We start from the raw sequence: 51,382 nt of genomic DNA, 5'->3' as shown, positions 1-51,382 counted from the left end.
CCGCCGCTCAGGCCCAGTTCATGGGCGCGGGCGAGGTCGGCGACCGGGGCGACGGCGACCACCGGGCACCGCGCCGGACCGCGGGAGGCCGCCCACAGTGCCAGGTGGCCGCCCGCCGAGTGCCCGGCCAGCACCCGTACCTCCCCCGCCGCGCGCAGGTGTTCCAGGGCGGCGCCGACGTCCTCGAAGGTGCCCGGCCAGCCGCCGCCCCCGCCGACGCGCCGGTACTCCACCAGCGCCACCCGCAGCCCGTACCCGCCGGCCAGCTCGGCGGCGAGCGGGGACAGGTGGACCCGGTCGTACGCCTCCCGCCAGAAGCCGCCGTGCAGGACGGCCACCAGGGCCCCGCCGGGCGGGCCGTACAGGTCGATCACCTGCGAGGGGTGGGGGCCGTAGCGCTCGGTGGCGGACGGCGCCACCGGGGCCAGGCCCAGCAGCGCCGCCTCCTCCGCCTCGCCCGCGGACGCCGCCTCAGGCATCACGCTCCGCCAGCACCTCTCCGAGGACACGGGCGGCCAGCTCGGCGTCGGCGAAGGACGTGTACAGCGGGGTGAAGCCGAAGCGCAGCACGTCCGGGCGGCGGAAGTCGCCCACCACGCCGCGCGCGACCAGCTCCGCCATCACCTCCCCGGCGTCCGCGCAGCGCAGCGCGATCTGGCTGCCGCGCCGGCCGTGCTCGGCCGGGGTCACGGACTCCACGCGCCCCGCGGGCACGTAACTCCCCACGCAGCGCAGGAAGAAGTCCGTCAGGGCCAGGCTCTTGGCGCGTACGGCCGCCATGTCCACCCCGTCCCAGACCTTCAGCGCCTCCTCCAGCGCCAGCATGGACAGGATGTCCGGCGTACCGACCCGGCCGCGCGCCGCACCGCCGGCGGGCTCGTACTCGTGGCTCATGCCGAACGGGTCGGCGTGCGAGTGCCAGCCGGGCAGCGGTGAGTCGAAGCGCGGCTGGAGGCCGCGGCGGACGTAGAGGTACGCCGGGGCGCCGGGGCCGCCGTTGAGGTACTTGTACGTGCAGCCGACGGCCAGGTCCACGCCGTGCTCGTCCAGCCCCACCGGGAGGGCGCCCGCGCTGTGGCACAGGTCCCACACCGTGTACGCGCCCGCGTCGTGGGCGGCGGCGGTGATGCCGGGCAGGTCGTGGAGCTCGCCGGTGCGGTAGTCGACGTGGTTGACCAGTACGGCGGCGGTGCGCGGGCCCACCGAGCCGGGGATGCCCCCGGCCGGGATCGCGCGGACGGCGGCGCCGGTCAGCCGGGCCGCGGAGGCGGCGATGTAGCCGTCGGTGGGGAAGGTGGTGGCGTCCACCAGCAGATCGGTACGGGCCGGGTTGTCCTCGCGGGCCATCCGGATCGCGGCGACCACCGCCTTGAGGACGTTGACGCTGGTGGAGTCGCCCGCCACGATCTGGCCGGGCGCGGCGCCGACGACCGGGGCGATCAGATCGCCGATCCGCTCGGGCGCGGTCCACCAGCCGGACTCGGTCCAGGAGCGGATCCGCAGCCGCCCCCACTCGCGCTCCACCACGTCCGCGACGCGGGCGGGCACCGAGCGGGGCAGCGCGCCCAGGGAGTTGCCGTCGAGGTAGACGACGCGCTCGCCCTTCTCGTCCTCCAGGACGAAGGCCTCGCGCCGGCCGGCCAGGCCGTCGGCGGCGTCGAGCTTCGCCGCCTCCTCGCGCAGGGCCGTGCTCGCGGAGGCGTCCGCGGGGGCGCTGGCGGAGTCGTTCCCTGAGGCGTCCCCGGGGGTGTTCTCGGTTGCGTCAGACATAACTGCGGGCCGTCCAGAGCTCGGGGAAGACGTTCTTGCGGGCGCGCTTCTCCAGCCAGGCCACGCCCGCGGAGCCGCCGGTGCCCTGCTTGGAGCCCATCGCGCGGCGGGTGGCCACCAGATGGTCGTTGCGCCAGCGCCAGACCTGCTCGGCCACCTCGGTCAGCGCCTCGCCCAGGCGCAGCAGCTCGCTGCCGGGATCGCCGGAGTAGATCCGCGCCCAGACCTGCTCGACCCGCGGGTGGGGCTCGTACCGCTGCGAGACGTCCCGGCCGGTGACCTCCTCGGGGATGTCCTCACCGCGGCGGGCGAGGTAGCGCAGCACCTCGTCGTACAGGCTCGGCTCGTGCAGCGCCTTCTCCAGCTCGTCGTGGACGCGCGGCGCGCCGCGGTGCGGGACGAGCATGGACGCGGACTTGTCCCCGAGCATGAACTCCATGCGCCGGTACATCGCGGACTGGAAGCCGGATCCCTCGCCGAGGGCCCCGCGGTAGGCGTTGAACTGCGCCGGGGTGAGGTGGGCCAGGGGCTCCCAGGAGGCGTTGAGCGAGAGCATCTCGTACACCGAGCGCTTGAGCGCCTCCAGCGCGGTGCGCGGGTCGTCCGCGCGCAGCGCCCGGGAGGCGACCGTCCACTCGTGGACGATGACGGTGAACCACAGCTCCATCACCTGTGTGGTCACCAGGAAGGACATCTCTCCGGGATCGTCGGAGAGGGGGTGCTGGAGGTGGGTGAGGACGTCCGCCTTGACGTAGTCCTCGTAGGGTGTGGTGCCCGCGAAGTCGAGGTTCGGGTTCTCCGAACCGCTGTCGGCTCCGGTACCGGCACCTGCACCGGGCTGCGCTCCGGTCGGCTGTGACGCCCCCGACGGCTGTGACGGCTCTGACGGCTGTGACGGCATGGCTGTTCTCTGTTCTCCTCGCGCGCTCGCCCGGGGTCGCCGGGCCTTCTCCGCAGATCATCGGTTCAGGGCCCGGCGACGGCAAGGGCCGATCGGGAGGGATCTCCCGCCGGAGGGCGCCGGGGGAGCCGCCGGCAGGGGCGTCAGGAGAGCGTGGCCGCCGCGGTGGGCGAGCTCTCCTTCAGGAAGGTGGTGCAGCGCTCGTACTCCTCCTGCTCGCCGATGGCCTGGGCGGCGCGGGCGAGGGCGTGCAGGGCGCGCAGGAAGCCCCGGTTCGGCTCGTGCTCGAACGGGATCGGGCCGTGCCCCTTCCAGCCGCTGCGGCGCAGGGCGTCCAGGCCGCGGTGGTAGCCGGTGCGGGCGTACGCGTACGACTCGACCGTGCGCCCGGCCGCGAAGGCGTCGTCCGCGAGCTGTGCCCAGGCCAGGGAGGAGGTCGGGTGCTTCGCGGCGACCTCGGCGGGCGAGGTGCCCGAGGCGAGCAGCTCACGCGGTTCGGGGTCGTCGGGAAGGTGGGTGGGGGGCGGTCCCCCGAGCAGGTTCTCGTGAATGGCCATGGCCCCAGTCTGCACGGTCGCCGCCGGTGCGCGGAGGGCGGTACGCGGCGAGCCCGGTATCCGGCGGCGGGTGCCGGGTACCGGGCTCGCGTCCGTCCGCGTCTCCCGCCCGGGCCGGGGCGGGGAGACGCGGACGGGACAGGCGGGTGCCGCCTACTTCATACGGGTGCCGGTGGAGCGCAGGTCGGCGCACGCCTTGGCGACGCGCTCGGCCATGCTCTTCTCGGCCAGCTTGCCCCAGCTGCGCGGGTCGTAGGTCTTCTTGTCGCCGACCTCGCCGTCCACCTTCAGCACACCGTCGTAGTTGCGGAACATGTGGTCCGCGATGGGGCGGGTGAACGCGTACTGGGTGTCGGTGTCGAGGTTCATCTTCACCACGCCGTTGTCCAGCGCGGTGGCGATCTCCTGCTCGGTGGAGCCGGAGCCGCCGTGGAAGACGAAGTCGAACGGGTTCTGCCTGCCGAACTTGGCGGCCACGCCCTCCTGGAGGTCCTTCAGCAGCTCGGGGCGGAGCACGACGTTGCCCGGCTTGTAGACGCCGTGGACGTTGCCGAAGGAGGCGGCCAGCAGGTAGCGGCCCTTCTCGCCCAGGCCCAGGGCCTCGGCGGTGCGGATGGCGTCGTCGACGGTGGTGTACAGCTCGTCGTTGATCTCGTGGCTGACGCCGTCCTCCTCGCCGCCGGTCGGGGTGATCTCGACCTCGAGGATGATCTTCGCGGCAGCGGCCGCGGCCAGCAGCTCCTGGGCGATCTCCAGGTTGTCGGCCAGGGTCTCGGCCGAGCCGTCCCACATGTGGGACTGGAACAGCGGGTTCATGCCCGCCTCGACGCGCTTGCGGGAGAGCTCCAGCAGCGGGCGTACGTAGCCGTCCAGCTTGTCCTTGGGGCAGTGGTCGGTGTGCAGCGCGACGTTGACCGGGTACTTCTCGGCGACGATGTGCGCGAACTCGGCCAGGGCGACCGCACCGGTCACCATGTCCTTGCTGTACTGGCCGCCCAGGAACTCGGCGCCGCCGGTGGAGATCTGGATGATGCCGTCGCTCTCCGCCTCGGCGAAACCGCGCAGCGCGGCGTGCAGCGTCTGCGTCGAGGTCACGTTGATGGCGGGGTAGGCGAACCTGCCTGCCTTCGCCCTGTCGAGCATCTCGTTGTAGACCTCGGGGGTTGCGATGGGCATCTGTCCGCTCCTTGATGGTGTGCGAAGCTCTACGGCTCTGGTGTGGGTCAACGGAACGACGTCATCGTCGTCCCCATCCTCCCAGACGTGTGTGATTGCTCCACCCCCGCGTCCGGGGACGGGGGCGGCGAGAGGGCGGCGGGAGAACCGCGAGGGTGCGGGGACCGGGCACGGGAGGGCGACCGGTCCGCGTACCGCGTCGCGGCGAGGCCGGACGAGGTCGCATCCGCACCGCCGGCCGGGCCACAGAGCGTCACCGTTTCACGTGAAACAGTGACTCTCACGGACCTCTCCGGTTGCCCCGCGAGGTTTGCGCGGGGCCGGAACCGGAGCCGGGCAGCGGGGTCAGGACAGGTCCAGGTCCTCCAGCCCGTACGCCTGGTAGTACGGCAGTCCCGCCTTCTCGATCGCCGGAGCCGCACCGCGCTCGACGATGACCGCCACACCCACGACCTCCGCGCCGGCCTCCCGCAGCGCCTCGACCGCCGTGAGGACCGAACCTCCCGTGGTGGAGGTGTCCTCGACAGCCAGCACCCGGCGGCCCGCCACGTCCGGTCCCTCGATCCGGCGCTGGAGGCCATGGGCCTTGCCCGCCTTGCGGACGACGAAGGCGTCCAGCTTCCGGCCGCGCGCGGCGGCGGCGTGCAGCATCGCGGCGGCCACCGGGTCGGCGCCGAGGGTCAGACCGCCCACCGCGTCGTACTCGATGCCGGCGGTCAGATCGAGCAGCACCTGCCCGACCAGCGGAGCCGCCTCGGCGTCCAGGGTGATCCGGCGGAGGTCGACGTAGTAGTCGGCCTCCTTGCCGGAGGAGAGGGTCACCCTGCCGTGGACCACGGCCTTGTCCTTGATCTGCTGCAGAAGCTTGTCGCGCGCGTCGCTCATGCCGATGAGCCTAAGCCAGCCCCGCGCCGCCTCCGCGCGGACCTACACCGGCCTGCGCCACGACCAGACCGTGGAGACCTCCAGCGGATCGATGGGCGTGACCAGGCGGGGGTGGGAGTTGAGCCCGTCGGGCGGGCCGGTCTGCGGCTCCACGCAGACGGCCTCGGACTGCTCGTCGTAGACCACCACCCACTCGGCGCGGCTGGCGACCTTCAGCTCCAGCTCGCCCGGCCAGGTCAGCGTCACGTCCACCCCGTCCGGCATGCCGAAGCAGTCGTCCCAGGGGCCCGGGCGCGGATCGACGCGGCGGCCGGTGGGGACGTGGTCCTCGCCGCGCTCCTCCTGCCAGGCGGGGTCGAAGTCCAGCACCACGTCCTGCCCGCCCTGTCCGAGGTTGCGCAGGAACCACGGATGCCAGCCGGCCTGCGCCGGGAAGGAGTCCCCGGCCGTCTCCACCCCCAGGGTGAGGGTGAGTCCGGCGCCGTCCTCGGCCAGTTCCACCACCTGGGTCACCCGGCCCGGCCAGGGCCAGGGGTCGGTGAGGTCGCGGTAGAAGGACGCGGTCCGCCCGTCGCTGCGGACGGTGTGCCAGGGAACGCCGCGCACGGTGCCGTGGATTGCGTGCTGCCCGGCGGTCACGGGAAGCTGGTACCGCTCGCCGCCGTTGAGGAACCGCCCCTGCCGGGTCCGCCCGCACCAGGGCACCATCACGAACGCGCCGTACCGCTCGCCCTGTCTGAGCACTTCCGTACCGTCGATGCGCAGGGAGGAGATCCGGCAGCCGTGTGCCGGATCGACGGTCACCTCGGTGCCGCCGGCTCGCAGACGGACTCCGCTGTCTGTGTCTTGGACGTCATGGGCAGTCACATCCATGACCTTAACCGCGGCGGCCGGCGGTAACCGTGGCCTTCGGCATCCGGCGTCCGGCACCCGGCGTTCAGCGCCTGCGCCGCAGCACGCGCCCCACCACGACCGCCGAGGCGACCGCCAGCGCCGCCGCGGGGGCGGCCCAGCGCAGCACCGCCGCGGCCGGGGAGACCTCCTCGGGCGGAGGGACAGGGGCGTAGCGACCGCGCGGCGGGGCGTGGTCCACCTCCTCGGCGCTGCGTCCGATCATCGTCCGGCGGGCGTGGGCCGCTTCGGCGGCGGACCGCGACTCCTCGTCCAGTTCGTCGACGAGGTCGTCGCCCAGGCCACCGTCGAGGCCGTCACCGGGGCCGTCACCGAGGCCGCCGGTGAGCCCTCTGCCGTCGAGTGCCTCCGCACCGGGCGCCTCGTCGGCGAAGCCGTCCTCACCCGACGGGTCGAGCGAGGACGGCGGTACCTCGACGTCGAAGACCCCCCGGGGCCGGGCCCCTTCGTCCGAGGCGCCCGAGGCGTCCGGGGCGCCCGGCTCCTCCGGCTCGCCCGGCTCACCCGGCTCCTCGGCACCCCCGGCGCTCTCGCTGTTCCTGGCGCTTCCGCTGTTCCGGGCGTCCGCGGCGCCGGGCGTGTCGGGTGCGGGGATGCCCGGGATCACGGGCTCGTTGTCGTCCGGTTCGCCGATCCCGCCGGGCGCGGCGACCGTACCGGCTGCGTCCACCGGTGAGACCGGGTCGGCCGCCATGCCGGCGGCCAGTTCACCGCCGAAGCGGTCCAGCAGCCGGCGGCCGGCCGCGGACCGCTGCTTCTCCTCGAACTCCGTGATCCGGCCCTCGCCGCGCAGCTCCCCCGTGCAGACGAGCACGGTGCCCTCGCCGTCATCCGCCGGGCGCGGAACGATCGTCAGGGCCAGTTCCACCGAGCCGTCGCCCCGGGCCTCGGCGCCCTCGCCGCGGACCGTGCAGACGCCGTACCCGCCCCCGGCGCCGCCCGGACCGCCGTCCCCGCCGTGCGTCATACGCAGGCTGCCGCGGTACGTGATGCTGGAGCCGCCGATCCGCACCCGCAGCCGCCCCCGGACGACCGCGCCGTCCCCGGCGCCGCCGGGGACCGCGTCCGAGGACTCGGGCTCCGAGACCTCGGGCTCCGAGGATTCGGGCTGGAGCCCCGGCACACAGCGCGCGACGCGCTCCGGCTCGGCGAGCGCAGCCCGTACGGCTCCGGCAGTGAACGGAACGTACACCTCATGCTCCATGGGGCGGAGCCTACCCACTGCCTCCCCCACCAGTGCCCGCTCCGTACGGACATCGGCACGTCGTACTCCCCGTACTCCCCGTACTCCGCGTACTCCCCGTACTCCGCGCCTCAGTCCCGGTAGCGGGGGCGCACCAGGGTGGAGGGCGGCAGCCCGGCGACACGGCCCCGCTCCGCGCGGACCGAGGCGCGGCGCAGATCGACGGGGCGGAAGGCGCGCGGAACCGCACCGGCCGGTGCGAGGGCGAGCGGCGGCGGGGTGCCGTGGGCGGCCAGTACGAAGCCCCAGTCGCCGGGCCGGTCCCCGGCCGCGCCCTCGCGCCGCTGCGAGCGGTCGGGGCCGGCGGTGAAGCCGGACAGCCGCCCGTCCACCACGTAGGGCGCGGTGCGCAGTCCCACGGTCCGCAGCGTGGTCTCCACCGTCCAGTACGCGCGGGGGCGCTCTCCGGCCGGTCCCGCGTGCACCGCGAGCCGCCCCCGCTCGGACAGCGCACGCGCGGCCAGCCCGTAGAACTCCTGCGAGTACAGCCGGGAGCTGTCCGAGATGCCGGGGTCGGGCAGGTCGGAGACGATCACGTCGTACGGCGGCCGGCCGGAGTCCGGCCAGGAGCGCAGCCAGTCGAAGGCGTCCCCCGTCTCCACCCGCACCCGCGGATCGTCCAGCGAACGGTGGTTGAGGCGACCGAGCTCCGGATCGGTGCGGGCCAGTTCCACGACGCCGGGATCGAGCTCCACCACCGTCGCCGACTCCACCCCCGGATGGCGCAGCACCTCGCGCAGGGCCAGTCCGTCGCCGCCGCCCAGGACGAGCACCCTGCCGTGCGGGCCCGCCGCCATCGCGGGGCGGACCAGCGCCTCGTGGTAGCGCCGTTCGTCCCCGCCGCACACCCGCAGCCGGCCGTCGAGGAACATCGCGAAACCTGTCGGCTCGCTCACGCCGGGGTGCCGGACGCCCTCGGTGAGCACGATCTCCTGGACGGCGGTGTTCCGCACCGTCCGCACCTCGCCGCCGTACACCGCCCGGCGTGCGGCCTTCTCGAAGGAGTCGACGACGGCGACACCGGTGATCAGCAGTGCCACCACCAGCCCGTTGACGAGGAGGAGGGTGCGGCGCGAGCGGGGTGACAGGTCGCCGCGGAACAGCCACAGCACCAGCGCGCCGCCCGCGACGGCGTTCACCGTTCCGACCGCCAGGGCCCCCGGGAGCTGGCCCATCAGCGGGAGGAGCAGGAAGGGGAAGGCGAGCCCGCCGACGAGGGCGCCCACGTAGTCCGCGGCGAACAGGTCGGCGACCGCGCCACCGGCGTCCTGTTCCCGGATCCGCTGGATGAGGGTCATCAGCAGCGGCATCTCGGCGCCGATGAGCACCCCGAGGACCAGCGAGAAGCCGATCAGCACCGCCATCGAGCCGCCGACCCAGGCGAAGTAGGCGTACAGCGCCATCGCCGAGCCTCCGCCGACCAGTGCCAGCAGTGCCTCGACGACACCGAACCCGGCCGCCGCACGGGTGCGCAGCCGCTTGGCGAGCAGCGATCCCAGCCCCATGGCGAAGACCATGACCGACAGGACGACGGAGGTGTGGGTGACGGAGTCGCCGGCCAGATAGGAGCCGAGGGCGACGAGTTCGAGTTCGTAGACGAGACCGCAGGCGGCGCAGACGAAGACAGCGGCGAGGACGAGGAACCGTCCGACACCGGCCGGCACGGGCAGCCGCGCCGGCGCCTGCGAAGGCTCCTCCGACGGGGCCGGTGGCGGCTCCTCCCGCGGCGGCGCGGGCCCCGACGCCCCCGCCGGTGCGGAAGCGGGCGTTTCGATCATGCCGGGAACGCTACGGGACGCCTACCGCGAGTCCTGTCACCCACACAGGTGCAATGGACCGCACAGACGCGCGAACCGGCACCCTCCGGCCCGGCGGGCGGCGCGTACGTCCCGGCGGGAGCGCGCGGCAGGGCGGAGGCGCGCGGCAGGGGCGCGCGGCGGAGCGGAGGCACGCGGCGGAGGAGGGGCGCGCGGCACACACCCGCGTACGTCCCGTACGGGCGCGCCGGGGTCACACGCCCACCCGCTCCGGTTCCCTCACGCGCACCCCCACTCTGGTGTGGGTCACCACGAGCCGCCGCTCCTGCGGGTAGGCGTGCCAGGTCCGCCAGTGCACCTGGTCGCCGCGCCGCTGGACCAGCAGGGCGGTGAAGGCGTTCGGGCTGCCGGGGAAGGTGCCGGCCAGCCCGTGCGGGTGGTCCGCGACGAGCGCGAGCAACTCCTGCGCGCGGCCCGCGAAGGAGCCGCCGGAGAGCGTCTCGACACGCGCCGCGAACGCGTACTCCCAGTCGTCCATCCGTTTCGACACCCCCAGCGGCAGCGGTGTCCTGCTGCCGGGGATGCACGCCACGGTCTCCGAGCAGAAGATGCCGCCCTCGTCCGCGAGCAGCACCTGGTGTGAAGCGCCGAGCAATCTCAACTGGGCTGCTGTTCCCTGGAGTTCGAGATCCAGCTTCGCCAGTGCGGGCATGGGGTCGCACCCGAGTGCCCAGGCGAGGTCACCGGCGCGGGTGTCGGTGTACGGGGTCTTGAGATCGGTGAGCATGGGTCGGCTCCGCAACGCAGTGAGGGCGGGCCGACTCAGCCCCCTGGAACAGGGCCCCGAAGGGGGCAGGGATGCTGCCTGCCGCCGGCTCGCGCCCACGTGAAGTCCGGGTACATCAGTCACCGAATCACGGAATGTGCGGCTCCTACAGGCTTTTTACTCACCTTCGTCTGTTTTCCATACCAGGGGGGGCCTAGCAGGTCAGATGTTCTCACCGCTGAACTGCAACCGCCGTACGGGTGAATAGCGTCAGGCGCCTCCGCATCCTCCGCCGCCTCCGCCGCACCCACCGCCACCGCCACCGCCACCGCCTCCGCCGCACGACGAACCGCCGTCGTGCGAACCGCCGTGCGAACCGCCGTGCGAACCGCCGTGCGAACCGCCGTCGTGGAAGCCGCCGTCGTGGAAGCCGCCGCCGGCCCCGATCCACACCCCCGACGCTCCCCCGCCGGTGCTCCGCCGCGTACGGCGGCGCCCTCCCGTGACCGCGCCGACCGCCACCACGGCCAGCACCAGGACCAGAACCATGCAGATGATGACAACCGCCGTCATGGCGTCCCCCTCGTGTCCCCTGGTTTCCCCTCGCGCCCGCACATCCCCCGTGCGGGCCTGATGTCACGATCCCCTCCCGCAGCCCGCGCCAAAGCCGAGTTGAGGAAGTCCAGAGCTTCGGGCGGCGCCGCTCAGTCCCCTCCGCCGCCTCCGCCGCACCCGCCGCCCGAGCCGCCGTCGGAACCACCGTCGGAGGCGCCGTCCCCCCACCAGCCGGTGTCACCCCCGCCGGACGAACCGCCCCGGCGGCCGCCGGCCGCACGGCGCCCGGCCCGCCGGGCCGGAACGACCACCGCCACGACCAGCAGCACCACGAACACGGCGAGACCGCCGACCAACCACCCCACCACGACACTCCTCTCCCGCACCCCGACCGGGGCCGCCGCCAGGACATCCGCAGGAAAGCACGGACGGAAGGAGTTGAGGAAGCCGGGTGCCGGGCGGAGGATGGCCGCCATGACCTCCACCGGACGACCGCTGCTCAACCGCCGCCTGGCCGGGTTCGGCACGACGGTCTTCGCCGAGATGTCGGCGCTGGCCGTCAGGACCGGATCGATCAACCTGGGCCAGGGCTTCCCCGACACCGACGGCCCCGAACAGGTCCGGGAGGCGGCCGTGCGCGCACTGCGCGAGGGCCGCGGCAACCAGTACCCGCCCGGCCCCGGCGTCCCCGAACTGCGCACCGCGATCGCCGGCCACCAGCGGCGCTTCCGCGGCCTGGAGTACGACCCCGACACCGAGGTCCTGGTCACCGCCGGGGCCACCGAGGCGATCGCCGCCGCCCTGCTGGCCCTGGTGGAACCGGGCGACGAGGTGATCGCGCTGGAGCCGTACTACGACTCGTACGCGGCCTGCGTCGCCATGGCCGGCGGCACCCGCGTCCCCGTCACCCTGCGGCCCTCCCCCGGGCCCGGGCCGGCGTACCGCCTGGACCTGGACGAGCTGCGCGACGCAGTCACCGGCCGCACCCGGCTCATCCTGCTGAACACCCCGCACAACCCCACCGGCACCGTCCTCACCCGCGAGGAGCTGACGGCGATCGCCGAGCTGGCGGTGGAGCGGGACCTGCTGGTGGTCACCGACGAGGTCTACGAGCACCTGGTCTTCGACGGCGAGCACATCCCCGTCGCCTCCCTGCCGGGGATGCGCGAGCGCACCGTCTCCATCTCCTCCGCCGGCAAGACCTTCTCCTTCACCGGCTGGAAGGTCGGCTGGGTGACGGGCACCCCGGAGCTGGTGTCGGCGGTGCGCTCGGCCAAGCAGTACCTCACCTACGTCTCGGCCGGTCCCTTCCAGTACGCGGTCGCCGAGGCGCTCGCCCTGCCCGACTCGTACTACACGGCGCTGCGCGAGGACCTGCGCGCCAAGCGGGATCTGCTCGCGGACGGCCTGGCCCGGGCGGGCTTCGAGGTCTTCCGCCCCGCCGGCACGTACTTCGTCACCACCGACATCCGCCCCCTGGGCGAGAGCGACGGTGTGGCCTTCTGCCGCGCCCTGCCCGAACGCTGCGGCGTCGTCGCCGTGCCCAACGCGGTCTTCTACGACCACGCGGCGGAGGGCGCGCACTTCGTCCGCTTCGCGTTCTGCAAGCGCGAGGAGGTGCTGCGGGAGGCGGTGGAGCGTCTGGGAACGCTGGGCGCGGCCCAGGACCGCGCCCGGACCGCCTCCTGACGGCCTCCCGGCGGCGCGGCCGCCACCCCGGGGCCGCGAAGCGTCGGGCCCGACGCGCGGCGGCCCCGGGCGCGGACGCGAAGCGTTCCGTGCACCGGGGCCGCGCGGGGCCTCGTGTGGGGGGCGGAGAGGTCAGCCCTCGCCCTCACCGTCGGACTCCTCGACGTCCTTGGCCAGACCGAGCTGCTCCACGAGCCAGCGGTCGAACTCGACCGAGGCGCGGATCCAGCTCACCGTGCTGGAGACGAAGTGCTCCAGCGAGACGCCGACGCCGACCAGCATCTGGGCCTCGCCGATCAGGCGGACCGTGCCGTCGTCGTGCGTGTGGCTGTAGACCTTCGGCCACAGGGTGCGGCGGTTCCAGTCGTCGACCAGCTCCAGCAGGCGGGTCTTGTCCTCGATGGAGTGGGGACGGTCGTAGAACGTCCGGACGGAGAAGACCTGCTGCTCCTTCTCGCCGCGGAACATGAAGTAGGTGCGGAACTCCTCCCACGGCGCCGCGAGGTCACCCTCGTCGTCGACGACGTACTTCAGCTCCATCTGGTCGAGGAGCTGCTTGACCAGGTCCTGGTCCGGGATGACGGGCCCGGCAGGCCCCGTCGGCTGCTGTTCGGGCTGCTGGCCCCCGAAGTTCGGGATCGAGGACGGGTCGATAGTCACCGTGGTTTTCCCTTCATACGATTCCTGCCATCCTCCCCCACCCCGGCCCCGTCCTGGCAAGCCCGGGCTTCCCCGCTCGTCCGTCGGGCTGACGCGTCCGCCCGGCGGGCGGACGCCGGGTCGCTTCGCGGCCCCCGGAACGGCCCCGGAACAGCCCCGGCGGGCCCCGCGGCGCGGGGCCCGCCGTACGGCCGCCGCCGCGCGGTCACCGCACCGGGGTGACGACCAGACCCTCCTCCTCCAGGCCGACGTCCACCCGGACGGTGTCGCCGTCGCGGACCTCGCCCGCCAGGATCGCGCGGGCCAGCCGGTCGCCGATGGCCGTCTGGACCAGGCGGCGCAGCGGCCGGGCGCCGTAGGCCGGGTCGTTGCCCTCGACCGCCAGCCAGTCCAGCGCGGCGTCGGAGACGTCGAGGGTGAGGCGGCGGTCGGACAGTCGCCGGGAGAGGGCACCGATCTGGAGCCGGGCGATGCTGCGCAGCTCCTCGCCGCTGAGCGCGGAGAAGATCACCAGGTCGTCCAGCCGGTTGAGGAACTCCGGGCGGAAGGCGGAGCGGACGCTCGCCATGACCTTCTCCCGCTTCTCCTCCTCCTTGGCCAGCGGGTCCATCAGGAACTGGCTGCCGAGGTTGGAGGTGAGGACGAGGATGGTGTTGCGGAAGTCCACCGTCCGGCCCTGCCCGTCGGTCAGCCGCCCGTCGTCGAGCACCTGGAGCAGGATGTCGAAGACCTCGTGGTGGGCCTTCTCCACCTCGTCCAGCAGCACCACGCTGTACGGACGCCGCCGCACGGCCTCGGTGAGCTGGCCGCCCTCCTCGTAGCCGACGTAGCCGGGGGGCGCGCCGACCAGCCGGGCGACCGAGTGCTTCTCGCCGTACTCGCTCATGTCGATGCGGACCATGGCCCGCTCGTCGTCGAAGAGGAAGTCGGCGAGCGCCTTGGCCAGCTCGGTCTTGCCGACGCCGGTGGGGCCGAGGAACATGAACGAGCCCGTGGGCCGGTCGGGGTCGGCGACCCCGGCGCGGGAGCGGCGCACGGCGTCGGAGACGGCGCGTACGGCCTCGCTCTGGCCGATCAGCCGCCGGCCCAGCTCCTCCTCCATGCGCAGCAGCTTCTGCGTCTCGCCCTCCAGCAGCCGCCCGGCGGGGATACCGGTCCAGGAGGCGACGACGTCGGCGATGTCGTCCGAGCCGACCTCCTCCTTGACCATGGTGTCCTTGCTCGTCTCCTGCTCCTGCTCGGCGGCCGAGGCCTCCTCCAGCTCGCGCTCCAGGGTGGGGATCTCGCCGTACAGCAGCTTGGAGGCGGTCTCGAAGTCGCCGTCGCGCTGGGCGCGCTCGGCCTGGCCGCGCACCTCGTCGAGCCTCTCCTTCAGCTCGCCGACGCGGTTGAGGCCCTGCTTCTCCTTCTCCCAGCGGGCGGTCAGCCCCCGCAGCTCCTCCTCGCGGTCGGCCAGCTCGCGCCGCAGCCGCTCCAGCCGCTCCCGGGAGCTCTCGTCGCTCTCGCCCGCCAGCGCCAGCTCCTCCATCTTCAGCCGGTCCACCGCGCGCTGGAGCTCGTCGATCTCCACGGGCGAGGAGTCGATCTCCATGCGCAGCCGGGAGGCGGCCTCGTCGACCAGGTCGATGGCCTTGTCCGGCAGGAAGCGGGAGGTGATGTAGCGGTCGGACAGGGCGGCGGCGGCCACCAGCGCGCCGTCGGCGATCTGCACCTTGTGGTGCGCCTCGTAGCGGCCCTTGAGGCCGCGCAGGATCGCGATGGTGTCCTCGACGGTGGGCTCGGCGACCAGCACCTGCTGGAAGCGGCGCTCCAGGGCCGGATCCTTCTCGATCCGCTCGCGGTACTCGTCCAGCGTGGTGGCGCCGACCATGCGCAGCTCGCCGCGGGCCAGCATGGGCTTGAGCATGTTGCCCGCGTCCATCGCCGAGTCGCCGCCGGCGCCCGCGCCGACGACGGTGTGCAGCTCGTCGATGAAGGTGACGATCCGCCCGTCGCTGGACTTGATCTCCGCCAGGACGGCCTTGAGCCGCTCCTCGAACTCGCCGCGGTACTTCGCCCCGGCCACCATCGCGCCCAGGTCGAGGGCGACCAGGCGCTTGTTCTTCAGCGACTCGGGGACGTCGCCCTTGACGATCCGCTGTGCCAGGCCCTCCACGACCGCCGTCTTGCCGACGCCGGGCTCGCCGATGAGCACCGGGTTGTTCTTGGTGCGCCGCGAGAGCACCTGCACCACGCGGCGGATCTCCTGGTCGCGGCCGATGACCGGGTCGAGCCGGCCCTCGCGCGCCGCGGCGGTCAGGTCGGTGCCGAACTTCTCCAGCGCCTTGTAGGTGCCCTCGGGGTCGGCGGTGGTGACGCGCTGGCCGCCGCGCGCGGTCTCGAAGGCGGTGAGCAGCTTCTCGGCGGTGGCGCCCTGCTCGGTGAGCAGCCCGCCGGTCCGGCCTCCCCTGGCCGCCAGGCCGATGAGCAGGTGCTCGGTGGAGATGTAGGCGTCGCCCAGCTCCTTGGCGCGGCGGGAGGCGTCGGCGAGGACGGCCATCAGGTCGCGGTCGGGCTGCGGCTTGGCGACGGTGGAGCCCTGCACGCTGGGCAGCGAGCCCAGCAGCCGCTCGGCCGCCGAGCGCAGGGCGGCCTGGTCGGCGTCGACCGCCGCGAGCAGGTCCTGGATGTTCTCGTTGTCCTGGCCCTCCAGCAGGGCCAGGAGCAGATGTGCCGGGGTGATGTCGGGGTGGCCCCCGGTGAGGGCGCGGTTGTTGGCCGCGCTGATCGCGTCCCGGCTCCTGTTGGTCAGCTCGGCGTCCACGGGTGCGTACTCCTCCTCCTGTCGCCAACTCTGCACACATCAGCATGCAGTAAGTTGAGTCTATTCCACTCAACGCGCGAACGGGAGCGCCGCCGGGATAGTTTCCGGAGCATGGCCAGCGAATCCCGGCGGGACCCCCGGCATCCGGACGACGCGTACCTCGCCTTCTGGCGGGAGCGGCACCTGTGCACCCTGACCACGCTCCGCCCCGACGGCACCCCCCACGTGGTGCCAGTCGGGGTCACCTACGACCCCGGGGCCGGCCTGGCACGGGTCATCACCCGCCGTACCAGCGCCAAGGTCGCCAACGTCCTGGCCGCCGCGGACCGGCCCGGCGGCGCCCGGGCCGCCGTCTGCCAGGTGGACCGGGGGCGCTGGGCGACCCTGGAGGGGGTCGCGTCGGTGCGCACCGACGCCGAGGCGATCGCGGACGCGGTCGCCCGCTACGCCGAGCGCTACGGGCGCACCCCCGCGCCCAACCCGGAGCGGGTGCTGATCGAGATCGCCCTGGACCGGGCGATGGGCACCGTCCCCTCCCCTGAGCGCCCCTGACCCCTGACCCCTGGGCCCGCACCCGCACCCGCACCCGCACCCGGGTACGCGTACGGCGCGACGCCGCCCCGCCCGGTCGCACATCGGGCGGGACGGCGTCGGCTCGTGGGGCGGCCGGTCCGGCGGATCCGGCGCGCGCGGTGCGGCTCGGTGCGGCTCGGTGCGGCTCGGCTCAGCCGCGGGGACGGCCGCCCGCCGCCTGGAGCAGCCGGCGCGCCTCGGCCGGGAAGGGGCGGCCCAGCACCCGGCCCTGGTCGTCGCCGACCGACATCACGGCCACCACCGTGCCGGACTGGCTCGCGGCGTCGTAGTCCCGCAGCCACGGCCCGCCGCTGGAGCCCTGGGTCAGGTCGCAGGACTCCAGCAGCAGCCCGCCCACGTTCGGCTGCTGGGTGTCCCGCTCGGTCAGCAGGGCGGGCGTGCCCGCGCAGTGGGCGAGCGTCTCGCCGTCGTACGGCTTCGTGGCCGGGTAGCCCAGGGCCACGGTCCGCTCGGCCGGATCGACGGGTTCGAAGTCCAGGCGGTTGGCGCCGACCGTCTCCTGGAGCGTCCGCCCGCCCTTCTTCTCCACCTTCAGGAAGGCGTAGTCGTACGGCAGGACCTGCGGCAGCCTCCCCCGCTTCCAGGCGGACTCCAGGTGCACCGACTTCACCCGCCAGCCGACCCGGGCGGCGTTCGCGGTGCCGTGGCGGTCGTAGGCGGGGACGAACCAGGCCTGCTTCCAGCGGGGCTCGCCGGGGTTGTGGACGCAGTGCGCGGCGGTGACGACGACGCTTCCGTTGGGGGCGTCCACGACGGCGCCGGAGCAGGCGAGCAGCTGCCCGTCCGGATAGGTACCGATGAGCTTCCCGACGGTCCGCACGGTACCGCCGGGCCAGGGCGCCCGGGGGGCGCCGGCCCCGTCGGCCGTCGTGCGAACGGCCGCGGCGCCGGACACCGGATCGACCGCGGGGACGCCCAGGGGAGCGGCCCCCAGCAGCGCGGCGGAGGTCGCGACGGTGACGAATGCGGCTATGACGGCACGTATCCTGTCCATGCCCTCACGCTGCGCCCCTCCCACGTGCGCATGCCATCCGCACACCGCCGACCGGGTGGGGCGGTGCCTCCGTTCGGGCGGACCCGGACGGACGCATGTGTACGCCGTACGGCCCCACGCCGGGGACGTACGGGACGCGAGCCCGAGCCGGGACCCGGGCCCTGCCGGAGCCGGGCTCCACCGGAGCCGGACCGGAGCCGGACCGGAACGGCAGCGGCCCGGCCGGGAAGGCCGGGCCGGAGCGGACCGTGGAAGCGGCAGGGGGCCGCGCCCCGGGTCGTGCCGGGTGCGGGTCAGTCGGCGGAGCGCTGAGGCCGCCAGACCACCAGCGCGCTGGACTGCTGCACGTCCTGGTAGGGCACCAGGTCGCGGCGGTAGGAGGCGTGCACCTGCGCCTCGCGCTGGCGCATGGCCAGCGCCGCGCCCTCCACCGCCTGCTGGAGTTCGGCCACCTTGGCCTGGAGGGCGGCGACCTGGTTCTCCAGTTCGATGATGCGCTTGATGCCCGCGAGGTTGATGCCCTCGTCCTGCGACAGCCGCTGCACCTGGCGCAGGAGCTGGATGTCCCGCGCCGAGTAGCGGCGGCCCCGCCCGGCCGTACGGTCGGGGGAGACGAGACCGAGCCGGTCGTACTGCCGCAGCGTCTGCGGGTGGAGCCCGGAGAGCTGGGCCGCGACGGAGATGACGTAGACCGGTGACTCGTCCGTCAGTTCGTACGGGTTGCCGCGCCCCCGTCCCTGGCTCTGTCGTCCGCGGCCGTAGCCGTCCATATCGGTCAGTCTCCCTTCGCGGCCTTGAACAGCGCCGCCCGCGGATCCTCGCCCGCGGTCGCGTCACGGTAGGACTCCAGCAGGTCCCTCGCCTTGTCGCTCAGTTCCCTCGGGACCGTCACCTCCATGGTGACCAGCAGATCGCCCCTGGTGCCATCCTTGCGCACCGCCCCTTTCCCCCGGGCGCGCATCGTCCGGCCGCTCGGGGTGCCGGCCGGCAGCCTCAGGGTGACCGGCGGGCCGCCCAGGGTGGGCACCTTGATCTCGCCGCCGAGCGCCGCCTCCGTGAAGGTGACGGGCACGGTGACGGTCAGGTTGTCGCCCTTGCGGCCGAACACCGGGTGCGGCTCGACGTGCACCACGACGTACAGGTCTCCGTTCGGGCCGCCGCGCTCGCCCGGTGCGCCCTTGCCGCGCAGCCGGATGCGCTGACCGTCCGAGACGCCGGCGGGGATGCGGACCTGCATGGTGCGCGAGCTGGTGGCCCGGCCGCTGCCCTTGCAGACCTCGCACGGGTCCTGGGCGATCAGCCCCCGGCCCCGGCAGTCCACGCACGGGTCGGTGAGCGAGAATCCGCCCCCGCCGCCCCGGCTGACCTGGCCGGTGCCGACGCAGGTCGGGCAGACCCTGGGTGTGCCGTTCCTGTCGCCGGTGCCCGCGCAGGCCTTGCACGCCGCCGAGCTGGACATCCGCAGCGGGACCGTGGCCCCGTCCACCGCCTCGGTGAAGCTGAGCGTCACCTCGGACTCGACGTCCTGGCCGCGGCGCGGCTGGGTGCGCGTGCCCGCTCCGCCGCCCCGGCCGAACAGCCCGCCGAAGACGTCCCCGAGGCCGCCGCCGAAGCCGCCCGCCCCGGGGCTGCCGCCCTGGGCGCCTCCGAAGATGTCGCCCAGGTCGAAGTTGAAGCCGCCGGGGCCGCCCGCCCCCGGGCCGGTGCGGAAACCACCGGCGCCGAAGAGCGCGCGGGCCTCGTCGTACTCCTTGCGGCGCTTGGGATCGCCCAGGACGTCATGGGCCTCGGAGACCTCCTTGAAGCGCTCCTCGGCCCGGGCGTCGCCCTTGTTGGCGTCCGGGTGGAACTCGCGGGCGAGCTTCCGGTACGCCTTCTTGATCTCCGCCTCGGTGGCGTCCTTGGGGACGCCGAGGACCTTGTAGTAGTCCTTCTCCACGAAGTCCTTGGTGCTCATCCCCGGCGTCCCTCCTTCCGGTCTTCCTCCGCGTCAGCCCTGCTCGGGGCCACCGCTCTCCTCATCGGCTGCCGTCTCCGCCTGCTGGTCCTCGCCCTTGGCGGGCTGCGCGCCCGGCTGGGGCTCGGCGACACCGACCCGCGCGGGGCGGATCGTGCGCTCGCCGATGCGATACCCGGGCTGCAGGATCTGCACGCACGTCGTCTCGGTGACGTCGGGCGAGTACGAGTGCATCAGCGCCTCGTGCACCGTCGGGTCGAAGGCCTCGCCCTCCTTGCCGAACTGCTGCAGACCCATCTTCGCCACGACCGTCTCCAGCGACTCGGCCACCGACTTGAAGCCGCCGAGCAGCTCGCCGTGGTCCCGGGCGCGGCCGATGTCGTCGAGCACCGGCAGCAGCTCGGTGAGCACGTTGGCGATCGCGATCTCCTTGACCGCCACCCGGTCCCGCTCGACCCGGCGGCGGTAGTTGGAGAACTCCGCCTGGAGCCGCTGCAGGTCCTGGGTGCGCTCGTTCAGCGCGGTACGGGTCTGGTCGAGCTGGGCGGTCAGCGCCGCCACCCGCTCGGCGTCCCCGGACGCCCCGGACGTCCCGGGGGCCGCCTCCGGGCCCGCCTCCTCGGCGGGTCCGGAGGCCTGCGCCGCGTCACCGGGCTGCTCGCCCGGCTCGACCGGCTCGGCGGGGACGTCGGGCTCCTGCTCGAAACCCGGGGTCTCCTCCGTCACGCTGCATCACCCTTGGGCTTGTCGTCGTCGACGATCTCGGCGTCCACCACGTCGTCGTCCGCGCCGCCGGCCTTGGCACCGGCTCCGGCTCCGGCGCCGCCCGCGGCCTGCTGTCCCTGGGCGTCGGCGTACAGGGCCTGGCCCAGCTTCTGGCTGGTGGCCGCGACCTTCTCGGAGGCCTCGCGGATGGCCGCGGTGTCCTCGCCCTTGAGCTTCTCCTTCAGCTCCGCCACCGACGCCTCGACCTCGGACCTGACGTCCCCGGGCACCTTGTCCTCGTTGTCCTTGAGGAACTTCTCGGTGGTGTACACCAGCTGCTCGGCCTGGTTGCGGGTCTCGGCCGCCTCCCGGCGCCGGTGGTCCTCCTCCGCGTACTGCTCGGCCTCCCGCATCATCCGCTCGATGTCGTCCTTGGGCAGCGCCGAACCGCCGGTGACGGTCATCCGCTGCTCCTTGCCCGTGCCCAGGTCCTTGGCGGACACGTGCATGATGCCGTTGGCGTCGATGTCGAAGGTGACCTCGATCTGCGGCACCCCGCGCGGCGCCGGCGGCAGCCCGGTCAGCTCGAACATGCCCAGCTTCTTGTTGTACGCCGCGATCTCCCGCTCGCCCTGGTACACCTGGATCTGCACGCTGGGCTGGTTGTCCTCGGCGGTGGTGAAGATCTCCGAGCGCTTGGTCGGGATCGTGGTGTTGCGCTCGATCAGCTTGGTCATGATGCCGCCCTTGGTCTCGATCCCCAGGGACAGCGGGGTGACGTCCAGCAGCAGGACGTCCTTGACCTCGCCCTTGAGCACACCGGCCTGCAGCGAGGCGCCGATGGCCACCACCTCGTCCGGGTTGACGCCCTTGTTCGCCTCCTTGCCGCCGGTCAGCTCCTTGACGAGCTCGGCGACGGCCGGCATGCGGGTCGAGCCGCCGACGAGGACGACGTGGTCGATCTCGGAGAGCTGGATGCCCGCGTCCTTGATCACGTTGTGGAACGGGATCTTGCAGCGCTCCAGCAGGTCGGCGGTGAGCTGCTGGAACTGGGCCCGGGTGAGCTTCTCGTCCAGGTGCAGCGGGCCCTCGGCCGACGCGGTGATGTAGGGCAGGTTGATGGTGGTCTCGGTCGAGCTGGAGAGCTCGATCTTGGCCTTCTCCGCCGCCTCGCGCAGCCGCTGGAGCGCCATCTTGTCCTTGGCCAGGTCCACGCCGTGGCCGGACTGGAACTGCTTGACCAGGTAGTCGACGATCCGCTGGTCCCAGTCGTCGCCGCCGAGCTGGTTGTCGCCGTTGGTGGCCTTCACCTCCACGACGCCGTCGCCGATCTCCAGCAGCGAGACGTCGAAGGTGCCGCCGCCGAGGTCGAAGACCAGGATCGTCTGGTCGTCCTTCTCCAGGCCGTAGGCCAGGGCGGCCGCGGTCGGCTCGTTGACGATGCGCAGGACGTTCAGACCCGCGATCTCGCCGGCCTCCTTGGTGGCCTGGCGCTCGTGGTCGTTGAAGTAGGCGGGGACGGTGATCACCGCGTCGGTGACCTTCTCGCCCAGGTACGCCTCGGCGTCCCGCTTCAGCTTCTGCAGCACGAAGGCGCTGATCTGCTGGGGGTTGAAGTCCTTGCCGTCCAGGTTGATCTTCCAGTCGGTGCCCATGTGGCGCTTGACCGACCGGATCGTCCTGTCGACGTTGGTGACGGCCTGGCGCTTGGCGACCTCGCCTACGAGAACCTCGCCGTTCTTGGCGAAGGCGACGACGGACGGCGTGGTCCTGGCGCCCTCGGCATTGGTGATGACGGTGGGCTCACCGCCCTCGAGAACACTGACGACGGAGTTCGTCGTACCCAGGTCGATGCCGACCGCTCGTGCCATTTCGGGTTCCTCCAGCTCATACCTTGAGTAGATCTGGCTCAAGAGTGCAGCAGGAGGGAGGGCGGCGTCAAGAGACCTGAGCCGCACCGACTCAACTCTCCTCCGGCGGGCCAACTCATGCCCCAGCCGTTCCGTCTCAACTACCCGCGGAACGCCGGTCGTCGGGAATCGCCCGGAGAACAGGGTGCCCGCCGGGGCCGTCACGGCTCCCGGACGGGGCAGCCTTCCCCGCGCCGGCCGATCCATCCGGCCCGCCGCGCTCTTTCTCCCCCGGTTCCCGTACGCCCGCCGCCTCCCCACCCGCCGTCTCCCCGGCCCCGGAGAACTCGACGGCGACGACCGCCGCGTCGTCCCGCAGCCTCCCGCCGGTGTGCCGGGCGACCGCCTCCAGCAGTTCGTCCGGCAGCCGCTCGGTGGGCACCCCGCGCAGTCCCTCCAGCGTCTCGGCGAGCGGGAAGAAGCGCCCCCTGCCGTCGCGCGCCTCGTCGATGCCGTCGGTGTGGAGCAGCAACCGGTCCCCGGGGCTCCACCGGGTGTGGACGGTCAGACCGCAGTCGTCGTCCCATCCGACCGTGAAACCGTGCACCAGCCCGAGCGGCGGCAGCGGCTCGACCGGCAGCGGCGCGCAGCCCTCGGCGGTGAGCAGCAGCGGCGGCGGATGCCCCAGGTCGACGACGCGCAGCCGCCCGCCCTGGATCTCCACCAGCGCGGCGGTGACGAACAGTTCGTCCGCCTCCGCCTCCGCGTCCGGGCCGTCACCGGCGGCCGCCTCCCGCGCGCACCGCGCCACCGCGCGCGAGCAGCGGCCGGCCACGGTCGTCAGCGCGGACTCGTACTGGGCCGCCTCCCGGAAGGCGCCCAGCACCGCGGCCGCCGTACGGATCGCGGGCAGGCCCTTGCCGCGCACGTCGCCGATGATCAGCCGGGTGCGGTCGGGGAGGACCACGACCTCGTACAGATCGCCGCCGATCAGCGTGTCGGACTCGGCGGCGCTGTACCTGGCCGCCAGGCGCAGCCCGCCCGCGCGGCGCGGCACCGGGGAGAGGAGGGCGAGCTGGGCGGCCTCGGCGACCTGCCGGATCCGGACGAGCTGCCCCTCGCGCCGCCGCCGGGCCACGGCCGCCACCAGGCCGGCCGCACTCACCACCGCCAGCGAGACCAGCGAGGTGGCGGAGGTGTCCGTCTCGGCCGCGGTCGGTTCGAAGGATGTGGCCAGCCCGAGGGCCAGGGCGGCGGCGGAGACGGCGAGCACGTCGCGGGGGCGGCCCCGGACCGCGGCGAGCGCGGGCGCCGGGGTGAGCAGGGAGCCGGCGTGCGCGACGCGGCCCTGGAGCCCGTCGGTGGCCTCGACGACGGCGACCACGAGGACGAGCAGCCAGGGGAGGAGCAGCCAGACCCACAGCCGGCCCCACAGGCCTTCCCACAGACGCTCCCACAAGCGCTCCCGGAGCCTCGCGGTGAACCGCGCGAGCCCCGCGCGCGGAGTGCGGCGGCGCATATGGGGACTTCCTCCCGGCCGCGGGAAACGAACGCATCCCTTTTTACCGCATTCGACACCGATTCGGCGGGTGAGGTCCGGGAGATCTATAGGATGGACCCACTCTTCCGTTCCCGGGCCCCGCACGAGGCCCCGCGGCCACCCCTCGGGCAAGGACCGCCTCAGCGACGCAGATCACCGCACGAGTGGCTACAGACGGCCTCCGTTAGTGGGTAGTCTCGAACAGATCGGATAAGTTACCGCTTAGTAAGTCTGCAGCCGCAGGCACCGCCCCCGCAGGTTCGAGGAGCCGCCATGCAACTCGCCGCGATCGTCGTCTCGCTGGTACTCACCGCGGTCGGCGTAGCGCTCTTGGCACGCGCCGTCGCGCAGATCTACCGCTTCGTCAAGCTCGGCCAACCGGTCCCGGCGGGCACACGCACGGACGACCCCAGGCAGCGCACCATCACCCTGGCCAAGGAGTTCCTCGGCCACACCCGGATGAACCGCTGGGGCGTCGTCGGCGTCGCGCACTGGTTCGTGGCGATCGGCTTCCTCACCCTCGGCCTGACGATCATCACCGCGTACGGCCAGCTCTTCCAGGCCGACTGGGTGCTGCCCGTCCTCGGCGGCTTCCTGCCGTACGAGATGTACATCGAGTTCATCGCCCTGATGACCACGGTGGGCATCCTCACCCTGATCGTGATCCGGCTGCTCAACCTGCCCACCCGCCCGGGCCGCAAGTCGCGCTTCGCCGGCTCGACCGCCTGGCAGGCGTACTTCGTCGAGTACGTCATCCTGATCATCGGCCTCGCCATCCTCGTCCTGCGCGGCCTGGAGGGCGCGCTGCACGGCGTGGACGGCTACGAGGCCGCGTACTTCGCCTCGTACCCGCTGGTGGCCGCCTTCGACGGGCTGAGCACGGGCACCCTGCAGAACCTCGTCTACCTCACCGCCATGGTGAAGCTCGGCACGACGATGATCTGGATGATCACCGTCAGCCTCAACATCGACATGGGCGTCGCCTGGCACCGCTTCCTGGCGTTCCCCAACATCTGGTTCAAGCGCGAGTCCAACGGCGAGGTCGCCCTCGGCCCGCTCCAGCCGATGACCTCGGGCGGCAGGCCGATCGACTTCGAGGACCCGGGCGAGGACGACACCTTCGGCGTCTCCCAGGTCGAGCAGTTCTCCTGGAAGGGCATCCTCGACTTCTCCACCTGCACCGAGTGCGGCCGCTGCCAGTCGCAGTGCCCCGCCTGGAACACCGGCAAGCCGCTGTCGCCCAAGCTGCTGATCATGTCGCTGCGCGACCACGCGCACGCCAAGGCCCCCTACCTGCTGGCCGGTGGCGGCAAGACCATGGAGGGCGAGGAGAGGGCCACCGAGGAGCAGCTCAGGGACGTTCCCGCAGCCGCCCTGGCCGAGGCCGAGCGCCCGCTGATCGGGACGCTGGAGGAGAACGGCGTCATCGACCCGGACGTGCTGTGGTCCTGCACCACCTGCGGCGCCTGCGTCGAGCAGTGCCCCGTCGACATCGAGCACGTCGACCACATCGTCGACATGCGCCGCTACCAGGTGATGATCGAGTCCGCGTTCCCGTCCGAGGCGGGCACGATGCTCAAGAACCTGGAGAAGAAGGGCAACCCCTGGGGCCTGGCCAAGAAGCAGCGCCTTGAGTGGACGAAGGAGCTCCAGCGGGAGACGGGCTTCGAGGTCCCGGTCGTCGGCAAGGACATCGAGGACCTCACCGAGGTCGACTACCTGTACTGGGTCGGCTGCGCCGGTGCCCTGGAGGACCGGGCCAAGAAGACCACCAAGGCCTTCGCCGAGCTGCTGCACATCGCGGGCGTGAAGTTCGCGATCATGGGCGGCGACGAGAAGTGCAGCGGCGACTCCCCCCGCCGCCTGGGCAACGAGTTCCTCTTCCAGCAGCTCGGCGCCGAGAACGTGGCGATGCTGAACATGGCCTTCGGCGAGTCCGCCCCGGACGAGGACGGCGAGGAGGGCGTCACCGTCGAGCGGTCCAAGAAGAAGATCGTCGCGACCTGCCCGCACTGCTTCAACACGATCGCCAACGAGTACCCGCAGCTCGGCGGGCACTACGAGGTCATCCACCACACCCAGCTGCTCCAGCACCTCATCGACGAGGGCCGCCTGGTGCCGGTCACGCCGGTCGAGGGTCTGATCACCTACCACGACCCGTGCTACCTGGGCCGCCACAACAAGGTCTACACGCCGCCGCGCGAGATCATCGGCCGCGTGCCCGGCCTGCGCAACGAGGAGATGCACCGCCACAAGGAGCGGGGCTTCTGCTGCGGCGCCGGCGGTGCGCGGATGTGGATGGAGGAGCGCATCGGCAAGCGCATCAACACCGAGCGCGTGGACGAGGCGCTGTCGCTGAACCCGGACATCGTCTCCACCGCCTGCCCGTTCTGCCTGGTGATGCTGACCGACTCGGTCAACGGCAAGAAGAACGAGGGCAAGGCCAAGGAGAACGTCCAGGTCGTGGACGTCGCCCAGCTCCTGCTGGAGTCGGTCAAGACCCCGGCGGAGCCGGAGGGCCCGGCCGGTACGGAGTCGGCCCCCGAGCCCGAGCCGGCCGCGTAGCGGTCGCGCTCCGGGCGGCACGCGGCAAGGACGGCGGTGGCCGGCCCCGCGGAACGCGGGGCCGGCCACCGCCGTCTGCCATGTCTTTTCCGCCGTGCCGTGCCGGCCCCGGCCCTCTCTCAGTCCTCGTCGAACCACTCGTCCAGGACGGCGTCGAACTCCTCGTCCCACTCCTTCAGGGCCTTCCGGGACGGCGCGTCGACATCGGCCTCGTACCAGCGGCGGGCGGTCGTGCAGACCGACACGGAGAACCGGCGCCCGAAGCGCGGGAGGTCCGTCTCGACCGCGCCGATCTCGTCCCAGGAGAACCGGGCCTCCTCGCCGTCCAGCCGGAACACCAGCCCGAAGGGGCCGGCGGCGATCGAACCGCGGCGGTCGGACGCCTCGAAGACGGGCCCGGCCTCCTGCTCACCGCCGTCCCGCTCCCCGTCCTCGTCCCGGTCGCCGGCCTCCTGCTCACCGGCCGCGGCCGCCCCGGAGGACGGACCGGCGCTCCCGGCGGCGTCCTCGGCCGGCTCCTCTGGGACCGCCTCCCCGGACGCCTCCCCGGAGGTCTCCCCGGAGGGGGTCTCCTGCTCTGTCTGCTCCACCTCCTCGGCGGCGGCCTCCTCACCGGCCCGGTCCGGGCCGGGCGGGGTGAGGCCGGGGATGTAGGCCGGATCGGTGCCGGCTGCGGTTACGGGCGGGATGACCGGACCTCTGAGCTGTTCCACGGCGGGCAGTATGGCCGACGAACCCGCACCGGCGACAGACGGTGCCGTGCCGCCCGGTGAAGAAAATCCCGCCTCCCGTACAACCCCGGCGCCTCCCCGGATGTCTCCTGTGGGCCACCTCCGCGTTAATTCCTGGCCAACACCCGGTGAAACGGGCGGATTTGGCCGCATCAGCCCGGGATGCCTGGCGGCATCCTCCTCGTGCAGCAGGAGAGTTCCGAGTGCACAATCGTTTCCGTACGGCCCTCGCGGCCGCGACCGTGGCGGCCCTGACCGGCGGCCTGATGGCCGCCACCGCCGGTTCGGCCGCCGCCGAAGGCGACCGCCCGACCGCCGACTTCAACGGCGACGGCTTCCGCGACCTCGCCGTCTCGGCCCCCTTCGCCACCGTCAACGGGCAGGCGAGGGCCGGTCAGGTCGTGGTGCTCTACGGCTCCGCCGCGGGCATCACCACCAGCTCCAAGCGGACCCTCATCAGCCAGGACAGCCCCGGGGTGCCCGGCGCGTCCGAGACCGGCGACGGCTTCGGCCACGACACCACCGCGGCCGACTTCAACAACGACGGCTTCACCGACCTCGCCGTCGGCACCCCGCGCGAGAAGGTCGGCGACGACGTCAACGGCGGCACGGTGCAGATCATCTGGGGCTCCGCCTCGGGCCTGTACGGGGGCACCACCGTCCCCGACCCCTCCCCGGGCTCCCACGACCGCTTCGGCTACGTGCTGGACGCCGCCGACTACGACGGCGACGACCTGGCCGACCTGGCCGTCGGCACCAGCTCCTCCTACGTCCGCGTCTTCCGCGGCGGCTTCGGCAAGGGCAAGGGGGAGTACGGCGGCGCCTACGGCGTCCGCCCCGCCATCCTCAGCGGAGCGGACACCGGCCCGATGAACCTCCACTCCGGCGACGTCAACGGCGACGACATCGCCGATCTGGTCGTGGACGGCTACGAGAGGGACGCAACCGACGGCGGCGACTACCACTGGAACGCCAACTACTACGTCCCCGGCTCCGCCTCCGGCCTGACCGCGAGCGGCCAGCAGAAGCTCCCCGCCGGTCTGATCACCGACATCGGCGACGTCAACAGCGACGGCTTCGGCGACATCGTCATCGGCATGGACTTCGACGCGGACTCCGGCGTCCCCGGCAGCCGCACCGGCGGCCTGGTCAACGTCCTCCACGGCTCCCCCTCCGGCCCGAACGGCGCCCGCCGGTCCTTCACCCAGGACTCCCCCGGCGTCCCCGGCGGCTCGGAGCGGTACGACGGCTTCGGCGCCGAGCTGGACCTGGGCGACGTCAACGGCGACGGCCACCTCGACCTCGCCGTCGGCACACCCGGCGAGTCCCTGGGCGAGGCGAAGTACACCGGCGCGGTCGTCGTCCTGTACGGCGCGTCGGACGGCTCCGGCCTCACCGGCGCCGGCTCCCAGCTCATCCACCAGGACTCCCCCGGCGTCCCCGGCGGCAACGAGACCGAGGACCAGTTCGGCAGCGACGTCCACCTCGCCGACATGAACGACGACGGCCTGGCGGACCTGACGGTCGGCGCCCTGGGCGAGAACAACGGCAACGGCGCGGTCACCGCGCTCCGTTCCGACGGGACGCGGATCGCCGGCGGCGGCTACTTCCTCTCCGTCAGCAGGGTGGGCGTCTCCTCGGCCGGCACCCCGCTGTTCGGCGTCAACTTCGCCGGCTGACGCCTTCCGCACCGCTTCCACGACCGCTTGCGCGCACACCCCCGTGGGGCCCGGCCCGCCGGCCGGGCCCCACGGGGCGTCCCGTGTCCCCTCCCCCGGGCGTCCCCCCGGCCCGTCCTCACGGCGCCTCCCCCCGGACAGCCCCACCCCCGCCCCGGGGCCTCCCCTACGGGGGTCCCCCAGGGGATGTCACAGCTCGGCGGCAATGCGCGCCCCTCCGCCCGGACCGCGGCACCACGTCCGGCGGAACACGGTACGTTCGAAGGCGTGGCTGGATTCAGGATGGGACACGGCCGGGATCCCCGGAACGCACGACAGCAAGGGCACCGCCCCCCGCAGCAGGCTCCCGGCACGTACGGGCAGCCGCCGTACGCGCCTCCCGCGCAGCCGGGGCAGCAGCCCGTACAGCCCGGTCAGCCCGGTCAGCCCGGTCAGCAGCCCGGGCACACCCTGTGGCGGCAGGGCGGCGGGGGCCACGGCGAGCCGGAGTACTTCGGCGACCCGGGCCACGGCGGCCACCACCCCGGGCACGGCGGCCATGTGCGCCCGGCCTCGCACGATCCCGCCAACAACCCCGGGCACACCCAGATGTTCAGCTTCGGCGAGGCCCCCGACCACGGCCACGCCCCGCAGCAGGGGCACCCGGCCGGCGACGGCTACACCGCCGGCGGCACCTACGCGGCGGGGCAGCCGCCCGCTGCGCCCTCCGGCCCCCGGCTGCACTGGAAGCAGCTGCTGAGCGGCATCGTGCTGCGCCCCGACGCCACCTTCTGGCAGATGCGCGACCACTCGGTGTGGGGCCCGGCGCTCATCGTCACCTTCGTCTACGGTCTGCTCGCCGTCTTCGGCTTCGACCAGGCCCGCGAGGACGCGATCAACTCCACGCTCTCCAGCGCGATCCCGTTCGTGCTGATCACCGGTGTGGCCGTCGTCGTCTCAGCCCTGCTGATGGGCGTGGTCACCCACACCATGGCCCGCCAGCTCGGCGGCGAGGGCCTGTGGGCACCGACGGTCGGCCTGTCCATGCTGATCATGTCGATCACGGACGCCCCGCGACTGCTGCTGGCGATGTTCCTGGGCGGCAGCGCCACGGTGGTCCAGGTCGTCGGCTGGATCACCCTGCTCGCGGCGGGCGCGCTGCTCACCTCGATGGTCCGCCGCTCGCACGACCTGCCCTGGCCGAAGGCGCTGGGCGCCTCCGCGATCCAACTGGTCGCGCTGCTGGCGCTGTTCAAGCTCGGCACGCTGTAGGGCGCGGCGGGTAAGGCCGCACATGCGCCCGCACGTGAAAGGGGGCCCGCGCACCGGCGCGGGCCCCCTTTCGCATGTCAGGAGTCGAGGACCTGCCCCTCCCGCCGCACGACCGGCGGTTCCACGCTCCACGGGAAGTCGATCCAGCGGTCGGTGTGCTTCCACACGTACTCGCACTTCACCAGCGACCGCGGCTTCTCGTAGACCACCGCTGACCGCACCTCGGCCACGTGCGCGGCGCAGAAGTCGTGCACCAGCCTGAGCGTCCTGCCGCTGTCGGCGACGTCGTCGGCGACCAGGACCCTCTTCTCGCTCAGGTCGACGACGTTGGGCACCGGCGGCAGCATGACCGGCATCTCCAGCGTCGTGCCGACGCCGGTGTAGAACTCCACGTTCATCACGTGCAGGTTCTTCACGTCCAGCGCGTAACCGAGCCCTCCGGCGACGAACAGCCCGCCGCGCGCGATGGACAGGATCATGTCCGGCTCGTAGCCGTCGTCCGCGACGGCCTGCGCCAGCTCCCGGACCGCCTGCCCGAACAGCTCGTAGGTCAGGTTCTCCCGCTCGTCGCCCATGCGTCTCTCCTCGCTCCTCGTTCCCCGCCCGGACCGCCCGGGTTCCCGGGCGGTCCGCCGCTCAGACCTGCGTGCGGTGGAAGTTCAGGTAGGACCGCGAGGGCGTCGGGCCGCGCTGGCCCTGGTAGCGGGAGCCGTAGCGGGCGGATCCGTAGGGGTGCTCGGCCGGCGAGGAGAGGCGGAACATGCACAGCTGCCCGATCTTCATCCCGGGCCAGAGCTTGATCGGCAGCGTCGCCACGTTCGACAGCTCCAGCGTCACGTGCCCGGAGAAGCCGGGGTCGATGAAGCCGGCCGTGGAGTGCGTCAGCAGGCCCAGCCGTCCCAGCGAGCTCTTGCCCTCCAGCCGGGAGGCGATGTCGTCGGGCAGGGTGACCACCTCGTAGGTGGAGGCCAGCACGAACTCCCCCGGGTGGAGGATGAACGGCTCGTCCCCCTCCGGCTCGATCAGCCGCGTCAGGTCCGACTGCTCGACCGCGGGGTCGATGTGGGGGTAGCGGTGGTTCTCGAACACCCGGAAGAAGCGGTCCAGCCGCACGTCGATGCTGGACGGCTGCACCATCGCCGGGTCGTACGGATCGATCCTCACCCGCCCGGAGTCGACCTCGGCCCGGATGTCCTTGTCTGAGAGAAGCACGACGCCGAGCGTACAGACCGCGGGCCCGGCGCCTGCGCACCGGGCCCGCGTGCCCTCACCCGTCACGGCCGCTCACCGCGGCCGCCCCGGCACCTCGGCGTCTCAGCGCCTCACGACCTCCATGCCCGCCACGGCCTGCCGCGCCACCGGCACCGCCTGCCTCAGCCGCGCGCACCGCGGACACCGCAGCAGCCGGCCCGGGCCGATCCGGCCGCTGCCGAGGTTCTGCATCGGGAACGTCGAGGTGCTGAACACATGCCCATCGGCACACTGAACGACGGTGGACTCCATCGCCTGCCTCTCCCCACTACGTGAACGACCAAAGCCACATTAGGGGATCAATCGGCCTGCCTCGCGCCCGGCGCTCCGCTCCCACCGTACGCCCCAACTCCCCTCCCCCGCTTCCCGGAAACCCGCCCGTCACACGCCCCGGGGACACGACGAAAAGGACCCCGCGGCTGTGCGCCGGGGGCCTGGGATGGGGTACAGTGTGCGTCGACGAGCGACGTGATCGTCCGCTCCTCGCGGGTGTAGTTTAATGGTAGAACATGAGCTTCCCAAGCTCAGAGCGCGGGTTCGATTCCCGTCACCCGCTCCATGACGAAGGCCCAGGTCAGCGACCTGGGCCTTGTTCGTTGTCCGGACCCCCAGGGCTCGCCGGGCCGGCGCCGGGCCGGGACCCCGGCCCGGCGCAAAAGACACGGTGCGGCGGCGCTCCGCCCGGCTCGTTCCGCCCCGGAGGACGGGCGGCGGCGGGGGGCCGGGGCACCCGATCTCGCCACGGACGCGCCGGGCCGCTCCGGGAAAGGCTAAGGGCAGCGGCACGCGGAAGCGGAACACGAGGCTCCTACAGCGCTTTCGCGCCGATGTTGCGACTTTCCCGCACGGGCGCGCGACGCTCGAAGGAACGTTTCGCTGCATGTGCCCTGTGCTTGTGCGCTTGCACGGTACCTGGCTTGTTACGAGAGGTGTGGAACGGGTGTTCGCGGGTACGCACGTAGGCCATGACGACGCGTGTGTGAGTATCCGAATGTCGCGGCTGGTTTTCGGGTCCCTCTCCAGGGGCTTCTCACAGGGGGAAAGATGGGCGCACACGCGCTGCGGGAAGGTCGGGCCGTCGTGTCCGCGGAACTGCCGGAGGCGCCGGGCACGGAGTCACCGCCCGCAGAAGCGGCCGCAGCCGCTCCTCCGGCGCACCGCCTCCGGCCCGTGATGCCACGCGGTACCCCGGAACAGCGGGCGGCATGACCGTCCGGGTTCCCTGAGCGGACCGTCAGCGCCGACGGTGTACGACCCCGCGTTCGTTCCGCCCTCTTCCGTGTCCCCGACGCCGAGGGCACGGGCGCACCGAACCGCCAGAACGGCTGTGGCCCGGGCCCGGCGCTACGCGCGGAGCTTCGCGCCGGGAACGGTTCCGCCACCGGCACGCGGACACGGCGGGCCGGTCCGGCTCCACTCGTTGCGCGCGTCCGCCGACAGGCCGCTACGGTGCGGGCCGGGCGGCGGGCACAAGCGCCGGCCCCCTCCCCGCGTCCGAACGGATCCGCCCCGGCCCGGCGCACGGCAAGTCGTCAAGGTCACCAACACCCCGTCAGAGAAGGGTTCGACCAATGCCCCAGAGCACCGGTACCGGCACGCTGGACCGAGCGGCAGCCGACATCCATGACGCGGATGTCTTCAGCGATCTCCTCTTCGGACATCTGCCGAGGGCCGACCAACGCCAGTGGGCGCGCGCCTACATGCGAGGCCTGCTCTTCACCCAGGGCAGGAAGTCGATGCGGCGCCTCGCGGAATCCGTCTCCAGCTCGCCGACGGCCTGGTACTCACTCCAGCAGTTCGTCAGCGGCAGTTCGTGGAAGTGGGAGCCCTCCCGTACCGAGCTGGCCCGGTGGGTGGAGCGCCGGGCGTCCGTCCGCGCATGGACCGTCGCGTTCGCCGTCTCGCCCAAGCGGGGCGGCAGATCCGCCTGCGTGCACCGAAGATTCGTCCCCTCCACCGGGCGCACGGTCAACTGCCAGCTGGGTACCGCCCTGTTCCTCTCCTGCCCCGGGGCCAACCTCCCCGTCGACTGGCGCCTCTACATGCCCTCCGAGTGGGGGGAGGAGGAGGCACTGCGGAGGGGGGCCCGCATCCCCGGGGACGTGATGCCGCAGCCGCTGTGGAAGGACTCCCTGGACCTCGTCGAGAAGATGCTGACCGTCACCTCCGGCCCTCCCGCGCCGGTCGTCGCTGACCTGAGCGACACCGACGACGTCGGACCGGCCGTCGCGCGTCTGGAGGCGATGGGATGCGGTTTCGTCGTCGCCGTGCGCCCGGGCACCAAGTTGGTGGCCGAGCGGCGGCCCGACGTCCAGCGGCTCCACCCCGCGCGCCCGCGGGAGACCGTGCACACCGCGGACGAGTTGCTGGGATCGCGCCACGACCGGCACCACTACACGGCCACCGTCATGGGCCCCGAGGGGGTGTTCCGGCACGTCCCGGTGCTCTCGGCGCTGTTCCGGCTCTCCGGGCAGCGTTTGTACGGTACCGACCGGGGTGTCTACCGCCTGTTCACCCAGCCCGTCCCGGAGGGCCGGGGCACGGGGCTGCTGTGGATGACGAACCTGACGCACCGGCGGCTGGACGAGCTGCTGGAGCTGGCGCTGCTGCACACCAGTGCCACGAACACCGTCAACTGCCTGGACAGCCGGTTCGAGCTGCTGGACTTCGCCGGCCGGTCCTTCCCCGGCTGGCACCACCACATGACGCTCGCCTCCGCCGCGTACGCCTACGCCCGGCTGGCCCAGCCCGGCGAGCTGCCGGTGGCTCCTGTGCGGGAGACGCACGATTACGCCCGGACGGGGGTATAGAGCGGGGACGGGGCCCGGCACCGGGCCTCGCGCCGCACCGGCGGGCGACGTTTTTGGCAAGTCGGCCCGCCGGCCGGCCCGGCCTTTGGGAAAAACCGCTGTACACGGGACCGGGCACCGCGCGGCGGCAGCCGGAAATCACCGAACTCTCCACGATCTCGCGGCTCTCGTTCCGTTCCGGTACGCCCGCCGGATACTGTTTCCACATGACCGGACCGAAAGCTCGGATCACCAAGGCAGTCATTCCGGCTGCCGGACTAGGCACACGGTTCCTGCCGGCCACGAAAGCCACTCCGAAGGAAATGCTCCCCGTAGTGGACAAGCCGGCCATTCAATATGTCGTCGAGGAGGCGGTGTCCGCCGGCATGACGGACATCCTCATGGTGACCGGGCGCAACAAGCGCCCGCTGGAGGACCACTTCGACCGCAGCTTCGAACTCGAGGAAGCCCTGCGGCGGAAGAACGACATGACCCGGCTGTCCCAGGTCCGGCTCTCCAACGGCCTGGCGGACATCCACTACCTGCGTCAGGGAGATCCGCAGGGGCTGGGCCACGCGGTGCTGCGTGCCGCCTCGCACGTCGGCGACGAGCCGTTCGCGGTGCTGCTGGGGGACGACCTGATCGACCCGCGCGATGTACTGCTCGAACGCATGGCCGGGGTTCGGCACCGGTACGGCGGCAGCGTCGTGGCACTGATGGAGGTGGCCCCGGAGCTGACCGGGCTCTACGGTTGCGCTGCCGTGGCCGCGGCGGACGAGGCCGGGGTGGTGCGGGTCACCGATCTGGTGGAGAAGCCGCCCGCGGGCCTCGCGCCGAGCAACTACGCCGTCATCGGACGTTACCTGCTGGATCCCGGCGTGTTCGACGTGCTGCGCCGAACCGGCCCCGGGCACGGGGGAGAGATCCAGCTCACGGACGCGCTCCGCGAGATGGCCGGCAGCGGTACGGCGGGACCGGTGCACGGGGTGGTGTTCACCGGCCGCCGGTACGACACCGGGGACCGGGCCGACTACCTGCGGACCATCGTCCGCCTCGCCTGGGACCGCGAGGACCTCGGTCCGGAGTTCCGGGACTGGCTGCAGGAATTCGTGGGCGACAGGAGTCCCGCGGCGGCCGGCGCCTGACACCGCCGTCCTGTTGCACCGGAATTTCCGCTCGGTTTCTCCCGCTCGCATCCGTCCGAATAATTTTCCGGCCGGGTCGCGCACCGTGCCGAATTCCCCGGTCGGCCGGGGCTTCCCGCGTCCGTCCGAAACACCTGACCGCACCGCTGTACCGCATTCGCAAAAAAGCACCGCATTCTGCACGAGAGGAAGCCCGCTGATGGACCTCGAAATCTCCGGCAAGGTGTACATCGTCACCGGAGCGTCCGCCGGGATCGGGGAGGCCACCGCCCGGCTGCTGGCCGCCGAGGGCGCCAGTGTGGTCGGGGTGGCCAGGAACACCGGGCCCGTCGACGCGCTGGACGACGGCGGCGGCCGGGTGACCTCCGTGCGCGCCGACGTCACCGATCCCGACGCCGCCGAGCGGGTCACCCGTGCGGCACTGGAGCGGTACGGCCGTATCGACGGCCTGGTGAACAACGTCGGCGGGCTCTCCTCCCGCGGAGGCTTCCTGCACGTCACCGACGAGCACTGGAAGGAGACCTTCGAACTCAACTTCCACTCGCTGGTGCGGATGACGAAGGCCGTCCTGCCCGTGCTGATCGAGCAGGGTTCGGGGAGCCTGGTCCATCTCGCCAGCGAGGCGGCCCGGTTCCCCGACGCGCCGCTGGTCGACTACGCGGCGACGAAGACGGCGCTGCTCTCGGTCTCCAAGTCGCTGACGGCGGAGTTCGGTCCGCTGGGCATCCGCTCCAACATCGTGTCGCCGGGGCCGACCCGGACCGCGCTGTTCGACGCTCCCGGCGGTTTCGCCGAGCAGCTCGGGGAGCGGTACGGCATGTCTCCCGACGACGCGGTGGACCACTTCATCCGGGAGGAGCGCCGACTGCCCAGCGGGCGGATCGGCCGGCCCGAGGACGTGGCCCGGGTGATCGCCTACCTGCTCTCCCCCCTGGCCCGGCAGGTCACCGGCGCCGAATGGGCCGTCGACGGCGGCGCCCTGCGACAGATCTGACCCCCCCCCCAACCCCGCGGCAGGCCCCGCGCGACGCACGCCACACCGCGTCCCGCGCGGGGCGGTCGCCCGGCCTTCCGGGAAAGGAGCCCCTGTGCCAGCGGCACTCCTCGCGCTCGCCCTCGGTGCCTTCGGCATCGGCACCACCGAGTTCGTGATCGTAGGACTGCTCCCCGAACTGGCGGACGACCTGTCCGTGTCCATCCCGAGTGCCGGGATGCTGGTCACCGGATACGCCCTCGGGGTGGTGGTCGGCGCCCCGCTGATGACGGCCGCGGGGAACAGGCTGCCGCGCAAGACCATGCTGCTGCTGCTCATGGGGGTCTTCGTCGCCGGCAACGCGCTCTGCGCGCTGGCCCCCGGGTACGGCGTGCTGATGGCCGGCCGTCTGGTCGCGGCGCTGTGCCACGGGGCGTTCTTCGGCGTCGGTTCCGTCGTCGCGGCCGGCCTGGTGGCCCCGGAACGCAGGGCGAGCGCCGTCGCGCTGATGTTCACCGGGCTGACCCTCGCCAACGTCCTGGGCGTGCCCCTGGGCACGATGCTCGGGCAGCAATTCGGCTGGCGTTCCACCTTCTGGGCGGTCACGGCGCTGGGGGCGGCCGGGATGCTGGGCATCACCGCACTCGTACCGCGCCAGGCCCGCGACACCGGGAAGGGCCTGCGCGCGGAGCTGGCGGTGTTCCGGCTCCCCCAGGTGTGGCTGGCACTGACCATGACGACGCTGGGCTTCGCCGGGGTCTTCGCCTCGTTCACCTACCTGGCGCCGATGATGACCGGCCTGGCCGGCTTCTCCGCCTCGGCGGTCTCCTGGCTGCTCGTCCTGTTCGGCCTGGGGCTGACCGTCGGGAACGTGGTCGGCGGCCGGGCCGCCGACCGGGCGCTGATGCCCACCCTCTACCTGGTGCTGGGCTCGCTGACCCTGGTGCTGGCGGTGTTCGCCTTCACCTCGGGCAACCGGATCACGGCGGCGGTGACCATCGCGGTCTTCGGCGCGGTGGGCTTCGCCACCGTCCCGCCGCTCCAGATGCGCGTCATGCAGAAGGCCCAGGGCGCGCCCGCCCTGGCGTCGGCGGCCAACATCGCCGCCTTCAACCTCGGCAACGCCCTGGGCGCTTCGCTCAGCGGTGCCGCCATCGACCACGGACTGGGCTACACCGCGCCGAACTGGATCGGTGCGGGCCTGGCCGCGACCGGCCTCGGTGTCGCCCTGTTCTCCGGGGCGCTCGACCGGCGGTCGGCGCTCCGTCCGCGCTCCGTGCCGGGACCGGCCGTCCCGGAGCTCTCCGACCGGGAACAGCCCGGTCGTCACGACGACCATGCGAGGTACTCATGACGGACAGACCCCCGAACCGGCGCTCCGTGCTGGCCGGTGGCGCGACCCTCGTCGGCGGCGCCACCGTGGCGGCCACCGGGCTCGCCACCGCGGCGGCCCCGCCCGCCAGGGCCGCCGGCCGCACGACCGGCGCCGGCGCGGTCATCGGGCCGGACGACCCCCGGTACGAGCTGCTGACCACGGGCAACAACCAGCGGTACGTCTCGCGCCCCGACTACATCAGGATGATCCGCTCCGCCAAGGAGGCCGAGGACGCCCTGCGCACGGCCTTCCGGGCCGGCAAGCGGGTCTCCGTCCGCAGCGGCGGCCACTGCTTCGCCGATCTGGTCTGCAACCCCGAGGTCGAGGTCATCCTCGACTTCTCCGAGATGACGGACGTGGACTACGACCCGCGGATGCGTGCCTTCCGCGTCGAGTCGGGAGCCCGGCTGCTGAACGTCTACGAGGCCCTCTACAAGGGCTGGGGCGTGACGATACCCGGCGGCATCTGCTACAGCGTCGGCACGGGCGGCCACATCAGCGGCGGCGGCTACGGTCTGCTCTCGCGCGCCCACGGACTCGTGGTGGACCACCTGTACGCGGTCGAGGTCGTCACCATCGACGAGCGGGGCCGGGTGCGCACCGTCGTCGCCACCCGGGAGGAGGACGACCCGAACCAGGATCTGTGGTGGGCACACGCGGGCGGGGGCGGGGGCAACTTCGGCCTGGTCACGTGCTACTGGTTCCGGTCCCCCGACGCCTTCGGCCGCAAGCCCGGCGACCAGCTGGTCTCCCCGCCCTCCAGCGTCCTGGTCAGCGCCGTCGACCTGCCCTGGTCCGAGATAACCGAGGCGTCCTTCACCCGGCTGCTGAAGAACTTCGGGGCCTGGCACGAGGCGAACAGTGCGCCGGACTCCGAGTACCGGCACCTGTCCAGCCTGTTCAACGTCAACTCCAAGGCGCACGGCAGCCTGAGCGTCTTCACCCAGGTCGACGCGACCGTGCCGGGGGCGCGTCGGCTCCTGGACGACTACCTCTCGGCGCTCACGGCGGGCACGGGCGTCGCCCCCCGCGCGATGGAGAAGGCCTCCGGCGAGATCGGGTACATGCCCAACCTCGCGGAGCCGCGCGAGATGCCGTGGCTCAAGGCGACGCGCATGGTCGGCACCAACAACCCGACGATCACCGACCCCATGTCACGAGCGGCGCACAAGTCCGGCTACATGCGGGAGAACTTCTCCGACCACCAGATAGCCGCGCTGTACAAGTACATGACCCGCCCGGACTTCCACAACCCCGACACCATGCTGGTGCTGTTCTCCTTCGGTGGCCGGGTCAACGCGGTCGCACCGGACGCCACGGCCAACGCCCAGCGCGACTCGGTCTTCAAGATGACCTTCCAGACGTTCTGGCCGGACGAGCGGGACGACCAGTTCTACATGGACTGGATCCGGGACCTCTACGAGGAGTTCTTCGCCGAGACCGGAGGCGTCCCGGAGATCAACGGGCGCACCGACGGCTGCTACATCAACTACGCCGACAGCGACATGGCCGACCCGCGCTACAACCGCTCGGGCACGCCCTGGCACACGCTCTACTACAAGGACAACTACCCCAGGCTGCGGCAGGTCAAGCGGCGCTGGGACCCGGGCAACTTCTTCCGCCACTCCCTGTCCGTGGAGCCCGCGAAGCGCTGACCACGCGCACCGGCGGGCACCGGACCGACCCCTGCGCCGGCGCCCGCCGCCCCGATCGCACCGTTTCCGCTCAATCGCCCGTTCCCACGAGGAAAGAGACGTCATGCGGACCGTCGCCATCGTTCTGGGCACCCGCCCCGAAGCCATCAAGCTCGCCCTCCCGATACGGGCCCTCCAGGAGGACCCCCGCTTCGACCCCGTCGTCATCTCCACCGGACAGCACCGGCAGATGCTGGACGACACCCTCAGGGCCTTCGGCCTCAAGCCGGACATCGACCTCGCGGTCATGGCCCCCCGTCAGACCCTCCCGCAGACCACGTACCGCTCCCTGCACCGGCTGGAGGAGGAGCTCAGGAACATCCGCTGCGAGGCGCTGCTCGTGCACGGTGACACCGCCAGCACTCTGGCGGGCGCGCTGGCCGGCTTCCACCACCAGATCCCCGTCGTGCACGTCGAGGCCGGATTACGCAGCGGCCACCTCCACTCGCCCTTTCCCGAGGAGGGCAACCGCCGGCTGGTGGCCCAGATATCCGCCCTCCACCTGGCCCCCACGCCGGGCAACAAGGCGAACCTGATGCGTGAGGGCGTGTCCGAGGAGTCGATCGTCGTCACCGGCAACACCGTCATCGACGCCCTGCAGTGGGCCGGTGGCCAGGAGGAGAGCTTCGGCGACCCGGCCCTGGAGGATCTGCGCACCGACCCCCGCCGGGTCGTCGTCGCCTCGGCGCACCGCCGTGACGCCTGGCCCCGGCTGCCCCAGATCGCGCAGGCCTTCGCGGACATCGCCGACGAGCCGGACGTCCGCGTGGTCGTACCGCTGCACCGCAACCCGTCCGTACGGGAGGCGATGCTGCCCTGGATCGGCGGCCACCCGAACATCACGGTCGTCGACCCGCTGCCCTACCTGAGCTTCTGCCGGCTCGTCCGCCGCGCCGACATCCTGCTCTCCGACAGCAGCGGCGTACAGGAGGAGGGGCCGGCCCTCGGCAAGCCCACGCTGGTCATCAGCGACGTCACGGAGCGGTCCGAGGCGGTCGCGGCGGGCACCGCGCGCCTGGTCGGCACCCGTCACGCGGGCATCGTCGAGGAGACCTTGCGGCTGCTGCGCGACCCGGAGGCCCACCGGCTGATGGCGACGGCAGCCAACCCCTACGGGGACGGCCAGGCCACCCGGCGCACCGTGGAAGCGCTGGCGCACTTCTTCGGGGACGGCCCGCCCGCGGTGCCCTTCGTCCCCGGAGGGACCGCCGCCGACCTCACTGTGGAGATGGCATGAACACGACATCCATGACCGCGGCGCGGGGGACCCTCAACGCCTCTCGCCGGCTGGACCTCGGCGGGGAGCGCGTCACCGCCGAGGTGGTCTCCGACGTGCGGGACCTGTACCTCGACGGCCCCGCGATCGTCGTCAACACCGGGATGACGGACGCTCTCGCCGGCGAGTCCCCGCGCAAGCCGATCCCGCCGCTGAGCTCGTCCCTGCTGAGCGATACGCACGTCGCCCGCGCCGACACCCTGGTGGTGCTGCGCACCGCCGCGGGGGACGGCTCCGCCGCCGGGATCACCGGCGAACCCGGCTGGAGCCTGCTGGGCGACCTCCTCGAGGATGGCGCCGACACCACCGGCGGCCGGCCCTTCGACCGGAGCACGCCGCTGTGGAAGGGACCGCAGGAAACCGTCGGGCGGGTGCGCCTCGACCCCGCGCACCTGCTGCGGGAGACCCCGGAACCGGCCCGCGAGGACCTCTTCGAGGTCCGCGTCAACCTGTGGTTCGCCCCCGCGGGCACGGACTGCTTCATCCACAACCGCCATGACTTCATCGAGGTCCACACCCAGGTCTCCGGGCACGGGCGGATGCAGAAGTTCAGGGAGCAGGACCACCGCACGCTCTACGAGGACGTGCCGATGAGTCCGGGCTACACCACGCCGGATCCTTTCTGCGCCCCCCGGCCGGACGGCTCCTTCCACTACCCCTGGCACCAGTACCGGGCGGACACCGACTGCGTCTGGCTGGCCGTCGAATACCACCGCGTCGCCCCGTCGACCGACGAGAGATGAGGACCGCCATGACCGACCGCCCCTCCCTGCGCAAGCCGAAGTTCGTCCCCGAGCTGGTCGCCGACCAGCTGCGCGACGGCTACTGGCTGGAGGCACCCGACATCGACGGCGACGGCCGCCCCGACCTGTTCGGGTACGGCCTCCGCCTCGGGGAGATCTACTGGTACCAGAACGACGGCTCCTGGACCCGCCGGCTGGCGGCCGACAAGTTCCGCATGCCGGTCGGCGCGGACTTCGCCGACATCACCGGCAACGGCGTCGCCGACATCATCTTCTGCCACGAGCTGTACGGGCCGATCGGCACGATCGTCGACCCCGACACCGAGGGCGGGAAGATCACCTGGCTGGAGAACAACGGCAGCCCGGACAAGGACCCCTCCCGCTGGAAGCAGCACTACGTGGGCCGGGCCACCGGAATGCACCGGCTCAGGGCCGGACACTTCACCCAGACCGAGCGGCTGGAGATCATCGGGCTGCCGATCGTGGCCAAGGAGGACGTGCACGCCGTCCTGCCGGTGGTGATGTTCACCCAGCCCGACGACGTGCACGGGGCCGAGGAATGGCCGATGACCGTCATCGACGACAGCAGCTTCCGCATGATCCACGGAGCGGAGAAGAAGGCGGGCCTCGTCCCCGGTTCCGATCTGGACTCGCTGCTGCTCGCCTCCGACGAGGGCGTCACCTGGCTCCACTACGACACCGGCCGGCGCGAGTGGGTCAGCGAGCTCATCGGAACCGGGGAGCTGACCCAGTTCGAGCAGACCGGCTTCCGGGGCAGCGGCGACCTCAACGCCGGGCGGCTCGGAGACGACCCCATGGCCTACGTCGCCGCGCTGGAGCCCTTCCACGGCAACACGGTGGCGGTCTACACCAGGACCGGCGACCCGGCGGACGGGAGTTCCGGCTGGCACCGCACCCTGCTGGACGTCTACGGGGACCCCAACGAGAACGGCGAGGGCCCGGGCCACCAGATCGTCTGCGCCGACTTCGACGGCGACGGCGACGACGAGTTCCTCGTGGCCCTGCGCGGCCCGTGGCCCTGGCAGGGGGTCATCTACTACAAGGCCGTCGACCCGGCGAACGGCGTCTGGGCCAAGTGGCGCGTGTCGGACGAGTCCGTGGCCCGCATCGCCACGGCCGACTTCAACGGCGACGGCCGGCTCGACTTCGCCACCATCGCCTACTCGGTCCAGAACTACTACGTGGCCAAGGACGCCAAGGTCATGGTCTACCGCAACGAGACCGTCCAGGCGGACGGCAAGTAAACCGCCGTTCCGGGCCCGGGGCGGGCGGCCCACGCGCCGCCCGCCCCGGACCCCACCGGCATTCGGAAAAAGGAGTGGTGTTCCATGTCGTCGGCAAGTCCGACCAGCGGTGCCGTACGGGGCGGCCAGGGGACGAGACGGAGCAATCTGCCGTCCCTGACCGGGCTGCGTTTCTTCGCGGCGCTGCTGGTCTTCTTCTTCCACACCTCGCTGTCCAACTCCCCCATACCGCCCAACGACCCCATCAACCCGTTCGCCGACGAGGGCATCGCCGCGACCTACGAGAAGCTGCTGCTGAACACCGGTTACATAGGCGTCTCCTTCTTCTTCGTCCTCTCCGGCTTCGTCCTGGCCTGGTCCTCCCGCCCCGGGCAGCGGATGACGGCCTTCTGGCGCCGCCGGGTGACCAAGCTCTTCCCCAACCACCTGGTGGTGTTCGCGGCCTCGCTGGTGCTCTTCGCCGGCTCGGCGATCGCCTCGGTGGGGCACTGGCTGCCCAACCTCTTCATGGTGCACAGCTTCTTCCCGCAGCCGGACATCAACCTCAGCATGAACCCGCCCAGTTGGTCGCTCAGCAGCGAGCTGCTGTTCTACCTGCTCTTCCCGCTGCTGATCGTGCCGATCCGCAGGATCAGGGAGGGCGCGCTGTGGGCCTGGGCCGCCGCCATGGTCGCCGGCACCGTGCTCGTCCAGCTCGTCTCGATGCATCTGGTGCCCGCCACCCCCAAGTCGGCGATCACCCCCATATCGGACATGCAGTTCTGGTTCGGCTACCTCTTCCCGCCCGGCCGCCTCTTCGAGTTCGTCCTCGGCGTGCTGCTGGCCCGGATCGTGCTCGCGGGCCGGTGGCCGGGCTGGGCCACCACCCCGTTCGCCCTGTTCCTCACCGCCCTGGGCTACGGGGCCGGCTTCATGGTGCCGTTCGAGTACACCTTCGTCGTCGCGACGATCGTGCCGATCGGCGCCCTGATCGGGGCCGTGGCGGTCTCGGACTCCCGCGGCGACAGCTCCTGGCTGAGCAGCCGGACGATGGTCTGGCTGGGTGAGGTGTCCTTCGGCTTCTACCTGGTGCAGGGAGTGACGATCTTCTACCTGCGCTCGCTGATGGACGGCGCCACCTACGGCGTCCTGGGTTCACTGCTCGTCATCGCCGGTTTCTTCGCCGTGAGCCTGGCGGCCGGCGCGCTGCTCCACCACTACGTGGAGATGCCCGCGATGCGGCGCTTCAGCCGGAGCAGGAAGGAGATGCGGGGGTCGGCGGGCGCCGGACGGCCCACGGCCACCGGGACCGCCGGCGAGCCCGTGGTGCCGGCGCAGGGGGCGAGGTCCCCGGAGCCGGGCGCCGGGAAGCCCGGCAGCCCCACCGTGCCGGTCCCCTGACGGGACCGCCGGTCCGCCGGCGCCTTCCGGAGTCCGCGATCGCGGACTCCGGAAGGCGCCGGCGGCGCTTCACACACCGGCGGCGGCCTCCACCGGCACCGCCGCGGCGTGCTCGGCGAGCAGGCGGTACGAGCGCAGCCGGTCCTCGGGGTCGCAGGTGAGGGTGTTCACCATGATCTCCTCCACCCCGTGCTCCTCCGCCAGCCGGACCAGCCGTGCGTGGACCTGGTCCGGAGTGCCCCAGACCAGGCTGCGGCCGCGGACGGCGGCGCGCTCCGCCTCCAGGGCCGTCCACCGGTGGTTGCGCGCGGCCCGGGGTGTGGGCAGCGGCAGGTCGTCGCCCAGATCCTTGCGGGACCGCCACAGCAGTATGCTCTGGGCCAGTGCCTCGGCCTCGGCCTCGCTCTCCGCCGTCACCGCGCGGACCGCCAGCACCCCGGCGCCGGGCGCCGGGCCGCCGCCGTCCGGCACGACCGACTCCCGGTACGCGGTCAGGGCAGCCGTCGCGGGCCCGGGGTTGAGGAAGTGGGCGAAGGCGAAATCCGTCCCCAGCCGTCCCGCCAGGTGCGCCGAGCCCAGGCCGGCCCCCAGCAGCCACATCCGCGGCGGCACGGCGGGCGCCACTCCGGGCAGCCCCAGGCCCTCGCCGCCCATGCCGAGCATCCGGCGCAGGAGGAGGACGCGCTCCGGATAGTCCTCGGCCGGGCCGCCGGCGCGGCCGAGCCCCATGTCCACCCGGCCCGGGTACAGGGACGCCAGGACGCCGAAGACCTCGGCCACCTTCCCCGGCGTGTAGCGGGGCAGCAGCACCCCGCCCGTTCCGACCGTGATGCGCTCGGTGCGCGCCAGGAGCACCGCGGCCAGGATCTCCGGCGCGGTGCCGGCGAAGCCCGGCGAGCCGTGGTGTTCCGCGACCCAGAAGCGGGCGAATCCCAGCTCCTCCGCCAGCCGGGCGAGGTCGACGGACGAGCTCAGCGCGTCGGCGTGCGAGAAGCCCTCGCCCACCGGCGACTGGTCCAGGACCGACAGTCGCGTTCTCATGATGGATTCCTTCCGATTCGAACGGGCCCCGGTCGCGGTGCCGGGGCCTCCCGCCGGGCGCGGCGCCCGGCGGGAGGGGCGGTGTGCGGGGGCACCGGCTCGGGGTCAGGCCCCGCGGACGGTGGCGGGGACGATCCGGTAGTCGCGCTGGAAGACCAGGTTGTGCAGGTCGGCGGCGGCGATGGCGCGCAGCACCGGCACCTCGGCCGCTGCCTGCTCCGGGGTGAACACGTTCAGCGGCCACTCCTGCACCGTCGCGCCCCGCAGGTGCGGGTGGTGGAAGGAACGCCCGTAGTGCGCCACGAGCGTGATGGGCATGATGCCCGTCTCCCGCTGCTCGGCCCACGACAGGGTCCAGACGGCGGCCAGCCCGGTGTCGGCGGACCGCTGCACCCCGCTGGCCTCGATCTTCCCGCCGCCGTCGAGCAGCGCGGTGTCGAACTCCTCCAGCACCGCGACGGCGTGCGGGTGGAGAAGCTCGACCGCCCGCCTGAAGTGCCGTTCCTTGCCTGCCCGGGAGACCGTGTCGCCGTCGGTTCCGTGGGTTCCGTCGCGCAGGTCCCCGAAGTGCCTCTTCAGAGCCTCGATGTGCGGGGGCTCGGTTGTCCGCGTGTTCTCGGTCATTGCCGTCCTTTCAGGGTCCGGAGGGGCCGGGCACGTGCTGTGCCAGGTGGAGGCGGAGGACCGTGCCCAGCCACTGGCGGACGGACAGGCCCTCCCCGGCGGGCACCGAGTCCCGCAGGATCGCGGCGTGCGGGGTCCTGGTGAACGTGCGCAGCATCACCTCGTTGCCCGCCTCGTCCAGCCGCCGGGCGTACGCGACGACGTCGTCGAGCACTGGGTCGAGATCACCGACGGCGATGATCGCCGGAGCCAGACCGTCGAACCGGTCGGCCTCCAGCGGTGTGCTGGGAAGCCGCTCGCCGCGCCGGTGCGTCACCGGCCGGTCGCCCCGGTACATCCGCCACGCCGCCAGCATCCGCGACACCGGCGGGAAGGCGTCTGGCATACGGGTGTAGGACGGGGCCGAGCAGGACGGGTCGAGCGGCGGGTAGGCGAGCACCTGGGCGGCCAGCGGTTCGCCGCGGTCGCGCCAGACCAGGGCCGCCGAGGCGGCCAGCGTCCCGCCCGCGCTGTCGCCCCCCACCGACAGCGCGGGGGTGGCGTCCTCACGGGCGGCCAGGTCCCGGGCCCAGCCCATGACGGTGAGCACGTCCTCCAGCTGCGCCGGATGCCGGTGGGCGGGGGCGACCCGGTAACCGACGCTGACCACCGTGCACCTGGAGACGCGCGCCAACTCGGCGCTCGTCTCGTGCCACTGCTCGACGGAGGCCGCCTGCCAGCTGCCGCCCGGCGCCCAGACCAGCCAGCCGTACCGGAAGGGCTCCGGCCGGTAGAGCCGGACCGGGACGGTGTGCGTGCCGGCGGGGACGCGCAGTTCCTCCCAGCGAACCTCGTGGGAGCGCGGTACGTCGCAGTCGTGCATCTAAGGACTTCCTCCTGTGGGAAGCGCCGGCCGGCCGGTGCCCGCCCGGCCGGCCGCGCGAGGGGTCACTGTGCGCTGTCCTGCGCGGGTTTGCGGAGGAACAGCACGGCCGCGACCACTCCGACGAGCACGATGGCGGCGTTCACGCCGACGGCCACCTTCAGTCCGCCGAGGATGCCCGCGGCACCCGCGCCGGTGATGGAGGCGGTCGCGATGGCGCTCATGATCGGCGTGCCCATCGTGATACCGACCTGCTGGGTCATGGTCGCCAGGCCGGTGGCGAGGCCCTGCTCGTGGTCGGGGAGGCCCGTCGTCGCGGTGATCATGAAGCCCACGATCACCAGCATGTTGCCCACGCCTCCGGCGAAGGTGGCCAGCAGCAGCAGCCACATCCACGACCGGTCGTCCCCGAGGCCGAGGAGCGCCGCGGTGGCGACGGTCTGCAGCAGGCCGCCGGCGATCAGCGTCGACCGGGTGCCGATCCGCCCGACGACCCGCGGGGCGATGGACCCGCCGATGACCGTTCCGATGCCCAGCACGCCGAACGACAGGCCGGCGGAGAGCGGGGAGAAGTCCAGGACCTTCTGGAGGTAGAGGGTCATCAGGAAGACCAGGGAGGTCTCGGTGAGGAAGGCGATCAGACCGGCGACGTTGCCCCAGGCCACGTTGCGCCGGCGCAGCACCCCCACCGGCACCAGCGGGGAGGCCGTCCTGCTCTCGACGGCGTAGAAGAGCAGCAGCAGCGCCACGCCAACGGCGAGGGACGCCAGGGCGACGGGCGCGGTCCAGCCGTGCTCACCGGCCTGGGTGAGACCGAAGACGACGGCCAGCAGGCCGAGCGTGACGGTGATGGCGCCGGGCAGGTCCAGCTTCGGGCGGCCCTCCGGGCGCGACTCCTTGATCACCACCACCGCGGCGACCAGCACGACGGCGACCACCGGCACGTTGATGAAGAAGGCCCAGCGCCAGGAGAGCAGGTCCGTCAGCAGACCGCCGAGGATGGCGCCGGTGGTGAACCCGGCAGACATGAGCGCTCCGTTGAGCCCCAGCGCCTTGTCCCGCAGCGGCCCCTCGGGGAAGGACGTGGTCAGCAGCGACAGGCCCGCCGGCGTCACCGCGGCCGTCGCCAGCCCCTGGAAGATCCGCGCCACGATGAGCAGTTCGGGCGAGGTCGCCAGACCGCCCAGCAGCGACGCCGCGCCCAGGACCAGCAGACCGCCCAGGAACAGCCGCCTGCGGCCGAACAGGTCCGCGATACGCCCGAACAGCAGCGTGAAGCCGGCCGCGCACAGTGCGAAGGACGTCGCGATCCACTGGAGGTTCGCCAGCTTGAAGCCCAGACCCTCGCCGATGACCGGCAGCGCCACGTTCAGGATGGAGAAGTCCACGGCCAGCATGAACTGCGCGGCCAGCAGGATCACCAGCACCAGCCGCAGGCGGGGGGTGAGCCGTGTGGGAGGCGGCTCCTCGGCCGGTCTCACATCGGCCGTGTCGATGACGCTCATCGGGGGATTCCCTTCTCTTGTCTCGCGCGTTCGTCGCGAAGAGAGCCTCGCCGGGACGCGGCACCCCAGCCAGAACCCGCTCGAGACCAGCACCGCGCAGGGTGGTCACGACAGGACCACCCTCGGCCGCGACACGGGTCGTCCGGCACGGGCATCATGGAGACCGCAGCCGCCGACCCGAGGGGTGCCGATGAGCGCGTCGTCCGAACTGGGAGACTTCCTGAGGAACCGCCGCGGCGACCTCCGCCCGGAGGACGTCGGCCTCCTGCGGCACACGGGCCGGCGCCGTGTGCCGGGGCTGCGCCGCGAGGAGCTGGCGATGCTCGCCGGCGTCAGCGTCACCCACTACACCCGGCTGGAGCAGGGGCGTGCGACGACCGCCTCGGACTCCGTCCTGGACGCGATCGCCCGGGCGCTGCGGCTGACCGACGACGAGACCGCCCACCTGAAGGACCTGGCCCGCCCCGCGGCCCCCCGGCGCGCCCCCGCCGCACCGCGGGCGGAGTACGTGAGCGCGTCGGCCCGCCAGCTGCTGTCCGCCATGACGGCGGTCCCCGCCCTGGTGCTGGACCGCCGCAACGACATCCTCGCCTGGAACCGGCTGGGCCACACCCTGCTGGCCGGGCACCTGGACGCCAAGGGGCCGGACAACCCGAGCGCCCGTCCCAACCTCACCCAGCTGCTCTTCCTCGACGAGAACTTCCGCACCCTGTACGCCGACTGGCACGAGGAGGCCCAGCTCGCGGTCGCCTCGCTGCGCCTGGTGGCCGGGCGCCACCCCGACGACCGCCGGCTGGCCGAACTCGTCGGGCACCTCGTGATGCGGAGTCCCGACTTCGCCTCCCGGTGGGCCAGGCACCCGGTGCGCACCTGCACCTCGGGCGTCAAGCACTTCCGCCACCCCGTGGTCGGCGCCATGGAACTCGCCTTCGAGAACCTCCACATCCCCGGCGACTCGGGGCAGCGCATGATCGCCTACAGCGCCGAGCCCGGCTCACCGTCCGACGCGGCCCTGCGGCTCCTGGACAGCGCCACCGCGCCCGGGGCGGGGGTGCCTCAGAGCATGGCGGAGAGCGAGTTCCGCGGCGTGTGAGGACGCCCGGCGAGGAAGGTTTCCCGGCCCGCCGTTTCCTCCCCTGGGCGGCGGGCCGGGTGCTTCACCCTCCGGTACGGCGGGCCCCCGGCGCGCGGCCGGGCTCCGGTCGACGGGTGCCCAGTGGAATCGTGGGAGCGGTCAGGGCAGTTCGGGGCGTACGAGAGCCCGGGCGATCGGTTCTCCGGTGCGTGCCGCGCAGGACATCCGCTCCCGCACCTCGCGAAGGGTGCGCGGCCGGTAGCCGGGTCCGCCGCAGCAGCTCTTGTGGAAGTGGACCCCCGCGTTCACCAGCACCGTGAGCACCCGCCACCCCTCGTCGTCCCGCCTCCGGGGCGCCGCGAAGGCCGACCCGACGTGGACCAGTCCCTTGCCGCAGCGCGGACACCGCCGTTCGTGGTCATCGGGGTAGGGCTGCTTGCAGGAGGCCCGGCACGGCAGGCAGACGTACGAGGTCTTCGCGTGTCCCATGCGGTCAGCGTAGGCCCGCCGCCGGTCCGGCCCGGCCGGATTCACGGGGCGGCCCGTGCACCCGGCCGGGCCGGACGGGAGCGTGACGGCGAGCGCTCACGGCGTCAGCCGCCGTCGGAGGACGGGGGGTCGGAGGGGTCGAGGCGGCGCAGGACGCGGCGCAGGGAGCGGGCGCGGTCGCTGCCGCCGGGGACTTCGGCGAGGCGGGTGCGCAGGCGGCGCACGAGGCCGACGGGGACGGAGTCCGTGTCCGCGGCCGTGCCGCTCAGCAGGCGGTCGGTGGTGTTGGCGCACCAGTACAGGAGGAAGGGCAGCTCCTCGCGGGCGGCAGCGTCCAGCAGCACCTCCAGCTTCGCCGGGTCCGGTTCGGTGTAGAGGCGGGCGAGGGCGGCCAGGCGCTCGCCGGGCTTCTCGGACGCCAGCATGGCGTCGGTGTCGAAGCCGGGTACGCGCGGCGCCACCTTCAGCATCTCGCCGAAGATCCGCTCCTGGCGCGCGGTGCGCAGGGAACTGCTCGGCATCCGCTCGCGCACCTGCGCGTACTCGGTGACGAGCCGTTCGAGGGCGCCGGCCGCCCAGGAGGCGTCGTCCTCCGTTCCCCGCCGGTCCTCCAGGTCGGGGCCGTTGGCCGCGGCGAGGGCCACGCGGGCGGTGGCCGCCGCCCCGTCCACCTGCTGGTCCAGGCGCGTGGCGCGCTCCTCCGCCGCGCCGATGCGCTCCTCCAGCCGCCGGTACTCCAGCCGTGCGCCGCCCGGCAGTTCGATGCTGTGGAACAGGTCGCCCAGCCACGGCACCAGGGCGATCACGAGCAGCGCGACCGCCGTGCTGTCGATGCTCAGTTCGGGGAACAGCACGTGGACGAGTGCCAGCGCCGTCGCCGCACAGGTGACGGCCGCCCCCGTCCAGCGCCTGCGGCGTACGAGGCCGCGCTCGGTGTCCCCTGCGTCGCTCCCCCTGGACATGGCGTCCAGGATGGCAGGGCGCCGGTGCCGCTGTCAGGCGTCCCGGGAACTCTCCCGGGAGCGGTCCTGGGGGTACCAGCGCAGTTCGACGGTGTTGCCGTCCGGGTCGAGGACGTAGACGGACTGGGCGGTGCCGCGCGCCCCGAAGCGGGGGCCGGGGCCGTCCACCACGGTGAGGGCGCCGGAGTCCACGACCTCCTGCCAGTCGAGCGGTTCGACGACCAGGCAGATGTGGTCCACGTTGGAGCCGTCGCGAGGGCCGGCGACCAGGTCGATGATGGTCGTGTCGCTCACCCGCACCGACGGGAACGGCGCCTTCCCCGCGCGCCACTCCTCCACTCGCACCGGTTCCAGGCCCAGCGGGCCGCAGTAGAAGCCGAGGGACCGTTCGACGTCCTCGACGTTGAGCACCAGGTGGTCGAAGGCGATGACGCGCACGGCGGTCTCCTCAACGGGCTTTCGGGGGCGAGCGGTCGGCGACCGGGAGTGTCCGCCACGCTATCCGCCGGGGAGCGCGGGGGGTATCGGCCGCTGGTCCTGCGTCCGCGGAACGAGTGGCGGGGCGCCGCGAGCCGGGCGGCGTACGGCGCGCGGTTCACGCCTCCGGCTCGGAGGGCGCCCGGCGGCGCAGCGCCGACTTGACCGTGTCGACCACGAGCCGGGCCGCGACGCCCACCAGCAGCAGGCCGCCGGCCATCTGGACCATCACGATGATCCGGGCCGTCTGGGAGCGGGCCGTGATGTCGCCGTAGCCGACGGTGGCGAACGTCGTGAGCGCGAAGTACAGGGCGTCGGTGCGGGTGAGGGGTTCGGTGAAGCTGCCCGGCTCGGCCCTCTCCAGCAGGTGGTAGACGGTCGCGAACAGCAGCAGGAACAGCAGCAGTACGCTCACCAGCGCCTCGGCGGCCCGCAGGATCGGGCGGGGGGAGTGCTCGATCTCGCGGATCTCCCAGAGGAACAGGGCGAGGACGGCGAGCAGCCCCAGGACGAGGATGACGGCCGTGCCGCCGGTGAACTCCTCGTCCACGGGCAGCAGGTAGTACGCCACCAGGAGCGCCGAGGCGATGAAGGCCAGCCGCGCCGCCGCGATCACCGCGGGGACGCCGTGGGCGGCACGGGCGCCGCGGACGCCCTCCCAGCTGTCCGGGGGCGGCCGGTGGGGCGGGTCGGGTGGCGGCACGTGCGTCTCCCGGTGGTTCGGTCGCGGCCCGCGGGGTTCCGGCGGGCGCTAGGGCTGCGGTGGGCACGGGGCTTCGGCGGGGGGGGAAGGGGGACAAAGTCAGGGGGGGGGGGGCCGGGCGGGGGGGGGGGGGGGAACGGGGGCGGAGACGGGGACACGGGCAGGGGGCACGAGCGGGACGCGACCGGGTCTGCGGGTGATCGGCTACCCTGA

47 protein-coding genes and 1 tRNA gene are annotated in these 51,382 nt (G+C 72.7%); 16 read left to right on the top strand and 32 right to left on the bottom strand.

Features of this window, described 5'->3' with window-relative positions; translation table 11 throughout:
* The 12 genes from ACLIYP_RS09300 to ACLIYP_RS09245 all read right to left on the bottom strand — a co-directional run.
* Positions 1-479 (bottom strand): alpha/beta hydrolase (locus tag ACLIYP_RS09300; protein WP_412712657.1); only part of this gene is annotated, 479 nt, incomplete at its 3' end.
* Entirely contained in the window at positions 472-1,770 is a 1,299-nt protein-coding gene (gene kynU, locus ACLIYP_RS09295; protein WP_412712656.1) for a kynureninase, read from the bottom strand. The genes ACLIYP_RS09300 and kynU, both read right to left, overlap by 8 nt.
* A complete protein-coding gene (locus tag ACLIYP_RS09290; RefSeq protein ID WP_412712655.1) occupies positions 1,763-2,671 on the bottom strand; it encodes a tryptophan 2,3-dioxygenase family protein in 909 nt (302 codons plus the stop codon). Before ACLIYP_RS09290 ends, kynU begins: the two co-directional genes overlap by 8 nt.
* A 143-nt stretch (positions 2,672-2,814) precedes the next feature.
* Positions 2,815-3,228 carry a DUF3151 domain-containing protein gene (locus ACLIYP_RS09285; protein ID WP_237880779.1) on the bottom strand — a complete coding sequence of 138 codons (414 nt, stop codon included), beginning with the start codon at positions 3,226-3,228 and terminating at the stop codon, positions 2,815-2,817.
* Positions 3,229-3,381: 153 nt separating this feature from the next.
* Positions 3,382-4,404: a class II fructose-bisphosphate aldolase gene (gene fbaA / locus ACLIYP_RS09280; protein WP_412712654.1), complete on the bottom strand. Its 1,023-nt coding sequence runs from the start codon at positions 4,402-4,404 to the stop codon at positions 3,382-3,384.
* Between the two features lie 345 nt (positions 4,405-4,749).
* Positions 4,750-5,289, bottom strand: coding sequence for an orotate phosphoribosyltransferase (gene pyrE, locus ACLIYP_RS09275; protein WP_412712653.1), 540 nt, complete (start codon positions 5,287-5,289; stop codon positions 4,750-4,752).
* 42 nt (positions 5,290-5,331) lie between these two features.
* Positions 5,332-6,162, bottom strand: coding sequence for an aldose epimerase family protein (locus ACLIYP_RS09270; RefSeq protein ID WP_412712652.1), 831 nt, complete (start codon positions 6,160-6,162; stop codon positions 5,332-5,334).
* A gap of 64 nt (positions 6,163-6,226) precedes the next feature.
* Complete coding sequence (locus ACLIYP_RS09265; RefSeq protein WP_412712651.1) at positions 6,227-7,405, bottom strand: SRPBCC family protein; 1,179 nt, start codon at positions 7,403-7,405, stop codon at positions 6,227-6,229.
* 110 nt (positions 7,406-7,515) lie between these two features.
* The gene (locus ACLIYP_RS09260; protein ID WP_412712650.1) at positions 7,516-9,222 is read right to left on the bottom strand and encodes a polyamine aminopropyltransferase; all 1,707 of its coding nucleotides are present in this window, start codon (positions 9,220-9,222) and stop codon (positions 7,516-7,518) included.
* A gap of 232 nt (positions 9,223-9,454) precedes the next feature.
* Positions 9,455-9,988: a DUF2617 family protein gene (locus tag ACLIYP_RS09255; protein WP_412712649.1), complete on the bottom strand. Its 534-nt coding sequence runs from the start codon at positions 9,986-9,988 to the stop codon at positions 9,455-9,457.
* Between the two features lie 249 nt (positions 9,989-10,237).
* Positions 10,238-10,540, bottom strand: a complete 303-nt coding sequence (locus tag ACLIYP_RS09250) for a hypothetical protein (RefSeq protein ID WP_412712648.1) — start codon at positions 10,538-10,540, stop codon at positions 10,238-10,240.
* Between the two features lie 131 nt (positions 10,541-10,671).
* Complete coding sequence (locus ACLIYP_RS09245; RefSeq protein WP_412712659.1) at positions 10,672-10,998, bottom strand: hypothetical protein; 327 nt, start codon at positions 10,996-10,998, stop codon at positions 10,672-10,674.
* On the opposite strand from ACLIYP_RS09245, the gene ACLIYP_RS09240 reads away from it, so the two are divergent.
* A complete protein-coding gene (locus ACLIYP_RS09240; RefSeq protein ID WP_412712647.1) occupies positions 10,988-12,211 on the top strand; it encodes a pyridoxal phosphate-dependent aminotransferase in 1,224 nt (407 codons plus the stop codon). The genes ACLIYP_RS09245 and ACLIYP_RS09240 overlap by 11 nt on opposite strands.
* Before the next feature lie 132 nt (positions 12,212-12,343).
* On the opposite strand, the gene ACLIYP_RS09235 is transcribed toward ACLIYP_RS09240, so the two are convergent.
* Together ACLIYP_RS09235 and clpB are read right to left on the bottom strand one after the other, a co-directional pair.
* Positions 12,344-12,871, bottom strand: a complete 528-nt coding sequence (locus tag ACLIYP_RS09235; RefSeq protein WP_410537779.1) for a YbjN domain-containing protein — start codon at positions 12,869-12,871, stop codon at positions 12,344-12,346.
* 205 nt (positions 12,872-13,076) lie between these two features.
* A complete protein-coding gene (clpB, locus tag ACLIYP_RS09230) occupies positions 13,077-15,674 on the bottom strand; it encodes an ATP-dependent chaperone ClpB (protein ID WP_412712658.1) in 2,598 nt (865 codons plus the stop codon).
* A gap of 111 nt (positions 15,675-15,785) precedes the next feature.
* On the opposite strand from clpB, the gene ACLIYP_RS09225 reads away from it, so the two are divergent.
* Positions 15,786-16,226, top strand: coding sequence for a pyridoxamine 5'-phosphate oxidase family protein (locus ACLIYP_RS09225; protein ID WP_412712646.1), 441 nt, complete (start codon positions 15,786-15,788; stop codon positions 16,224-16,226).
* Positions 16,227-16,398: 172 nt separating this feature from the next.
* Here ACLIYP_RS09225 and ACLIYP_RS09220 read toward each other — a convergent pair whose 3' ends face one another.
* The 6 genes from ACLIYP_RS09220 to ACLIYP_RS09195 all read right to left on the bottom strand — a co-directional run bounded on the left by ACLIYP_RS09220 (position 16,399) and on the right by ACLIYP_RS09195 (position 23,293).
* On the bottom strand, positions 16,399-17,262 hold the full coding sequence (locus ACLIYP_RS09220) for a trypsin-like serine peptidase (RefSeq protein WP_412712645.1): 864 nt from the start codon (positions 17,260-17,262) through the stop codon (positions 16,399-16,401).
* Between the two features lie 293 nt (positions 17,263-17,555).
* Positions 17,556-18,032 carry a heat shock protein transcriptional repressor HspR gene (locus ACLIYP_RS09215; RefSeq protein ID WP_093663053.1) on the bottom strand — a complete coding sequence of 159 codons (477 nt, stop codon included), beginning with the start codon at positions 18,030-18,032 and terminating at the stop codon, positions 17,556-17,558.
* A 5-nt stretch (positions 18,033-18,037) separates the two neighbouring features.
* Positions 18,038-19,219: a molecular chaperone DnaJ gene (gene dnaJ / locus ACLIYP_RS09210; protein WP_412712644.1), complete on the bottom strand. Its 1,182-nt coding sequence runs from the start codon at positions 19,217-19,219 to the stop codon at positions 18,038-18,040.
* 33 nt (positions 19,220-19,252) lie between these two features.
* Positions 19,253-19,945, bottom strand: a complete 693-nt coding sequence (grpE, locus tag ACLIYP_RS09205; protein WP_412712643.1) for a nucleotide exchange factor GrpE — start codon at positions 19,943-19,945, stop codon at positions 19,253-19,255.
* On the bottom strand, positions 19,942-21,795 hold the full coding sequence (dnaK, locus tag ACLIYP_RS09200) for a molecular chaperone DnaK (RefSeq protein ID WP_412712642.1): 1,854 nt from the start codon (positions 21,793-21,795) through the stop codon (positions 19,942-19,944). The genes grpE and dnaK overlap by 4 nt, the downstream gene beginning before the upstream one ends.
* A 136-nt stretch (positions 21,796-21,931) precedes the next feature.
* Positions 21,932-23,293, bottom strand: coding sequence for a PP2C family protein-serine/threonine phosphatase (locus tag ACLIYP_RS09195; protein ID WP_412712641.1), 1,362 nt, complete (start codon positions 23,291-23,293; stop codon positions 21,932-21,934).
* Positions 23,294-23,587: 294 nt separating this feature from the next.
* On the opposite strand from ACLIYP_RS09195, the gene ACLIYP_RS09190 reads away from it, so the two are divergent.
* Complete coding sequence (locus tag ACLIYP_RS09190; protein ID WP_412712640.1) at positions 23,588-25,879, top strand: (Fe-S)-binding protein; 2,292 nt, start codon at positions 23,588-23,590, stop codon at positions 25,877-25,879.
* A 119-nt stretch (positions 25,880-25,998) separates the two neighbouring features.
* Here the strand turns inward: ACLIYP_RS09190 and ACLIYP_RS09185 are convergent, their stop codons facing one another.
* Positions 25,999-26,592 (bottom strand): hypothetical protein, encoded by a 594-nt coding sequence (locus ACLIYP_RS09185; protein WP_412712639.1) that lies wholly within the window; start codon positions 26,590-26,592, stop codon positions 25,999-26,001.
* A 221-nt stretch (positions 26,593-26,813) separates the two neighbouring features.
* On the opposite strand from ACLIYP_RS09185, the gene ACLIYP_RS09180 reads away from it, so the two are divergent.
* Together ACLIYP_RS09180 and ACLIYP_RS09175 are read left to right on the top strand one after the other, a co-directional pair.
* Positions 26,814-28,289, top strand: coding sequence for an FG-GAP-like repeat-containing protein (locus ACLIYP_RS09180; protein ID WP_412712638.1), 1,476 nt, complete (start codon positions 26,814-26,816; stop codon positions 28,287-28,289).
* 186 nt (positions 28,290-28,475) lie between these two features.
* Positions 28,476-29,540, top strand: a complete 1,065-nt coding sequence (locus ACLIYP_RS09175) for a Yip1 family protein (protein WP_412712637.1) — start codon at positions 28,476-28,478, stop codon at positions 29,538-29,540.
* Positions 29,541-29,617: 77 nt separating this feature from the next.
* On the opposite strand, the gene ACLIYP_RS09170 is transcribed toward ACLIYP_RS09175, so the two are convergent.
* The 3 genes from ACLIYP_RS09170 to ACLIYP_RS09160 form a co-directional block, all read right to left on the bottom strand.
* The gene (locus ACLIYP_RS09170; protein ID WP_412712636.1) at positions 29,618-30,115 is read right to left on the bottom strand and encodes a phosphoribosyltransferase; all 498 of its coding nucleotides are present in this window, start codon (positions 30,113-30,115) and stop codon (positions 29,618-29,620) included.
* 61 nt (positions 30,116-30,176) lie between these two features.
* The gene (dcd, locus tag ACLIYP_RS09165; RefSeq protein WP_093657735.1) at positions 30,177-30,752 is read right to left on the bottom strand and encodes a dCTP deaminase; all 576 of its coding nucleotides are present in this window, start codon (positions 30,750-30,752) and stop codon (positions 30,177-30,179) included.
* A 102-nt stretch (positions 30,753-30,854) separates the two neighbouring features.
* On the bottom strand, positions 30,855-31,043 hold the full coding sequence (locus ACLIYP_RS09160; protein ID WP_412712635.1) for a hypothetical protein: 189 nt from the start codon (positions 31,041-31,043) through the stop codon (positions 30,855-30,857).
* A 233-nt stretch (positions 31,044-31,276) separates the two neighbouring features.
* Here ACLIYP_RS09160 and ACLIYP_RS09155 point away from each other — a divergent pair.
* From ACLIYP_RS09155 to ACLIYP_RS09110, 10 genes are all read left to right on the top strand, one after another.
* Positions 31,277-31,350 (top strand) — tRNA-Gly (locus ACLIYP_RS09155).
* A gap of 1,012 nt (positions 31,351-32,362) precedes the next feature.
* Complete coding sequence (locus ACLIYP_RS09150) at positions 32,363-33,601, top strand: IS701 family transposase (protein WP_412712634.1); 1,239 nt, start codon at positions 32,363-32,365, stop codon at positions 33,599-33,601.
* A 206-nt stretch (positions 33,602-33,807) separates the two neighbouring features.
* A complete protein-coding gene (locus ACLIYP_RS09145) occupies positions 33,808-34,725 on the top strand; it encodes a UTP--glucose-1-phosphate uridylyltransferase (protein ID WP_412712633.1) in 918 nt (305 codons plus the stop codon).
* Positions 34,726-34,924: 199 nt separating this feature from the next.
* Complete coding sequence (locus tag ACLIYP_RS09140; RefSeq protein WP_412712632.1) at positions 34,925-35,719, top strand: SDR family NAD(P)-dependent oxidoreductase; 795 nt, start codon at positions 34,925-34,927, stop codon at positions 35,717-35,719.
* Positions 35,720-35,813: 94 nt separating this feature from the next.
* On the top strand, positions 35,814-37,052 hold the full coding sequence (locus ACLIYP_RS09135) for an MFS transporter (RefSeq protein WP_412712631.1): 1,239 nt from the start codon (positions 35,814-35,816) through the stop codon (positions 37,050-37,052).
* Positions 37,049-38,728: an FAD-binding oxidoreductase gene (locus ACLIYP_RS09130; protein ID WP_412712630.1), complete on the top strand. Its 1,680-nt coding sequence runs from the start codon at positions 37,049-37,051 to the stop codon at positions 38,726-38,728. The genes ACLIYP_RS09135 and ACLIYP_RS09130 overlap by 4 nt, the downstream gene beginning before the upstream one ends.
* Positions 38,729-38,831: 103 nt before the next feature.
* Complete coding sequence (gene wecB / locus ACLIYP_RS09125) at positions 38,832-40,004, top strand: non-hydrolyzing UDP-N-acetylglucosamine 2-epimerase (protein WP_412712629.1); 1,173 nt, start codon at positions 38,832-38,834, stop codon at positions 40,002-40,004.
* Complete coding sequence (locus ACLIYP_RS09120) at positions 40,001-40,786, top strand: hypothetical protein (protein ID WP_412712628.1); 786 nt, start codon at positions 40,001-40,003, stop codon at positions 40,784-40,786. The genes wecB and ACLIYP_RS09120 overlap by 4 nt, the downstream gene beginning before the upstream one ends.
* Positions 40,787-40,794: 8 nt before the next feature.
* Positions 40,795-42,051, top strand: a complete 1,257-nt coding sequence (locus ACLIYP_RS09115; protein WP_412712627.1) for an FG-GAP repeat domain-containing protein — start codon at positions 40,795-40,797, stop codon at positions 42,049-42,051.
* 84 nt (positions 42,052-42,135) lie between these two features.
* Positions 42,136-43,431, top strand: a complete 1,296-nt coding sequence (locus ACLIYP_RS09110) for an acyltransferase family protein (protein ID WP_412712626.1) — start codon at positions 42,136-42,138, stop codon at positions 43,429-43,431.
* A 69-nt stretch (positions 43,432-43,500) separates the two neighbouring features.
* Here the strand turns inward: ACLIYP_RS09110 and ACLIYP_RS09105 are convergent, their stop codons facing one another.
* The 4 genes from ACLIYP_RS09105 to ACLIYP_RS09090 all read right to left on the bottom strand — a co-directional run bounded on the left by ACLIYP_RS09105 (position 43,501) and on the right by ACLIYP_RS09090 (position 47,463).
* Positions 43,501-44,472, bottom strand: a complete 972-nt coding sequence (locus tag ACLIYP_RS09105; protein WP_412712625.1) for an MsnO8 family LLM class oxidoreductase — start codon at positions 44,470-44,472, stop codon at positions 43,501-43,503.
* Positions 44,473-44,577: 105 nt separating this feature from the next.
* Positions 44,578-45,096, bottom strand: coding sequence for a hypothetical protein (locus tag ACLIYP_RS09100; RefSeq protein WP_412712624.1), 519 nt, complete (start codon positions 45,094-45,096; stop codon positions 44,578-44,580).
* 10 nt (positions 45,097-45,106) lie between these two features.
* Complete coding sequence (locus tag ACLIYP_RS09095) at positions 45,107-45,958, bottom strand: alpha/beta hydrolase (RefSeq protein ID WP_412712623.1); 852 nt, start codon at positions 45,956-45,958, stop codon at positions 45,107-45,109.
* A 65-nt stretch (positions 45,959-46,023) separates the two neighbouring features.
* A complete protein-coding gene (locus ACLIYP_RS09090) occupies positions 46,024-47,463 on the bottom strand; it encodes an MFS transporter (protein WP_412712622.1) in 1,440 nt (479 codons plus the stop codon).
* Between the two features lie 190 nt (positions 47,464-47,653).
* Here ACLIYP_RS09090 and ACLIYP_RS09085 point away from each other — a divergent pair, with 190 nt between their 5' ends.
* Positions 47,654-48,556 carry a helix-turn-helix domain-containing protein gene (locus tag ACLIYP_RS09085; RefSeq protein ID WP_412712621.1) on the top strand — a complete coding sequence of 301 codons (903 nt, stop codon included), beginning with the start codon at positions 47,654-47,656 and terminating at the stop codon, positions 48,554-48,556.
* Positions 48,557-48,697: 141 nt separating this feature from the next.
* Here the strand turns inward: ACLIYP_RS09085 and ACLIYP_RS09080 are convergent, their stop codons facing one another.
* From ACLIYP_RS09080 to ACLIYP_RS09065, 4 genes are all read right to left on the bottom strand, one after another.
* Positions 48,698-49,027, bottom strand: a complete 330-nt coding sequence (locus ACLIYP_RS09080) for a deoxyxylulose-5-phosphate synthase (RefSeq protein ID WP_412712620.1) — start codon at positions 49,025-49,027, stop codon at positions 48,698-48,700.
* 104 nt (positions 49,028-49,131) lie between these two features.
* A complete protein-coding gene (locus tag ACLIYP_RS09075; RefSeq protein ID WP_412712619.1) occupies positions 49,132-49,989 on the bottom strand; it encodes a hypothetical protein in 858 nt (285 codons plus the stop codon).
* Between the two features lie 33 nt (positions 49,990-50,022).
* On the bottom strand, positions 50,023-50,427 hold the full coding sequence (locus tag ACLIYP_RS09070; protein WP_412712618.1) for a VOC family protein: 405 nt from the start codon (positions 50,425-50,427) through the stop codon (positions 50,023-50,025).
* 157 nt (positions 50,428-50,584) lie between these two features.
* Positions 50,585-51,169, bottom strand: coding sequence for a potassium channel family protein (locus ACLIYP_RS09065; RefSeq protein ID WP_412712617.1), 585 nt, complete (start codon positions 51,167-51,169; stop codon positions 50,585-50,587).
* Positions 51,170-51,382: the final 213 nt, after the last annotated feature.

The organism is Streptomyces nanhaiensis (assembly GCF_046614825.1).
GTDB classification, from domain to species: domain Bacteria; phylum Actinomycetota; class Actinomycetes; order Streptomycetales; family Streptomycetaceae; genus Streptomyces; species Streptomyces radiopugnans.
Note: the sequence above shows the minus strand (reverse complement) of the source record. Positions and strands in the feature narration are given on the sequence as shown.

Bases quoted from the DNA above. Each gene is read 5' to 3' on its own strand.
- ACLIYP_RS09290 (WP_412712655.1), bottom strand. From the start codon at position 2,671: ATGCCGTCACAGCCGTCAGAGCCGTCACAGCCGTCGGGGGCGTCACAG.
- ACLIYP_RS09190 (WP_412712640.1), top strand. From the start codon at position 23,588: ATGCAACTCGCCGCGATCGTCGTCTCGCTGGTACTCACCGCGGTCGGC.
- ACLIYP_RS09080 (WP_412712620.1), bottom strand. From the start codon at position 49,027: ATGGGACACGCGAAGACCTCGTACGTCTGCCTGCCGTGCCGGGCCTCC.
- ACLIYP_RS09265 (WP_412712651.1), bottom strand. From the start codon at position 7,405: ATGGAGCATGAGGTGTACGTTCCGTTCACTGCCGGAGCCGTACGGGCT.
- pyrE (WP_412712653.1), bottom strand. From the start codon at position 5,289: ATGAGCGACGCGCGCGACAAGCTTCTGCAGCAGATCAAGGACAAGGCC.
- ACLIYP_RS09195 (WP_412712641.1), bottom strand. From the start codon at position 23,293: ATGCGCCGCCGCACTCCGCGCGCGGGGCTCGCGCGGTTCACCGCGAGG.
- ACLIYP_RS09150 (WP_412712634.1), top strand. From the start codon at position 32,363: ATGCCCCAGAGCACCGGTACCGGCACGCTGGACCGAGCGGCAGCCGAC.
- ACLIYP_RS09250 (WP_412712648.1), bottom strand. From the start codon at position 10,540: ATGACGGCGGTTGTCATCATCTGCATGGTTCTGGTCCTGGTGCTGGCC.
- ACLIYP_RS09115 (WP_412712627.1), top strand. From the start codon at position 40,795: ATGACCGACCGCCCCTCCCTGCGCAAGCCGAAGTTCGTCCCCGAGCTG.
- ACLIYP_RS09090 (WP_412712622.1), bottom strand. From the start codon at position 47,463: ATGAGCGTCATCGACACGGCCGATGTGAGACCGGCCGAGGAGCCGCCT.
- ACLIYP_RS09085 (WP_412712621.1), top strand. From the start codon at position 47,654: ATGAGCGCGTCGTCCGAACTGGGAGACTTCCTGAGGAACCGCCGCGGC.
- ACLIYP_RS09225 (WP_412712646.1), top strand. From the start codon at position 15,786: ATGGCCAGCGAATCCCGGCGGGACCCCCGGCATCCGGACGACGCGTAC.
- ACLIYP_RS09075 (WP_412712619.1), bottom strand. From the start codon at position 49,989: ATGTCCAGGGGGAGCGACGCAGGGGACACCGAGCGCGGCCTCGTACGC.
- ACLIYP_RS09270 (WP_412712652.1), bottom strand. From the start codon at position 6,162: ATGGATGTGACTGCCCATGACGTCCAAGACACAGACAGCGGAGTCCGT.
- ACLIYP_RS09175 (WP_412712637.1), top strand. From the start codon at position 28,476: ATGTCACAGCTCGGCGGCAATGCGCGCCCCTCCGCCCGGACCGCGGCA.
- ACLIYP_RS09255 (WP_412712649.1), bottom strand. From the start codon at position 9,988: ATGCTCACCGATCTCAAGACCCCGTACACCGACACCCGCGCCGGTGAC.
- ACLIYP_RS09220 (WP_412712645.1), bottom strand. From the start codon at position 17,262: ATGGACAGGATACGTGCCGTCATAGCCGCATTCGTCACCGTCGCGACC.
- ACLIYP_RS09245 (WP_412712659.1), bottom strand. From the start codon at position 10,998: ATGGCGGCCATCCTCCGCCCGGCACCCGGCTTCCTCAACTCCTTCCGT.
- ACLIYP_RS09145 (WP_412712633.1), top strand. From the start codon at position 33,808: ATGACCGGACCGAAAGCTCGGATCACCAAGGCAGTCATTCCGGCTGCC.
- ACLIYP_RS09110 (WP_412712626.1), top strand. From the start codon at position 42,136: ATGTCGTCGGCAAGTCCGACCAGCGGTGCCGTACGGGGCGGCCAGGGG.
- ACLIYP_RS09215 (WP_093663053.1), bottom strand. From the start codon at position 18,032: ATGGACGGCTACGGCCGCGGACGACAGAGCCAGGGACGGGGGCGCGGC.
- ACLIYP_RS09100 (WP_412712624.1), bottom strand. From the start codon at position 45,096: ATGACCGAGAACACGCGGACAACCGAGCCCCCGCACATCGAGGCTCTG.
- ACLIYP_RS09105 (WP_412712625.1), bottom strand. From the start codon at position 44,472: ATGAGAACGCGACTGTCGGTCCTGGACCAGTCGCCGGTGGGCGAGGGC.
- ACLIYP_RS09130 (WP_412712630.1), top strand. From the start codon at position 37,049: ATGACGGACAGACCCCCGAACCGGCGCTCCGTGCTGGCCGGTGGCGCG.
- ACLIYP_RS09240 (WP_412712647.1), top strand. From the start codon at position 10,988: ATGGCCGCCATGACCTCCACCGGACGACCGCTGCTCAACCGCCGCCTG.
- fbaA (WP_412712654.1), bottom strand. From the start codon at position 4,404: ATGCCCATCGCAACCCCCGAGGTCTACAACGAGATGCTCGACAGGGCG.
- ACLIYP_RS09160 (WP_412712635.1), bottom strand. From the start codon at position 31,043: ATGGAGTCCACCGTCGTTCAGTGTGCCGATGGGCATGTGTTCAGCACC.
- ACLIYP_RS09120 (WP_412712628.1), top strand. From the start codon at position 40,001: ATGAACACGACATCCATGACCGCGGCGCGGGGGACCCTCAACGCCTCT.
- ACLIYP_RS09170 (WP_412712636.1), bottom strand. From the start codon at position 30,115: ATGGGCGACGAGCGGGAGAACCTGACCTACGAGCTGTTCGGGCAGGCG.
- ACLIYP_RS09140 (WP_412712632.1), top strand. From the start codon at position 34,925: ATGGACCTCGAAATCTCCGGCAAGGTGTACATCGTCACCGGAGCGTCC.
- ACLIYP_RS09285 (WP_237880779.1), bottom strand. From the start codon at position 3,228: ATGGCCATTCACGAGAACCTGCTCGGGGGACCGCCCCCCACCCACCTT.
- ACLIYP_RS09260 (WP_412712650.1), bottom strand. From the start codon at position 9,222: ATGATCGAAACGCCCGCTTCCGCACCGGCGGGGGCGTCGGGGCCCGCG.
- ACLIYP_RS09095 (WP_412712623.1), bottom strand. From the start codon at position 45,958: ATGCACGACTGCGACGTACCGCGCTCCCACGAGGTTCGCTGGGAGGAA.
- wecB (WP_412712629.1), top strand. From the start codon at position 38,832: ATGCGGACCGTCGCCATCGTTCTGGGCACCCGCCCCGAAGCCATCAAG.
- dnaK (WP_412712642.1), bottom strand. From the start codon at position 21,795: ATGGCACGAGCGGTCGGCATCGACCTGGGTACGACGAACTCCGTCGTC.
- kynU (WP_412712656.1), bottom strand. From the start codon at position 1,770: ATGTCTGACGCAACCGAGAACACCCCCGGGGACGCCTCAGGGAACGAC.
- dnaJ (WP_412712644.1), bottom strand. From the start codon at position 19,219: ATGAGCACCAAGGACTTCGTGGAGAAGGACTACTACAAGGTCCTCGGC.